54 protein-coding genes, 2 tRNA genes and 1 pseudogene (2 of these 57 running past the window's edge) are annotated in these 55390 nt (G+C 63.8%); 27 read left to right on the plus strand and 30 right to left on the minus strand.

Annotated elements, in window-relative coordinates; all coding sequences use genetic code 11:
* Together D0B32_RS10035 and D0B32_RS10040 are read right to left on the minus strand one after the other, a co-directional pair.
* Positions 1-642: the 5' portion of a trimeric intracellular cation channel family protein gene (locus tag D0B32_RS10035; RefSeq protein ID WP_117333800.1), read on the minus strand. The gene continues 6 nt to the left of window position 1, outside the view; only the first 642 of its 648 coding nucleotides appear in the window; its start codon is at positions 640-642; the stop codon falls past the left edge of the window.
* 94 nt (positions 643-736) lie between these two features.
* Positions 737-2275, minus strand: coding sequence for a sulfotransferase (locus D0B32_RS10040; protein WP_117333801.1), 1539 nt, complete (start codon positions 2273-2275; stop codon positions 737-739).
* A 273-nt stretch (positions 2276-2548) separates the two neighbouring features.
* Here D0B32_RS10040 and D0B32_RS10045 point away from each other — a divergent pair, with 273 nt between their 5' ends.
* Both D0B32_RS10045 and D0B32_RS10050 read left to right on the plus strand, forming a co-directional pair.
* A complete protein-coding gene (locus D0B32_RS10045; protein ID WP_117333802.1) occupies positions 2549-2746 on the plus strand; it encodes a hypothetical protein in 198 nt (65 codons plus the stop codon).
* Between the two features lie 14 nt (positions 2747-2760).
* Entirely contained in the window at positions 2761-3006 is a 246-nt protein-coding gene (locus D0B32_RS10050) for a DUF6566 family protein (protein ID WP_117333803.1), read from the plus strand.
* 172 nt (positions 3007-3178) lie between these two features.
* Here D0B32_RS10050 and D0B32_RS10055 read toward each other — a convergent pair whose 3' ends face one another.
* The gene (locus tag D0B32_RS10055; RefSeq protein WP_117333804.1) at positions 3179-3430 is read right to left on the minus strand and encodes a hypothetical protein; all 252 of its coding nucleotides are present in this window, start codon (positions 3428-3430) and stop codon (positions 3179-3181) included.
* A 405-nt stretch (positions 3431-3835) separates the two neighbouring features.
* On the opposite strand from D0B32_RS10055, the gene dusA reads away from it, so the two are divergent.
* Positions 3836-4837, plus strand: a complete 1002-nt coding sequence (dusA, locus tag D0B32_RS10060) for a tRNA dihydrouridine(20/20a) synthase DusA (protein ID WP_117334160.1) — start codon at positions 3836-3838, stop codon at positions 4835-4837.
* 88 nt (positions 4838-4925) lie between these two features.
* Positions 4926-5001: transfer RNA gene (locus D0B32_RS10065), tRNA-His, on the plus strand.
* 75 nt (positions 5002-5076) lie between these two features.
* Here D0B32_RS10065 and D0B32_RS10070 read toward each other — a convergent pair.
* Together D0B32_RS10070 and D0B32_RS10075 are read right to left on the minus strand one after the other, a co-directional pair.
* Positions 5077-5970 carry a hypothetical protein gene (locus tag D0B32_RS10070; RefSeq protein ID WP_117333805.1) on the minus strand — a complete coding sequence of 298 codons (894 nt, stop codon included), beginning with the start codon at positions 5968-5970 and terminating at the stop codon, positions 5077-5079.
* A 699-nt stretch (positions 5971-6669) separates the two neighbouring features.
* A complete protein-coding gene (locus tag D0B32_RS10075) occupies positions 6670-7476 on the minus strand; it encodes an SH3 domain-containing protein (RefSeq protein ID WP_117333806.1) in 807 nt (268 codons plus the stop codon).
* Positions 7477-8008: 532 nt separating this feature from the next.
* Between D0B32_RS10075 and D0B32_RS10080 the strand changes: the two genes are divergently transcribed.
* Both D0B32_RS10080 and D0B32_RS10085 read left to right on the plus strand, forming a co-directional pair.
* Complete coding sequence (locus D0B32_RS10080; RefSeq protein ID WP_117333807.1) at positions 8009-8371, plus strand: hypothetical protein; 363 nt, start codon at positions 8009-8011, stop codon at positions 8369-8371.
* Between the two features lie 157 nt (positions 8372-8528).
* Positions 8529-8792: a hypothetical protein gene (locus D0B32_RS10085; RefSeq protein WP_117333808.1), complete on the plus strand. Its 264-nt coding sequence runs from the start codon at positions 8529-8531 to the stop codon at positions 8790-8792.
* A gap of 79 nt (positions 8793-8871) precedes the next feature.
* On the opposite strand, the gene D0B32_RS10090 is transcribed toward D0B32_RS10085, so the two are convergent.
* The 4 genes from D0B32_RS10090 to ssuD form a co-directional block, all read right to left on the minus strand.
* Complete coding sequence (locus tag D0B32_RS10090) at positions 8872-9087, minus strand: molybdopterin-binding protein (protein WP_117333809.1); 216 nt, start codon at positions 9085-9087, stop codon at positions 8872-8874.
* A 56-nt stretch (positions 9088-9143) separates the two neighbouring features.
* Positions 9144-10145, minus strand: coding sequence for an ATP-binding cassette domain-containing protein (locus D0B32_RS10095; protein ID WP_117333810.1), 1002 nt, complete (start codon positions 10143-10145; stop codon positions 9144-9146).
* Positions 10142-10948, minus strand: a complete 807-nt coding sequence (gene ssuC, locus D0B32_RS10100) for an aliphatic sulfonate ABC transporter permease SsuC (RefSeq protein WP_117333811.1) — start codon at positions 10946-10948, stop codon at positions 10142-10144. Before ssuC ends, D0B32_RS10095 begins: the two co-directional genes overlap by 4 nt.
* Before the next feature lie 106 nt (positions 10949-11054).
* Complete coding sequence (ssuD, locus tag D0B32_RS10105; RefSeq protein WP_117333812.1) at positions 11055-12212, minus strand: FMNH2-dependent alkanesulfonate monooxygenase; 1158 nt, start codon at positions 12210-12212, stop codon at positions 11055-11057.
* A gap of 360 nt (positions 12213-12572) precedes the next feature.
* Between ssuD and D0B32_RS10110 the strand changes: the two genes are divergently transcribed.
* Positions 12573-12998 carry a hypothetical protein gene (locus tag D0B32_RS10110; protein ID WP_117333813.1) on the plus strand — a complete coding sequence of 142 codons (426 nt, stop codon included), beginning with the start codon at positions 12573-12575 and terminating at the stop codon, positions 12996-12998.
* Between the two features lie 170 nt (positions 12999-13168).
* Here D0B32_RS10110 and D0B32_RS10115 read toward each other — a convergent pair whose 3' ends face one another.
* The gene (locus D0B32_RS10115) at positions 13169-14299 is read right to left on the minus strand and encodes an enoyl-CoA hydratase/isomerase family protein (protein ID WP_117333814.1); all 1131 of its coding nucleotides are present in this window, start codon (positions 14297-14299) and stop codon (positions 13169-13171) included.
* A gap of 60 nt (positions 14300-14359) precedes the next feature.
* Positions 14360-15301, minus strand: coding sequence for a TetR/AcrR family transcriptional regulator (locus tag D0B32_RS10120; protein WP_259294948.1), 942 nt, complete (start codon positions 15299-15301; stop codon positions 14360-14362).
* A 129-nt stretch (positions 15302-15430) separates the two neighbouring features.
* Between D0B32_RS10120 and D0B32_RS10125 the strand changes: the two genes are divergently transcribed.
* A complete protein-coding gene (locus D0B32_RS10125; RefSeq protein WP_117333816.1) occupies positions 15431-16459 on the plus strand; it encodes an NAD-dependent epimerase/dehydratase family protein in 1029 nt (342 codons plus the stop codon).
* Positions 16460-16521: 62 nt separating this feature from the next.
* Here the strand turns inward: D0B32_RS10125 and D0B32_RS10130 are convergent, their stop codons facing one another.
* On the minus strand, positions 16522-16806 hold the full coding sequence (locus D0B32_RS10130; protein WP_117334161.1) for a DUF1488 domain-containing protein: 285 nt from the start codon (positions 16804-16806) through the stop codon (positions 16522-16524).
* A 491-nt stretch (positions 16807-17297) separates the two neighbouring features.
* Between D0B32_RS10130 and D0B32_RS10135 the strand changes: the two genes are divergently transcribed.
* Positions 17298-17588 carry a hypothetical protein gene (locus tag D0B32_RS10135; protein WP_259294973.1) on the plus strand — a complete coding sequence of 97 codons (291 nt, stop codon included), beginning with the start codon at positions 17298-17300 and terminating at the stop codon, positions 17586-17588.
* Between the two features lie 7 nt (positions 17589-17595).
* On the opposite strand, the gene D0B32_RS10140 is transcribed toward D0B32_RS10135, so the two are convergent.
* Both D0B32_RS10140 and D0B32_RS10145 read right to left on the minus strand, forming a co-directional pair.
* Complete coding sequence (locus tag D0B32_RS10140; RefSeq protein ID WP_404935545.1) at positions 17596-17928, minus strand: DMT family transporter; 333 nt, start codon at positions 17926-17928, stop codon at positions 17596-17598.
* A gap of 10 nt (positions 17929-17938) precedes the next feature.
* Entirely contained in the window at positions 17939-18436 is a 498-nt protein-coding gene (locus D0B32_RS10145; RefSeq protein WP_117333819.1) for a heme-degrading domain-containing protein, read from the minus strand.
* A 386-nt stretch (positions 18437-18822) separates the two neighbouring features.
* Between D0B32_RS10145 and D0B32_RS10150 the strand changes: the two genes are divergently transcribed.
* A tRNA-Met gene (locus D0B32_RS10150) sits at positions 18823-18899 on the plus strand.
* Positions 18900-19088: 189 nt separating this feature from the next.
* On the opposite strand, the gene D0B32_RS10155 is transcribed toward D0B32_RS10150, so the two are convergent.
* Positions 19089-19457, minus strand: a complete 369-nt coding sequence (locus tag D0B32_RS10155; RefSeq protein ID WP_117333820.1) for a type II toxin-antitoxin system VapC family toxin — start codon at positions 19455-19457, stop codon at positions 19089-19091.
* Between the two features lie 29 nt (positions 19458-19486).
* On the opposite strand from D0B32_RS10155, the gene D0B32_RS32500 reads away from it, so the two are divergent.
* The 7 genes from D0B32_RS32500 to D0B32_RS10190 all read left to right on the plus strand — a co-directional run bounded on the left by D0B32_RS32500 (position 19487) and on the right by D0B32_RS10190 (position 25064).
* Positions 19487-19711 (plus strand): hypothetical protein, encoded by a 225-nt coding sequence (locus tag D0B32_RS32500; protein WP_181969772.1) that lies wholly within the window; start codon positions 19487-19489, stop codon positions 19709-19711.
* A 168-nt stretch (positions 19712-19879) separates the two neighbouring features.
* Complete coding sequence (locus D0B32_RS10165; RefSeq protein ID WP_117333821.1) at positions 19880-20425, plus strand: NUDIX hydrolase; 546 nt, start codon at positions 19880-19882, stop codon at positions 20423-20425.
* Positions 20426-20436: 11 nt separating this feature from the next.
* The gene (gene aat, locus D0B32_RS10170) at positions 20437-21174 is read left to right on the plus strand and encodes a leucyl/phenylalanyl-tRNA--protein transferase (RefSeq protein WP_117333822.1); all 738 of its coding nucleotides are present in this window, start codon (positions 20437-20439) and stop codon (positions 21172-21174) included.
* 72 nt (positions 21175-21246) lie between these two features.
* Positions 21247-22071, plus strand: a complete 825-nt coding sequence (locus tag D0B32_RS10175; protein ID WP_117334162.1) for an arginyltransferase — start codon at positions 21247-21249, stop codon at positions 22069-22071.
* A 134-nt stretch (positions 22072-22205) separates the two neighbouring features.
* On the plus strand, positions 22206-23243 hold the full coding sequence (locus tag D0B32_RS10180; protein WP_117333823.1) for a quinone-dependent dihydroorotate dehydrogenase: 1038 nt from the start codon (positions 22206-22208) through the stop codon (positions 23241-23243).
* Between the two features lie 161 nt (positions 23244-23404).
* Positions 23405-24202 carry a cystine ABC transporter substrate-binding protein gene (locus D0B32_RS10185; RefSeq protein WP_117333824.1) on the plus strand — a complete coding sequence of 266 codons (798 nt, stop codon included), beginning with the start codon at positions 23405-23407 and terminating at the stop codon, positions 24200-24202.
* A 202-nt stretch (positions 24203-24404) separates the two neighbouring features.
* Complete coding sequence (locus tag D0B32_RS10190) at positions 24405-25064, plus strand: amino acid ABC transporter permease (RefSeq protein ID WP_117333825.1); 660 nt, start codon at positions 24405-24407, stop codon at positions 25062-25064.
* A 43-nt stretch (positions 25065-25107) separates the two neighbouring features.
* On the opposite strand, the gene lepB is transcribed toward D0B32_RS10190, so the two are convergent.
* The 8 genes from lepB to D0B32_RS10230 form a co-directional block, all read right to left on the minus strand.
* Complete coding sequence (gene lepB / locus D0B32_RS10195) at positions 25108-25800, minus strand: signal peptidase I (RefSeq protein WP_117333826.1); 693 nt, start codon at positions 25798-25800, stop codon at positions 25108-25110.
* Between the two features lie 113 nt (positions 25801-25913).
* The gene (locus tag D0B32_RS10200) at positions 25914-26891 is read right to left on the minus strand and encodes a Gfo/Idh/MocA family protein (protein WP_117333827.1); all 978 of its coding nucleotides are present in this window, start codon (positions 26889-26891) and stop codon (positions 25914-25916) included.
* Positions 26892-27044: 153 nt separating this feature from the next.
* Positions 27045-28208 carry an acyltransferase gene (locus D0B32_RS10205; RefSeq protein WP_117333828.1) on the minus strand — a complete coding sequence of 388 codons (1164 nt, stop codon included), beginning with the start codon at positions 28206-28208 and terminating at the stop codon, positions 27045-27047.
* Between the two features lie 93 nt (positions 28209-28301).
* The gene (locus D0B32_RS10210) at positions 28302-29021 is read right to left on the minus strand and encodes a FadR/GntR family transcriptional regulator (protein ID WP_117333829.1); all 720 of its coding nucleotides are present in this window, start codon (positions 29019-29021) and stop codon (positions 28302-28304) included.
* Between the two features lie 373 nt (positions 29022-29394).
* Positions 29395-29946 carry a flavin reductase family protein gene (locus D0B32_RS10215; protein WP_117333830.1) on the minus strand — a complete coding sequence of 184 codons (552 nt, stop codon included), beginning with the start codon at positions 29944-29946 and terminating at the stop codon, positions 29395-29397.
* Complete coding sequence (locus D0B32_RS10220; RefSeq protein ID WP_117333831.1) at positions 29918-31492, minus strand: mannose-1-phosphate guanylyltransferase/mannose-6-phosphate isomerase; 1575 nt, start codon at positions 31490-31492, stop codon at positions 29918-29920. Before D0B32_RS10220 ends, D0B32_RS10215 begins: the two co-directional genes overlap by 29 nt.
* Positions 31493-31576: 84 nt before the next feature.
* On the minus strand, positions 31577-32512 hold the full coding sequence (locus D0B32_RS10225) for a class I SAM-dependent methyltransferase (RefSeq protein WP_310591187.1): 936 nt from the start codon (positions 32510-32512) through the stop codon (positions 31577-31579).
* A gap of 72 nt (positions 32513-32584) precedes the next feature.
* Positions 32585-34669, minus strand: coding sequence for a serine aminopeptidase domain-containing protein (locus tag D0B32_RS10230; RefSeq protein WP_181969773.1), 2085 nt, complete (start codon positions 34667-34669; stop codon positions 32585-32587).
* 463 nt (positions 34670-35132) lie between these two features.
* Between D0B32_RS10230 and D0B32_RS10235 the strand changes: the two genes are divergently transcribed.
* The 3 genes from D0B32_RS10235 (at position 35133) to D0B32_RS10245 (ending at position 39100) form a co-directional block, all read left to right on the plus strand.
* Positions 35133-36308: a glycosyltransferase family 9 protein gene (locus tag D0B32_RS10235; protein ID WP_117333834.1), complete on the plus strand. Its 1176-nt coding sequence runs from the start codon at positions 35133-35135 to the stop codon at positions 36306-36308.
* Between the two features lie 183 nt (positions 36309-36491).
* Complete coding sequence (locus D0B32_RS10240) at positions 36492-37964, plus strand: flippase (RefSeq protein ID WP_181969774.1); 1473 nt, start codon at positions 36492-36494, stop codon at positions 37962-37964.
* 53 nt (positions 37965-38017) lie between these two features.
* The gene (locus tag D0B32_RS10245) at positions 38018-39100 is read left to right on the plus strand and encodes a glycosyltransferase (protein WP_117333836.1); all 1083 of its coding nucleotides are present in this window, start codon (positions 38018-38020) and stop codon (positions 39098-39100) included.
* Positions 39101-39349: 249 nt separating this feature from the next.
* Here the strand turns inward: D0B32_RS10245 and D0B32_RS10250 are convergent, their stop codons facing one another.
* The 6 genes from D0B32_RS10250 to D0B32_RS10275 all read right to left on the minus strand — a co-directional run bounded on the left by D0B32_RS10250 (position 39350) and on the right by D0B32_RS10275 (position 47512).
* Positions 39350-40471: a glycosyltransferase family 4 protein gene (locus tag D0B32_RS10250; protein ID WP_117333837.1), complete on the minus strand. Its 1122-nt coding sequence runs from the start codon at positions 40469-40471 to the stop codon at positions 39350-39352.
* Positions 40472-40487: 16 nt separating this feature from the next.
* Positions 40488-42929 (minus strand): hypothetical protein, encoded by a 2442-nt coding sequence (locus D0B32_RS10255; RefSeq protein ID WP_117333838.1) that lies wholly within the window; start codon positions 42927-42929, stop codon positions 40488-40490.
* Between the two features lie 15 nt (positions 42930-42944).
* A complete protein-coding gene (locus tag D0B32_RS10260; protein ID WP_117333839.1) occupies positions 42945-44099 on the minus strand; it encodes a glycosyltransferase family 4 protein in 1155 nt (384 codons plus the stop codon).
* Positions 44096-45274 carry a glycosyltransferase family 4 protein gene (locus tag D0B32_RS10265; protein WP_117333840.1) on the minus strand — a complete coding sequence of 393 codons (1179 nt, stop codon included), beginning with the start codon at positions 45272-45274 and terminating at the stop codon, positions 44096-44098. Before D0B32_RS10265 ends, D0B32_RS10260 begins: the two co-directional genes overlap by 4 nt.
* An 11-nt stretch (positions 45275-45285) precedes the next feature.
* On the minus strand, positions 45286-46842 hold the full coding sequence (locus tag D0B32_RS10270) for a hypothetical protein (RefSeq protein ID WP_147329513.1): 1557 nt from the start codon (positions 46840-46842) through the stop codon (positions 45286-45288).
* A 136-nt stretch (positions 46843-46978) separates the two neighbouring features.
* Entirely contained in the window at positions 46979-47512 is a 534-nt protein-coding gene (locus D0B32_RS10275) for a GNAT family N-acetyltransferase (RefSeq protein WP_117334163.1), read from the minus strand.
* A 306-nt stretch (positions 47513-47818) separates the two neighbouring features.
* Here D0B32_RS10275 and D0B32_RS10280 point away from each other — a divergent pair, with 306 nt between their 5' ends.
* The 5 genes and pseudogenes from D0B32_RS10280 to D0B32_RS33185 all read left to right on the plus strand — a co-directional run.
* Positions 47819-48070, plus strand: a complete 252-nt coding sequence (locus tag D0B32_RS10280; RefSeq protein WP_117333842.1) for an acyl carrier protein — start codon at positions 47819-47821, stop codon at positions 48068-48070.
* Positions 48067-49356 (plus strand): acyl-CoA dehydrogenase family protein, encoded by a 1290-nt coding sequence (locus tag D0B32_RS10285; RefSeq protein WP_117333843.1) that lies wholly within the window; start codon positions 48067-48069, stop codon positions 49354-49356. The genes D0B32_RS10280 and D0B32_RS10285 overlap by 4 nt, the downstream gene beginning before the upstream one ends.
* 1 nt (position 49357) lies before the next feature.
* Entirely contained in the window at positions 49358-50410 is a 1053-nt protein-coding gene (locus D0B32_RS10290; RefSeq protein ID WP_117333844.1) for an amino acid--[acyl-carrier-protein] ligase, read from the plus strand.
* Positions 50407-51435, plus strand: coding sequence for a DUF1839 family protein (locus D0B32_RS10295; protein ID WP_117333845.1), 1029 nt, complete (start codon positions 50407-50409; stop codon positions 51433-51435). Before D0B32_RS10290 ends, D0B32_RS10295 begins: the two co-directional genes overlap by 4 nt.
* Before the next feature lie 210 nt (positions 51436-51645).
* Positions 51646-51996, plus strand: a pseudogene (locus D0B32_RS33185) (glycosyl hydrolase 2 galactose-binding domain-containing protein); the annotation flags it as partial.
* A gap of 1245 nt (positions 51997-53241) precedes the next feature.
* Here D0B32_RS33185 and D0B32_RS33190 read toward each other — a convergent pair.
* Positions 53242-53643: a sugar dehydrogenase complex small subunit gene (locus D0B32_RS33190; protein ID WP_117334164.1), complete on the minus strand. Its 402-nt coding sequence runs from the start codon at positions 53641-53643 to the stop codon at positions 53242-53244.
* Positions 53644-53700: 57 nt separating this feature from the next.
* On the opposite strand from D0B32_RS33190, the gene D0B32_RS33195 reads away from it, so the two are divergent.
* Complete coding sequence (locus tag D0B32_RS33195; protein ID WP_404935546.1) at positions 53701-54045, plus strand: glycoside hydrolase family 2 protein; 345 nt, start codon at positions 53701-53703, stop codon at positions 54043-54045.
* Positions 54046-54670: 625 nt separating this feature from the next.
* Positions 54671-55390, plus strand: partial view of a Crp/Fnr family transcriptional regulator gene (locus D0B32_RS10305; RefSeq protein ID WP_117334165.1) — the 5' portion only. The gene runs 15 nt beyond the window's last position; the window shows 720 of its 735 coding nt (coding positions 1-720); its start codon is at positions 54671-54673; the stop codon falls past the right edge of the window.

Below are 55390 nucleotides of genomic sequence, written 5' to 3' on the forward strand. Positions count from 1 at the left end.
CACCGCCTTCGGCAACTGCCAGCCGCGTGTCACCGCGACCATGCGCAGCACGAAACACGCGAGTCCTCCGAGCATTGCGGCCCAGCCCGGCGGCACACCCGCACGGCGCGCCACGACCACCACCAACGCGCCGACGAAGGCCGCGCTCGCGTAGACGTCGGCGCGCAAAACCAGCGGCACGCGTGTCAGCAGGATGTCACGGATCACACCCCCACCCACACCGGTGATGGTGCCCATCAGCATCGCCACGAACGGCCGGATCTTGTAGAGCAGCGCCTTCTCGACACCGGCGACCGCAAACAGCGCGAGTCCTGCGGCATCGAGTACGGTCATCAGTCCGGGCGGAAACGACTGCACGAGCGCATGACACAGGAAGGCGAACAGGCCGGCCGCGAAGGTCAGCGCGGGATAGCGCCAGTCGCTGATCGCGCTGGGCGGCGTGGCGCCGATCAGCAGATCGCGGATCACGCCGCCGCCAAGCGCCGCCACGAACGCCACGACCATCACGCCCAACAGATCGAGGCCGCCGCGCATGGCGGTCACCGCGCCTTCGACCGCGAACACGAAGGTGCCGGCCAGATCGGCGACCCAGATCAGCGTTTCGATGCCCACCCGGGTTTTGCTGGTCGATAAGGTCTGCATCGCGCCGTTGCCCTTCCTTCAGTTGAGTGGTGGAAAAGGTATCGTGCGAACGGCCCGACGGGGAAATTTTTTACGCGCTCCTCAGGCGAAATCCTTAGGCGCGCTCGTTGGCCAGCTCCGGTCCCAGCGCATCGTAAAGCGGTTGCAGCAGCGGCGCCGCGGGACGCCAGCGCGCCAGCGAAGTGCGATAGATAGGTTGACGTACCTGCGAGGCACTCGCGGTGTTGACCTGCCGTTGGGTCTGATGAAACGCCAGACAGCGTGCGTCCCAGTCGAGCCCGCAATGGGCCAGCATGCGCCGCGCCGTGCCTTCGAGATCGTCGACCAGTTCCTCGTACTGCACTTCGAGCATCACGCCCGGCGGCAACGCCTGCCGCCAGTGCGCCATCAACGCATCGTAGGCGCGGTAATAGCGGCCGAGTTCAGCGAGATCGTAGCTGAACGGCACGTCGTGAAAGATGCGCGAGAAAATCGACAGACAGGTTTCCACCGCGCCGCGGCGGCTGTGGATGATGCGCGCGTTCGGCAACGCCAGATGGATCAGCCCAACGTTGATGAAGTTGAAGGGGTACTTGTCCGTAATGCGCTTGAAGGGGTCGTCCTCGCCTGCGTCGCGCAACGCGCGCAACTCAGGCAGTTCGTCGCGGATCCGGCGTTGATAATCGGCGCCGAGCGCCGTGAGTTGCGCCGCTGACGCTTGGCGAATCGCGTCCAGATGAAGCTTGTCGTCCTCGTCCGGTTTGCGCGCAAGCGCGCTGACCAGCGCCTTGCCGAAATCGGGACGCTCGCCCGCGCCATAAACCGCGGGATGGCTCGCGAGAATCTGCTCGATCAGCGTGGACCCGGAACGCGGCATGCCGACGATGAACACCGGCGCCTCGGATGGGTCGCCCAAACCGCCCTTCGCCCGCAGAACATCGGCGCTCAGCAACTGCGGCAACTGGCTGAAGAGACCGAGCGTCAACGCCTCGTTGTAGTCGACGTTACCGCGATACATCGCGTTCGCCTTCAGCAGATGATCGAACGACGCATCGTTCTGTTTCATCTCGCCCAATGCGTGGCCGAGCGCGAAATGCAATTGCGCGCGATTGTCCGGCGTGAGCGAATCGCCGCGCTGCAGGAGCGCCTGCATGGCGATGAAATACGGATCGTCGGGCGTCATGCGCTTCGACTGCACGTAGTTGCGGTAGTAGAGCCCGCTTTGCGGCGCGATGTCGATGGCGCGCCGATACGCTTCATGCGCCTCGTCGAAGCGCCCGAGCGCCTGCAGACAGTTCGCGAGATTGTTGTACGAACCGTCGATCAGCGTGCCGGTTTGCGCCGCCATCCGGTAGCTCTTCACGGCTTCCTCCAGACGATGCATCTGCTCGTACACCCAGCCCAGATTGTGATGGATGTCCGTGGTGCCCGGATCCAGCGCCAACGCATCCAGGTAGCGCTGCAGCGCTTCCGGATAACGCTCCAGTGCTACGTAAATGGAGCCGAGATTGTTGTGCACCGACGCATCGTTGGGTTGCCGCAAACGCGCCATTTCGAGCGCGTCGAGCGCACCCGGTAGATCGCCGCGCTGCATGCAGGCGTTGCCGCGGGCGATCAGATCGTCCGCGCTTTCCTGCTGTGTAGGGTGCGTCATGAGTAGTCGGGAATCGTGCCGAACTGCTGTGGGGAAAAGCGTGCGCCGCGCTTGCCGGATGGATCGAGTGCGAGCTTAGCAAAACTGCGACGAAACGGAATTTCCAAATTTCACCGAGTATTACCGGGGGATTACGCTTTGTAAGAGCCGGTGCGAAACGCTTGCGGCGAGCGAGTCTGGACGGCTGCACGTGCACCGCTGCGCGACGCGAAGTGGTCGAAACTGGCGGGGAGAAAGTGCTACGATAAATCGCGCATGACGACGGAGGCGGCCATGTCGAAGTCATTGAGTCCGGAAGCCATTGAGGCGCTGCGGCGCCTGAACGAGGTGGGCATCGGGCAAGTCACGCCCGCGCTTGCGCCGGGCGTGGCCGGCGAGTTGCTCGGCATGGGACTGGTCGTCGAAAGCGCCGGTGGCGAGGTGGAGATCACCTGCGCGGGTCGCCAATACCTGTCCGGCGATTGCGACTGACGCGGGAGACGCAGATGGAGCCTAAAGGCATCGACATGGGCGACTATCAGGAGCCCTACGGCGACTATGAGATCGAGGTCGCGGTCGAGCAGGTGCTCACCGGCGTCAAGGCGCATTTCCGGATCTTGCGCGCTGGCGCAGTGGTCGCCGACTGGCATCTGGTGCACATCACCCGGCTCTGGCCCACCGAGCACGCGGCGGCCGAGGCAGGCTTTCAGGCGGCACGCGAGATGATCGACAGCGGCAATTTCCGCAGTTAGGTACGCTCGCACTCCGCGTGTCTCGTGTCCAATTTACGCGGACGAACGCCGAATCTGCGCAAGATGGGCGCGCCAAATACAAACGCCGGATGATCCGGGCATTAGCCCACATCATCCGGCGTGTCAGGATGCCGCCCGGGCGTTCGTCATGAACGCCCGGCGCTACCCGGTATTACTGGTACTGGTTGTTCGTTTGCTGACGAGCGCCCGACTGGGTCGACGCAGCCTTCACACCGCCGTAGGCGTTGTTGTCGGCGTTAGCGCGTTCAGCGGCAACGGTTTGCTCGCTTTGGCCTTGTTGCGAAGCCGGAGCGCCAACCGACGGACGGTAGAACGGTGCCGGGCCGTAGCCGCTAGCAAAAGCGGGAGCGGCGAGCGTAGCGGAAGCAGCAACCAGAACGGCGGCGATGAGCTTGGTCTTCATGAGATGACTCCAATAATGTTTCGGATTTCGGTTCAGGAAGGCGTCGCGACAGGGGCCAAGTGGTTGCCTGCAACACCGATGGAATAAGTGTATTCCCTTACTATCAAATATTTGTACCGATAATCCGAAATTACTATTCTTGAGACTGAAATAATCCCGCTAGCCCTTTTCTGGCATGCCAAACAATGGGGTCGGAAGGTCTCGTCGCCGGACCCGTCTTATCTTCCTTCTGGCCCTTCATATCTTGTTAATGTTGGCTGAGCGAGCGGCTCGCCACACGCCGTGCTTCGCGCCGGCACCACTCCACGCGTGAACCGATAGCTGGACTTCGCGCGTGACGCTCCCAAGGTGGAGGCGCGCGCTTGCTGTAAAATCGCGGTTTGATTCATGTTGCCGGCCGTCGCCATGTCCCTCGCTCTTCCTGCTAACCCCCGCCGCATTTCGGTCGCTCCGATGATGGACTGGACCGATCGCCACTGCCGCTCGCTGCATCGCATGCTGTCGCGCCATACGTGGCTCTACACCGAGATGGTGACGACGGGCGCGCTGCTGCATGGCGACGTTGCGCGTCATCTTGCCTTCACGCCCAGCGAAGCGCCCGTCGCGCTGCAACTCGGCGGCAGCGAGCCCGACGACCTCGCCCGCTCGGCAAAGCTCGGCGAGCAATGGGGTTATGACGAGATCAATCTGAATTGCGGCTGCCCGTCCGAGCGCGTGCAACGCGGTGCCTTCGGCGCCTGTCTGATGAACGAGCCGCAACTCGTCGCGGACGGCGTGAAGGCCATGCGTGACGCGGTTTCGATACCCGTGACGGTGAAGCACCGCATTGGTGTCGATGCGGTGGAGGAATACAGCTACGTGCGCGATTTCGTCGGCACGATCGCGGAGGCGGGTTGCGAAGTGTTCATCGTGCACGCGCGCAATGCGATTCTGAAAGGCCTCAGCCCGAAGGAAAACCGCGAGATTCCGCCGCTCAAATACGACTACGCCTATCAGTTGAAGCGGGATTTTCCGCAGCTGGAAATCATCATCAACGGTGGCATCAAGACGCTCGACGAAGTGGAACTGCATCTGCAGCACGTGGACGGTGTGATGCTGGGGCGTGAGGCGTATCACAACCCGTTCGTGCTCGCGGAGGTGGACAGCCGTTTCTACGGCGCCACTGCCGCACCGCGCACGCGTGAAGAAGTCGAAGCCGAGCTGATCGAATACTGCGCGAGCGAACTGGCGCGCGGCACCTTTCTGGGTGCGATTACGCGTCACGCGCTGGGACTTTATCGCGGCGTCGCGGGCGCGCGTGGATGGCGACGCGTCCTTTCGGACAACAAGAAACTGGCCGCGCGCGACCTGGCCATTTTCGACGAAGCGAGACAGCATCTGCGTGAGCCCGCCGAAATGTTTGAATAAAGGGCTAGGCAAACGCAGATCGTGTTTGTATAATCTCGCTTCTTGATCGGCAAGCCATTTCTCGGCAAGCCAAACAGATGTCCCAGTGGTGGCTGTAGCTCAGTTGGTAGAGTCCAGGATTGTGATTCCTGTCGTCGTGGGTTCGAGTCCCATCAGCCACCCCATCTCCCCTTCAGTCGTTCCGCAGCATCTCCTGTCATATTCTTGTCCACGACAAAATCCCTCGCTTACTCCAGGCCCTACCAGTTCCGTCCACGAATAAACTGCGCGACGCGTTGTGCCACGATCTTGTAGCCCTCGGCCGTCAGATGCTCTTCGTCGACGCGTAGCGAGGTCGGCACGATGTCAGCGGCGCGGTCCAGTTGATCGGTCGCGGTGTCGTTGGAACGAGTCACGAGTTCGCTCCGCACGTCGATGAAGTTATTCGGAAAGCGGGCCGCGAGCTGACGGTTGAGGCCAATCACCGTGTCGTATTTTTCGGTGCCACTCCCCTCGCCCTCCCCATTCAAAATGGACAGGATGATGAAGCGTCCGTGCGCCACTCGCGCCGCCATTTGCTCGATGTTGCTGACGGTCGCACTGGTCTCGCCACTCTCCACATCCTTGCGCCCCGCCCAGATCACGTTGACGTCTTTGGTGTAGTCGTCAACGAGGAACGGGCTGTCCGGCGGCACATGTGCCGGCGCGCCTTGTGCATCGCGAACGAAGACCTGATGGTAGTCGGGCGTGGACGCGAGCTTGCCGGGCATGCCATCCAGCGTGCCGTGGACACCCGCAATGCCCGCACCTGGAATCGACACACCGTTGGTGATGGTGACCGGGATCGGCCCGGCAGCCGGCACCTGATCGCCGACCACCGACACATGCGCCTGCAGCGCGCCCTGACGCGCCGCAATCGCATCGGAGGTCTGGTCCGCGACGCCGAAATTGCGTACCAGACGTCCATCGAGCAGCACGGACAATTGATACGGCCAGCTGCCGTGTGCGCCGCCACTGTCGGCCGTGCCGTAGGTGAGGGAGTCGCCCCAGGCGTCGATGGGAAGATTGGCCGCGGCGTTTTGCGCGAGTGCATTCGAAACGGGCACCAGCATGGCGAGCGTCAGGACGAGACAGCACGTGCGTCTTGCGCTCATTGCGCTACCTCGACCCATTGATGCCGCGTGTCGCTGCAACCTCGACGTTTGTGCCGCTCGACGCGTTGCGGGCGAGCGATCCACCGCAACGCATGCTGGTTCACACAGCAAGGGTGTAGTCCACATAGATCGAGGCGGTGACCAACACGATTGAAATAATCAGGAATGCAACGTAATGAAACTTCGCGCCGCTGTGAATGGCGTCGGCCTGTGCGTGCCGCTCGTAAGCACATTCGCCGCGAAGTGTCGGCACGAGGATGGAACGAAGCTACGGCATCTTCTGGAGGTGTCATAGGCCGACGGCCATCGCGCTATCCATGCGGATGACTCGCGCCATTCGGACCTGCCGGCACGCGAAGTCGTTGCGCTGCGTCGCCAATGCCGCGCTCGCCCCTGACGCGGCCCGGTCTTCGTCATCACGGCTATCCCGCCTCATCCACCCTCCTGACCATCAGCGAACGCGCGACCAGGCCACGCATTGCAGGCAGAAGAGGATTATTTTCAAATTCCGGCGGCGGCTCTGTGGGCTAACCAACGATGGGCGGCGGTTTGCGCGCCGCTCCTGTCCGTCACGGTGCATGAGAGCGGGGCACGCGGCAGGCCCTATGCGTTGCGAACGCCAAGGGGGAGACGCCATGCTGCGCGATCTCCCCCTTATGCCTATCCAGCGTGTGACATCAAACGGCGACGCTTCCTCGCCTAGTTGTGATGCTCCTCATGACCGCCGCCTCCGCCACCGCCATGCCCACCCTGCGGCGGGCCACCGTGACCACCTTGAGGCGGCCCACCATGACCACCCTGCGGCGGACCACCGTGACCACCTTGTGGCGGACCACCATGACCACCCTGCGGCGGTCCACCATGTCCGGGCGGCGGCCCCCCGTGCTGCGCAGGCGGAGGACCACCATGTCCCGGTGGCGGACCACCGTGCCCCGGCGGCGGACCGCCATGTCCCGGGGGAGGACCGCCATGTCCAGGCGGCGGACCTCCATGTCCAGGCGGCGGACCGCCATGCCCCGGTGGCGGACCTCCATGCCCCGGTGGCGGACCACCATGCCCCGGTGGCGGACCACCATGCCCCGGCGGCGGACCAGGCGGCGGATGGTGCGCCCAATGCGCCTGATTGCCATACCAGGGGCGTCCGCGGTAATAGCTGCCCCAGTACGCGCCAATCGAGAACGTCACGACGGGCAAGCCGATGGCCGTGCCATATGTCAGCAGAGGGACGTTGTTACCCTGATAGGGATAGTTCAGATAGCCGGCATAGACCCAGCCGCGTTGATCCTGCAAAGCCACGTCACACCACGTGTACCCCGCCACGCAGCCAAACACTGCAACCGGCGCGCCGCCTGGCAACTGCGAAACCACCGGGTAATCCTGCGCGGGCCCCGCGTATAGATTCACTGGGCTATTGGTGTACGCCTGGGATTGCGCCGACGCCAGGCCAGGCAGCATCAACAGCCCGACAGCGCCAGCCAGCAATCCGCTGACTACTTTTTTTTGCATTTTTCCTCCAGTGTGGTCGAGCCTTCTTCATGTTCTGTGCTGCACGGGAGTCACTAGTAGCGGCGGACTCCTGCTGACCCTCAGCAAAATATGTTCCTGACGCAGGAAAGCACGACAAACGCGCTTTCCCCACAGGGAAAAGGCCAAAACAAGCGCCGGCATTTGATCAGCAATCCTGTGCATTCAGCATGCAGCCCACGGCGTCGATATTTCGTTTGCATCCAGACCACTTCAGCACGCATCAGGAACGACGCACCGGGTTCACGAGGTTAGGCGCAGTAAGGCATGTAAGCGGATTTGAAATCCAATTCGAAGCTCGAACCTCTACACTAGCGACTCCTCTTCCCCTGAGAGGAAAGCGCTAAACACTCGTCGCCCACCTCCCCAGGTGGGCTTTTTTTTGCCGACGCGTCAGCTTCTCCGCGTCCAACCAGCTGATGGTCGCGCAACCAGACAGGAACCCCCTTCCCGCTGGCAAACCGCCGACTGTCCTACAATAGCGGGCTACACGATACGGCAAGAGGAAGCAACAATGCGGTTCCGGATTCAGACCATTGCGCTCGCGCTGAGCGCAGCATGTTTCACGCTGCACGCCAACGCAGAAATGACAGCGGCCCAATACAAGCAATGGGCGCACGTGGACAACAACTCGGTCTATGCGGCCTACATTACCGGCGCGCTCAACGAACTCGGCTGGGCCAACGGTGACCTGATCTCGAAGAAGCGCGCTCCGCTATTCTGCCCGCCCGAACAGTTGCCGATCGGTCCACAAACCGTGTACCCCCTGCTCGACGAGTTTTTCACCAACCACCCGGGTCTGTCGGATGATTTTCCGGTGGGTCTTGCCATCCTGCGTTCGATGCAGGCTGCGTTCCCCTGTCCGAAGTCCAAATAGGCGGCTTTCTTCAGGTGGCAACTTGAGTGGGCCGGCGCCGGCGGTGCAACAGCGGCGCAGACAAATTGCAACGCGCAGCGAATTTCCTGCTTGCGATCGGGTCTACGAGGGAATGAGGCGTGGTCCGGACGGACCCGGTACGGATAGGGAGGCTTGCATGAGACGCATCGAATCCGCAGCGCCGGCAACAGCCTGGGTGCTGGCTGCCGTGATCGCATCAGCCGTGTTCGCCACCGTCGGTGGCACTGCCCACGCGCAGACGCCGCCTGGCGACGCAGGCGCTTCGATGGTGAAGCCGCCCGCGGCCTCCGGCACGGCCAATCCCGCTAATCCGGATCACATGCCGGTCAAGAAGCCGCCCAAGCCGACCAACGACAAGATGACCCACACGCCGCCCGCGAGCGCCGCCAACGCAAAGTAATGCGTGGCGCGCGGGCGGTGGGTCGTGCTTCGGCGTGCTTCGCGGTGGGTGGCGTGTGTTGCGTGTGAGGAAGGCCTCCTCACAGCCGCGCGATGGATACCTCCGTGGACTTCACCAGCGCGACGACTTCCGCGCCGACCTTGAGTTCGAGTTCGTCGACCGAGCGGGTCGTGATGACCGAGGTGACAATGCCGAACGGTGTATCGACATCGACTTCGGAAACGACCGGTCCGCGGATGATTTCCTTGACCTTGCCTTTGAATTGATTACGGACGTTGATTGCGGAAATGCTCATATCGAGTGACTCCAGTGGATCGATAAAGTAATGCTCAAGCAGGAAATGTCATACGGTCATACAGCCCAGCGGACTTCGGTGGGCCGCACGTGGGGCTCATCGTGATAGTGCGCGCCTGGGCGATACGCCAGCGCGTCGTCATTCGGCGCGGTTTTGAGCACGCGTTGCAGCACATGGTCTTCGAGCGCGGCGAATCCCGCTGACGCGCGGGCACGTGGCCGCTCCAGCGCCACCGGCTGGTCCAGCGCGATGCGCCCTTCTTCGATCAGCAGAATGCGGTCACCGAGCGCGACGGCTTCGTGCACGTCGTGCGTCACCAGCAGCGCCGTGAAACGATGCTCACGCCACAGCCGCTCGATCAGCGCATGCATTTCGATGCGGGTGAGCGCATCGAGCGCGCCAAGCGGTTCGTCGAGCAGCAGCAATTGCGGACGATGCACCAGCGCCCGGGCCAGCGCCACCCGTTGCCGCTGACCGCCGGACAATTGCGCCGGCCAGTCGTTGGCCCGTTCGAGCAGCCCCACTTCAGCGAGCACGGCGCGGGCATCCTCGCGCGCGCCGCGTCCGAGGCCGAGCATCACGTTTTGCAGGACACTCTTCCACGGCAGCAGCCGGGCGTCCTGAAACATGATGCGGGTGTCCAGTGCGCGGCCATCCTGCGCACGCTTTTCCAGCACACCGGCCGTGGGTGCTTCCAGTCCCGCCACGAGGCGCAGCAAGGTGGATTTGCCGCAACCGCTGCGTCCGACGATCGCAACGAAACTGCCACGCTCGATGGACAGATCGAAGTCCTTCAGCACCGAACGCTCGCCATACTGCTTGCCCACGCCGCGCAGTTCGACCGCGTGATCGCTGCTACCACTGCGGGCGCTATCCCGGCTGTCGCCGCCAGCGCCGCCGTCACGCGTCACACTGCGCGCCAGTGCTGCGCCATCCAGCGCCTCCGCCTCGGCGGCTGCCACGACTTCGTGATCCGTGGTGCGTGCCTGCGCCAGTTCGGCCTCCAGATCGCCGCCCGCAATACCGCCGAAGCTGCTCGAGAATGCCGTCGCGTTCATGCTTTCGCTCCTCGTTGATAAGCCGGATGCCAGCGCAGCGTCACGCGCTCGAGGCCCTTCGCCAGCATGTCGGCGAGCTTGCCGAGACCTGCGTACAGCAGAATGCCCACCACCACGACATCGGTTTGCAGGAACTCACGCGCGTTCATCGTCATGTAGCCAATGCCCGATTGCGCGGAAATGGTTTCCGCCACGATCAACGTGACCCACATCAGCCCGAACGCGAAGCGCACGCCCACCAGAATGGAGGGCAGCGCGCCCGGCAAAATGACATCCCAGTACAGACGGAAGCCGCGCACGCCGTAACTGCGCGCCATTTCCACGAGATTCGCATCCACGGAACGAATGCCGTGAAAGGTGTTGACGTAGATCGGGAAGAACACGCCGAGCGCGACCAGAAACACCTTCGCTTCTTCCTCGATACCGAACCACAGGATGACGAGCGGGATCATCGCCAGCGCGGGAATGTTGCGGACCATCTGGATGGTCGAGTCGAGCACGACCTCGGCCGGTTTGAAGAGACCCGTGGCGAGACCCAGCGCCAGGCCGATACTGCCGCCCACCGCGAAACCGGAAACCGCGCGCCACGTGCTTACCTTGACGTCGGCCCACATCTCGCCTGACTGGATCAGCGACCACGCCGCCTTCACGACGGCGAGCGGCTCGGGCAAGACGCGCGTCGAGAGGATGCCGCTGCGCGCGGCCACTTCCCACGCGAGCAGAATCACCAGCGGCGCAATCCACGGCGCCAGACGGCTGCTCCAGCGTCGCACTCCATTTGCAGATCCCAATGCTCGGGCCATCTTCGCTTACTCCAGGTAATGCACGTATCGCACGTACGAGCGTAATGCACGTTTTGCGCGCGTTGCCGTTAGCGGCGCCACGCTGACCGCGCGGCGCCCGCTGCCGTCAGCTCTGGCTGACCTTGGGCAAATAGTTGTTGCCGACAATCTCGCCAAACGGTCCCGACAACGGACCGCTTGCGCTCGTGCGCTCGCGGCCGGGCAGCAGCGGGAACACCAGTTCGGCAAAGCGGTACGACTCCTCCAGATGCGGATAGCCGGACAGAATGAACGTGTCGATGCCAAGCTCGCTGTATTCCTTCATGCGCCCGGCCACCTGCTCAGGACTCCCGACCAGTGCCGTGCCCGCCCCGCCGCGTACGAGACCAACCCCGGCCCACACGTTCGGATACACCTCGAGTTGCTCGCGGCTACCACGCTTGCCGCCGTGCAGTGCGGCCATGCGGCGCTGTCCTTCCGAATCCATCTTCGCGAACGAAGCTTGCGCCCGCGAGATCGTGTCGTCGTCGAGCTTGCTGATCAGCTTGTCGGCGGCGGCCCACGCTTCCTCTTCGGTCTCGCGCACGATCACGTGAAAGCGAATGCCGAATTTGATCTTGCGGCCACGCGCCTCGGCGCGCGCGCGAATGTCGGCGATCTTCTGCGCGACTGCGGCAGGCGGCTCGCCCCACGTGAGATAGGTGTCGATGTGCTCGCCGGCCATCTCGTGCGCGGCCGGCGACGAGCCGCCGAACCACAGCGGCGGATGCGGCTTCTGCACCGGCGGATACAGCAGCTTGCCGCCCTTCGACTGCAGATGCTTGCCGTCGAACTCGATCGCTTCGTTGGTATGCGCGGCCGTCAACTGCTGACGCCAGATGTGCAGGAATTCGTCGGTGATTTCGTAGCGCGTATCGTGCGAGACGAATACGCCGTCGCCTTCCAGTTCCGCGGCATCGCCACCCGTCACCACGTTGATCAGCAGACGCCCGCCCGAGAGGCGATCGAAGGTCGACGCCATGCGCGCGGCCAGACCCGGCGAGGTGATGCCCGGGCGGATCGCGACGAGGAATTTCAGCCGGCGCGTAGCCGGGATCAGGCTCGATGCCACCACCCACGCGTCCTCGCATGAGCGGCCGGTCGGCAGCAGTACGCCGTCGTAGCCGAGCGTATCGGCGGCCACGGCGATCTGGCGAAAGTAATCGTAATCGGCTGCGCGTGCGCCTTGGGACGTTCCGAGGTAGCGGCTGTCGCCGTGAGTCGGGATGAACCAGAACACATTCATTTGCTGCTCCTGCTTGATCGAGACGGGATGGGATGGCGCAATGGCGAGACCGGCGCGCGCAGACACGGGCACTGGCCACACAGCACGACGTCCGGCGCAATATCTCGCGCCGCGTTTGGCCAGCCGTGAAAATAGCGACGGCGGCAGCGCCGTCTACATGGAGAAACAGTCTATGGATGGGGCCCAGGCTTTTGAACGATTTTTTTTAGCTTAGGTTTTCCACTTTCGTGATTAGCCCGACGCTTTAGCATACAAGCAGGGGCTGAAATCCCCCGGGCGCTCTATATAATGACGCGACTTTCGATAATCCAGCCCGGATCACGCGCATGGGCGCGACCGGCACCCCTGGCGTCGCATTGCATGCAAAAAATCATTCTGCCGTTCGTGTCGGGTTTTCTGGCTTCGCTGTTTTTTCATGAATCGACGCTCGCGCTGCTTCATGCAGCGGGCGTGATCGATCCGGCGGGTTTCTCCACCGCGCCGTTTTTACCGCTGGGCTTGCCCGAATTCATCGCCAATGCGATCTGGAGCGCGGTCTGGGCGGTATTGATGGCGTGGCTCTTGCGCGTCTCACCCGAGCGGCGCGCGCCCTGGGTGCAGGCTTTCGTGTTCGGCGGGATCGTGCTGACGGCGGCGAGCGTGTTCGTCGTCGATCCGATTCGCGGCATCTGGCCGAGCGGCAACATGCTGCCGCGCCTCGCCATGGGCTTCGCGGCTAACGCCATGTGGGGCTGGGGCGCGCTCGTTTTCATGCGCGCTTTCATGGCGTTCGGGGACGACGAATAGCGAAGGCTTGAGCGTCGGACCGATGGGGCACAGCGCGGGTCACAGCGCTTGCCTCATAGCGCTTGCTTCACAGCGTTTTTCTTCATAGCGCTTTCTTCGCAGACCGTTTTCCGGGGGCGGCATCTCTGCCGCTCCGCCCTCGTTCAGTCAGTCAATCATTCATCAGACGCTTAGCCCTGCAGATCACGCAACGGATGTTCCGCTGCCGACCACGGGCTTTCGAACATCCGCGCCACATCGTCGGCGCGCACGTCTTCGATCTGCGCAAAGCGCCAACGCGGCGCGTTGTCCTTGTCGATGATGCGCGCCCGGATCCCCTCCACCACGTCGCCGTGCGCAAAGCTCGAGCGCGTCAGATCGAGATCGCGGCGCAGACACTCCGCCATCGTGCCCTCGGCACGCGACACGACTTCGAGCGATACGCTCATTGAGAGCGGTGAACGCTCACGCAGCACCCCGATGATCTGTTCGGCCCATTCGGCTGCCTCGCCGCCGCTTTCCGCTTGCAGCGAAGCAAGAATGCGCGCGACGTTCGGCAAGGCGAAATGCCGGTCGATAAACGCGCGCGTGTTCGCCAGCGTCGAAGCATCGGGTGCCGGCGCGACCTTGTACGCGGCGCATTCGCGCTGGATCGCCGCCACCACCTCCGAGCCATGCGCGAAGGTTTCCCGTTGCAGCGTCTCCACCAGTGCGGGCAGCGCCGCCTCGTCGATATAGACATCAGCGAGACCGGCATAGAGCGCATCGGCCGCGCCGATCGTCTCGCCCGTCACGGCCAGAAAGCGGCCGAGCGCCCCCGGCGTGCGCGCGAGGAACCAGCCCGCGCCGACATCGGGAAAGAGACCGATACGTGTCTCGGGCATGGCCATGCGGGTCGACCCGGTCACCACCCGCAAGCCGCCCGTGCGATGCGCGCCTTGCGAGATGCCCATGCCGCCGCCCATCACCACGCCGTTGAGCAGCGCAATGTAGGGCTTCGGATACGTGAAGATGGCGTGATTGAGCTGGTATTCCTCGGTGAAGAAGGTGTCCCGCGCCGCCAGATCGTCGCGCTGAAACGATTCGTAGAGAAAGCGGATATCCCCGCCTGCGCAAAACGCGCGCGGATGGTTGCTGCGCACCACCACCGCCAGCACCTCCGGGTCCTCGCGCCAACGCTCGAGCGCGGCGTGCATGGCGCGGATCATGCCCGTTGACAGGGCATTCAGCGCCTTGGGGCGCTCCAGTTCGATGAAGCCAATCTGATTGACCACATGGGCGACGAGTTCGTCGCAGACAACCGGTGATGCGGGTGTAGACATGGTGGAACGAGTCGTTAGAGAGGATGAATGGGAAGCCGAAACGTGGGAAGCGAAACGTTATCACGCAGCGCCGGATTTCGGTTTGCGGGGCGTGCGCCGCTCGCCCGCCGCCGGAGTGCCGACTGGCGCGGGGTCGATTGACGCCGGCACGGCAGCTCGTGCCGGGGCAGAGTCGCCGAACCATGCGGTCAGCGTGACATCCACCACGGTGTCGAGCGGCGCGCCTGGAAACACCGGGCACGTGAGATGCAGCGCGACGATCCCATGCAGCGACGCCCAGAACGCTTCGGCGAGGACCGCGCCGTCCGCGGATGCCCTCAGGCGGCCGGTTGCTTTCAGCTCGTTGAGGGCGTCCACCATCAGGCGCATCGCGGCGTCACCGGATGCGTGGCCGGCGGCGGGGTTGATCTGCGTGGCGGCGGCACTGGGGGATGCGGCGGCGATGGATTGTTCGCTGGATTGTTCGATGGGGTGTTTATCGACCGCGTCGTCGGGTTGACCACTGTCCTGCTTCGTGATTGCCGAGTGGGATCCGGCTGGCTGGCCTGCATCCGGATTTGCCGTCGCGGCCCCTTCTCCGCTCGCCTTGTCAGCGCCCGGATGCCCCCCGTCTTTGACGGAAGCCGAAGGACCACCCAGCGCCGCGCCGGTATAGCTGGCGTCCTCCATGAAGATCAGCCGATAGGTTTCGGGATGCGTCACACCGAACGCAATGTAAGCGCGTGCCAGCGCACCCAGCCGCTCGGCGGCGTCCGCGATCTGCGCGAGCGGCTCGAAGCTGCTCAGGAGCTGGGCGTATCCCTCGGCACACAGCGCGCGCGCAATCTCATCGCGGCTTTCGAAGTGCAGATACAGGGTGGCGGGCGAATATTCGATGGCGTCCGCAATCTTGCGCATGGAGAGCGCAGCGAACCCCTCGCGCACCACGATGCGCCGTGCGGCATCGAGGATGCGCTCGCGGAGCGCCTGCTTCTGGCGGGTTTTTCGTTCAGTGATTCCCATGACATGCATTCTGTGGTTGACAAACTGAAAAGTCAAATTAAACTGAACACTGTTTACTGAACATCGTTCATAATATTTTCATGCATCAATCGGGGCGCGAACGCGTACCGGTCACTCAAAGGAGTTGTCATGGAAACCAGCGGAAAAACAGGCTTGTTCGGCGCCGCGGGCGCGATCGGTCAAAGCATTGCCAATGCGCTGCGCGCGGCCGGGCGGGACTATCGCGTCATTGGGCGTTCGCGGGCGCCGCTGGAGGCGATGTTCGGCCACGATCCGCACGCTGAAATCGCCGTCTGGAACCCGGACGACCCTGCTTCCATCGCAGCAGCAGCCAGCGGGTTGCAAACGGCGATCTATCTCGTGGGCGTGCCCTACAACCAGTTCGCGTCCCATCCGCCCTTGATGGAGAGAACCCTGGCCGGTTTGCGGGCTGCGGGCGTCGAACGGTTGATCCTGATCGGCACGGTCTATCCGTATGGCCGGGCGCGCCACGATCTGGCCGGCAACGCTGCAGCAGGCGGCGCCGCGCGCAACGGCCAACTGCCGGCCGTTCCTCTGCTGACCGAAGATCACCCGCGCGAGCCGCATACCTTCAAAGGCAAGATGCGGCTTGCCCAGGAAAATCTGGTACTGGATGCCCACGGTCGCAACGGCTTGTCCACGCTGGTGCTACGTTTGCCGGACTTCTATGGTCCGCGCATCGAGCGCAGTCTGATCAACGGCGTGTTCGAAGGCGCGGCGCGCGGCACCCGTGCGCAAATGATCGGGCCGATCGACCTGCCGCATGAATTCGTGTTCGTGCCGGACGTGGGGCCGGTGGTGGAAAAGCTCACGCGCACACCCGAGGCATACGGCCGCTGGCTGCATCTGGCAGGCGTGGGCACCATCACGCAGCGCGAAATAGCGAAACAGGCGTACGCGCTTGCCGGACGCGAGCCGACGCTGATGGTGGCGGGCAAGACGATGCTAAGGATGCTGGGCCTCTTCAACCCGATCATCCGCGAAACGGTGGAGATGAATTACCTGATGACCGAGCCGCTGGTGCTCGACGACAGCGCGCTGCGCGCACTCATCGGTCCGGTTCACAAGACGCCTTACGAAGAAGGCATTCGGCTGTCATTCGAAGCGGCCAAAAACGCTATGAGAGCCGGGGCGTGATGGTTGTTCTTGGTTTGCCTTCGCTCGTTGTCTGTTGAAGCTGTGATCGTTGGTTGACCACCTCAGTTGACAACATTCCCCGGCGGAAAGTGGCCGCTTTTGAGCAGCACGGGTGAGCCGTGGCTGATCTCGAGATGCTCGCGCGCCACCGCTTCGATGCGGCCGCGTCCGGCGTCGAAGGCACGCATCCAGCCTTCGCGATCCGCTGGCGGTGCGCCGAAATGATCTTCGAGCGCTTCGACCGAAATCGCACATGGGACTTGCTGTCCGTCAACCAGCGCCGCGAACACCACCGTCAGGTTAGAACCCCGGTAAGCGGGAGCGTCGGCGGGAAACACGATGTTCATATTGGGATCCTCGAAAATGCGTGCAGGAAACGCCATTCTATCCGCGCCGCCGGCGTCGTCGAATGTGCGCGCGGGCGTGCTGCCGATGCGCGCCGACGTATTGCTGGCCCACACTTATGTTAGCCCGTGGCGTGCTGAAATGCAGCGCGCCTTGCGTGGCGAACACCCGAGGCGAACCAGCGCGCCTGTCGAAGCCTGCCTGTGCCTGTCAGCAAAAAGAAGGCAACACGCAAGCATGTTTTGATGTCGCAGAGCGCGTGCTGGTATGTTTCGCACTTGCGCCCACTTCCGCCCACTTGCGAGCAACCATACGAGCGATACGCTCCAACCTGTAAAATCGGCGTCGGGATGTTCACCCCGAAGGCATCAGGTCTTCAGCACACGGTCGAACCAGCGTCCCGAGCCCCTTCCAACATGAGGAAATCAGCATGAAGTCTTTCGAGCAGCGCGATCTGCCTGCCCTCTTCGGCGCCGTGGCGCGTATTGCCACCATGTCGGCAACTGTGGCGCTCGCTGCATCGCTTGCCGCGTGCGCTTCGTCGAACACAACTTCACTGATTCACCTGCCCAATGGCGAAACCGGCTTTGCCGTGAACTGCAGCGGCGCGGATGCGGGATCGAGCTGGGCATCCTGCTACGTCCAGGCCGGCCAGGCATGCGGCGCAACCGGTTACGACATCGTCTCCAAAGACAACGACGAAGGCGGCGCCACAGGTGGCGGCGTGACCAATGTCGTGTCGGCCAACGTTAAAAACCGCTCGATGATCATCCGTTGCAAATGACGTGACCTCAGTGCGCCTGCATCTTCGAGAACAGATTCAGCACGACGACGCCCGAGACGATCAAGCCGAGTCCCAGGATGGCTGGCAGATCGGGCACTTGCCGGTATAACACGAGCGCAACCATGCTGATCAATACGATGCCGGCGCCCGACCAGATGGCGTACACGATGCCGACCGGAATGCTTTTGAGCGTCAGCGACAGACAATAGAACGCGAGGCCATAGCCCGCCACCACGATCACGCTGGGCACCCAGCGCGAGAATCCCTCCGACGCCCGCAACGCGGACGTCGCGATGACTTCAGCAACGATCGCAATGGCAAGCAGTGCGTAGGGCGGCACACGCATCGCGTCAGACCTTCGCCAGCGCGAGCTGGCCATAGTCATGACCAAGGTGCGCACACAGGGCCTCCACGACGAGTTCGTGATCGGCGCGTTGCGGCAGCCCCGACACCGTCGCAGAACCGATCACCCCCACGCCCGCCACCGTCAGCGGAAACGCGCCACCGTGCGATGCGTAGTCGGCGTGCGGCAACGCATGTTTTTCGGTCAGCGTGCCGCCACCCTGCTGCAGGCGCAGACCGATCGCATACGAACTGCGATGAAAATGTGCCACCGTATTTCCCTTGCGACGCGCCCACTCGACGTTGTCGGGTGTCGCACCGGCAAGTGAACTGAAGAACAGGGGCTGGTTGAAGGTGCGTACGTCGATGGCAAGCGCAAGGCCGCGCGCTTTGGCAAGCTCGTGCAGATACGCACCGAGTTGCCATGCCTCATCGGCATCGAAGCGTGGAAACACGAGGGCGTGCTCCTGAGCGAGAATCTGCTGCTGATCGTGAACGATGTCCATGAGCGAAAGAAACCCAGAGAGAGTGTGTGAGATGACGGCGCCGGAATGCAGCGATGAAACGCAGCCATAAGACATAGCCATAACCCCGGCTATAAGCACGGCGCGGCGATGATGATGCAGCTGGCAACGACAGCGCGAATGGAAACCGGATTCTAGCGCAGCGACCATGACACGCATCGCTGCGTGGACGTAACGCGTGGACGCAAGCACCGCAGCGAGACACGTCGAGCCGATAAGCGCTACAGTGCAAATCTACGAGAAGCGGATGCACAACCACAAGCACACCCGCACGCTTTCTCGCATGTACCCCACGCGCTGTTGAAGCCGATTCTTAAAAAGCTATTGCACGCCGATCCGATCTGTCCTATAATCTTTTCTTCGACGGACGCGGGGTGGAGCAGTCTGGCAGCTCGTCGGGCTCATAACCCGAAGGTCGTAGGTTCAAATCCTACCCCCGCAACCAAGTATCACTTGCATAGCAAGATCAAGCGTCGAAACCAACATCAAAGGCTTGCCACACCGGCAGGCCTTTTTTGTTTTCGACGCGTTGATTTGCTGCATGCGATTTGCGCATGCGTTATGCCCATGCAGCATTCAACGCCTGCAGCGGTTACGTTGCGCCACTCGCATCAGCGCGCAAAGCTCAGCGCGCCTACACCGCAATCACCAGATTGGTGTACTTCGACAGATGCCTGTCCGACGTGACTAACCACAATGGCTCCGCGAGCGCCTGCGCCACCAGCAACCGGTCGAACGGATCGCGGTGAAAGTCGGGCAGATCGCGCACCATCGCAGCGTGCGACGCCCGCACCGGCAATTCGATGAAGCCGCTGCTCTCGATCTCCGACATCAGAAAGTCGACGTGGGCGTCGAGCTTGCCCAGGCCTGCCTTGATGGACGCCTCCCAGATACTTGCGCTACTCGCGAACACATCATCCGCCTCGAGGATGAGTTCGCGAGCTGCCCGCGTGAGCTTGCGGTCGTCCGTCACCGCCCAGATGTAGACGTGCGTGTCGAGCATCGGGCAGTGGCGCGTCGAAGTCGTCGGCCATGCGCACTTTGCCCTTCAACCTGCCGAAGGTGCGCGGCACCTTCGCGCGCTGTGTTGCGGCCAGCAAGACCGCTGGATTGGTGACCGGACCCGTTGCGCCAACACCTGTTTCGAGCAACCGTGAAAGCCGGCTTTTGGCCAGAAAAACTTTTGAGTGGATCTGCATGATGGACTGCTACTCCTTGCTTCAACAACCGGGCATGACGCCCCAAAAAATAGAGTAGTAATCCTAACGCAATTACCCATCCATTGCTAAGCGATTCCGCAAACCTGGCCATCCGGCCGAGGGCGCAACGTCATCCAGCGTGCGCAACCTGTGTCGACTTCACGCACGGCATCTTGAAAAGCTGCCCCGGTGATAAACTGCTATCACCATTCTTCGTCCCCATCCTATGAAATTCTGTTCTGTCTGCGGCCACGAAGTCAGCCTGAGCATTCCGCCGGGCGACAATCGCGAGCGCTTCGTCTGCGCCAGTTGCGGCACCGTGCACTATCAGAATCCGCGCAACGTGGTCGGCACCGTGCCGGTCTGGGATGACAAGGTGCTGCTGTGCCGGCGCGCCATCGAACCGCGCTACGGCTACTGGACGCTGCCGGCAGGTTTCATGGAAATGGGTGAGACCACCTCGGAAGCCGCCTCCCGCGAAACGCTCGAGGAAGCCGGCGCGCGCGTCGAAGTGCAGAGCCTGTTTTCGCTGCTCAACGTGCCGCATGTGCATCAGGTGCATCTGTTTTATCTGGCGCGTCTGCTGGACCTCGACATCGAGGCCGGCGAAGAGAGTCTCGAAGTGAAGCTCTTCGAAGAACATGAGATTCCGTGGGACGACATCGCGTTTCCTACGGTCGGACAGACACTGCGCTTTTTCTTCGCTGACCGTCAGTCCGGCAGCTACGGTTTGCACACCGGCGATATTTTCCGCTCGTTGCGCGAAGGCTGAGCGGCGCACGCATGGTTCCCTGGCTCGGACCCGACGATCCGTTTCCCTCCGTTGAGCGCGCGCTCGGCCCCGCCAGCGGCGCACCGGGCCTGCTCGCGGCGAGCGCCGACCTGTTGCCCGGGCGCCTGATCGACGCGTACCGGCGCGGCATCTTCCCGTGGTATTCCGACGGTCAGCCGGTGCTGTGGTGGAGTCCCGATCCGCGCATGATCCTGCGCCCCGCCGAGTTCAAGCTTTCGCCCTCGTTACGCAAAACGCTCAAACGCGTCCTGCGTGACGACGCATGGGAAATCCGTGTGGATCACGATTTTGCCGGTGTGATGCGCGCCTGCGCGCAGGCACCGCGCCGTGGCCAGCGCGGCACGTGGATCACTGCGGACGTGGTCGAGGCCTACGCGTCGCTGCATCGCGTGGGCGACGCTCACAGCATCGAAACCTGGCATGAAGGCGAACGCGTGGGTGGGCTTTACGGCGTCTCGTTCGGCCACATGTTCTTCGGCGAATCGATGTTCGCCGAGGTGACGGACGCATCGAAAATCGCCCTCTCCGCGCTGATCGCGCACTTGCGACGTCACAAAATAGAAATGATAGACTGCCAGCAGAACACGTCGCATCTGGCGTCGCTGGGCGGTCGCGAGATAGCGCGCAAGGCGTTCATCGCGCATGTCCGCGCGTCTGTCGATGCCGCGCCCATCCCCTGGCGCTTCGACAAGACGGTCCTGCTCGATGTCGTCGCGCCTGCGGCGTAACGGGCAGTTCCGGGCCCGTCGTTTAACGAACCGGGTTTGCCATACCCCGAATACGCTTCGAGAGCTGCCAACGTGACGCACCCCAACGAGTTGCCGCTGTCACCTCTTTCCGCGCTGCAATTCTATGCAACGGCGCCGTATCCCTGCAGTTATCTGGAGGGGCGCGTGGCGCGCTCGCAGGTCGCCACGCCCAGCCATCTGATCAACTCCGACGTCTACACCGATCTCGTCAAGGCGGGCTTCCGGCGCTCGGGCGTGTTCACCTACCGCCCCTATTGCGACGGCTGCCGCGCGTGCGTGCCAGTGCGCGTGCCGGTGGACCGTTTCGAGCCCAACCGCACGCAACGCAAGGTGTGGAAGAAGCACGGCGGTCTCGTCGCCACGGTCGCGCCGCTGCATTACGACGAAGAACACTACGCGCTCTACATGCGCTACCAGTCGGCGCGGCACGCGGGCGGCGGCATGGACCGCGACAGCCGCGACCAGTACGAACAGTTCCTGCTGCAAAGCCGGATCAACTCGCGGCTGGTCGAATTCCGCGAGCCCCTGCCCGGTCATCCGGACGCGCCCGGCATTCTGCGCATGATCAGCATGATCGACATCCTCGGCGACGGGCTCTCGTCGGTCTACACGTTCTTCGAACCGCATCAGCCGCACAGCAGCTTCGGCACCTACAACATCTACTGGCAGATCGAGCAGGCGCGCAGCCTTCGGTTACCTTACGTCTACCTCGGCTACTGGATCCGCGAAAGCCAGAAGATGGCCTACAAGGCGAACTTCCGTCCGCTCGAAGGGCTCGTCGACGGCAACTGGAAAACGCTGGATCCGCACAGCCTCGAACTGCCGCCGGTGGATGCCGCCATCCACGGCCGGCGCGGCGGCGGCCCTTACCGCTGATTCGCGGATCCGCGAGCCGCTGATCCGCAAGCCACGGAGCAGCCGGTAATCTTTGCGCCTCAAGCGCCGCCCTGCCATCTCCTTAAAGCCGCTAAAATAACGGGTTCTCATTTTTAGCCGCCCGGCTCCGCCCCGTGTTCAGTTCACTCTACCCGCTCGTTCGCGCGCAACTCTTTCGCATGGACGCGGAAGACGCTCACCACCTGACCTTGCGCCTGCTCGGCGCGGCGGGCCGTACCGGTCTCGCGGGGGCGCTGGCGCCGCGCGTGCCCGATGCGCCGCGCACCGTGATGGGTCTCACCTTCCGCAATCCGGTCGGCCTCGCGGCGGGGCTGGACAAGGACGGCGCGTGCATCGACGGACTGGCGGCGCTCGGCTTCGGCTTCATCGAAGTGGGCACCGTGACGCCGCGTCCGCAGCCGGGCAATCCGCGCCCGCGCATGTTCCGTCTGCCGCAGGCGAACGCCGTCATCAATCGCATGGGTTTTAACAACGCGGGCGTCGACCAGTTCGTCAAGAACGTGCAGGCCGCGCGCTATCGCGGCACGTTGGGCCTGAACATCGGCAAGAACGCCGATACGCCGATCGAACGCGCGGCCGAAGACTACCTGTACTGTCTCGAACGCGTGTATCCGTTCGCGAGCTACGTGACGGTCAACATCTCCTCGCCCAACACCAAAAACCTGCGCCAGTTGCAAGGTGCCGACGCACTCGACGCCCTGCTCGCCGCGCTCAAGGACAAGCAGCAGCGCCTCGCGGACCTGCACGGCAAACTGGTGCCGCTCGCCTTGAAGATCGCGCCGGACCTCGACGACGAGCAGATCAAGTCGATCGCGGACACCCTGCTGCGGCACGGTTTCGAAGGCGTGATCGCCACTAACACGACGCTCGCACGCAGCGCTGTCAGCGGAATGCCGCATGCGGAAGAAGCCGGCGGCCTGTCGGGCAAGCCGGTGTTCGACGCGTCCAATGAGGTCATCCGCAAACTGCGCGCGGAAGTGGGCGACACGGTGCCGATTATCGGCGTGGGCGGCATTTTCTCCGGCGAGGACGCGCGCGCGAAGCTCGCGGCGGGCGCCGCGCTGGTGCAGTTGTACACTGGCTTCATTTATCGCGGACCGGCGCTGGTCGGCGAATGCGTGCAGGCGCTGGCCGGAGGCCGCGCGGTCTGAGCGCACGGCAGGCGGCAGCCAGTCACCGCTACCGTCGCGGCGGGCGGCCGAGTATATAGATATAAACAAACAGTAGTTCAGTCTCAATAGTCTGGTTTGCTATGCTTGCCGCCAGTTCAAAACCGCCCGTCATGGGCATCAAAGCACGAAGAAGGCAAACGATGAAATTTGGCTCGCTGAAAACCCTCCTCGTCGCCGGTCTGATCGGCGCCTCGTTCACCGCGCTCACCGCCCACGCGGACGACCTGCTCGATCAGGTCAAGCAACGCGGCACGCTGCGCGTCGGGCTGGAAGGCACGTTCCCCCCGTTCGACTCCAAGGCGCCCAACGGTGAACTGGTCGGCTTCGACGTGGACATCGCCAAAGCCGTAGCCGCGAAGCTCGGCGTGAAGCCGGAGTTCGTCACCACGGAATGGAGCGGCATCATCGCCGGTCTGCAGGCCGGCAAGTTCGACGTGATCGTCAACCAGGTCGGCATTACCGATGCGCGCAAGCAGACGCTCGATTTTTCGCCTGGCTACACGTTCTCGGCCGCCCAACTGATCCAGCGTAAGGACGACTCGCGCCAGTTCAAGTCGCTCGACGACCTGAAGGGCAAGAAGCTGGGTGTCGGCCTCGGCACGAACTACATGGACATGGCCAAGTCGGTGCCGGGCATCGACGTCAAGACCTATCCGGGTGCGCCTGAATACCTGGCCGACCTGGCCGCCGGCCGTCTGGACGCCGCGCTCAACGACCGTCTGATGCTTGCCTATCTGCTGAAGACCTCGCCGCTGCCGCTGCGCACGGGCGCGTTGGTGGGCTCGGCGAGCCCCTCGGGCATTCCGTTCCGCAAGGGTAATCCGAAGTTCGCCAAGGCGATCGACGACGCGATGACCCAGCTCGAAGCCGACGGCACCTTCGCGAAGATTTCGGACAAATGGTTCGGCATCGACGTGACCAAGCCGATCTCCAACTGATCTAAGCGGCGGCGTAACGCGGCCGGCGGCCGTTCAACGCCGCCGCGATAAACGCCATTGCCAAAGCCAGGGCGGCATCTCGACGATGCCGCCTTTTTCTTTGCCGGCACCGAACGCAGCATGCGTGCCCTCACGCTGTTACGATCACGCTTCCGGACCTCTTTATGATGTGCGCCCGCCTCGCGCACGATACTCACCGCCCATGTCCACCACCACCCTGCTCGTCCAATCGCTCCCGGTCCTCGCACAAGGCGCCCTGCTGACGATCAAGTTTGCGGTTCTGTCGATGGTCTTCGGCCTGCTTGCCGCCAGCTTGCTGGCCATCATGGGGATCAGTCACAACCAGGCGCTGAACTGGATTGCTCGCGTCTACGTGAGCCTGATGCGCGGCACGCCGCTGCTGGTCCAGATCTTCGTGATCTATTACGGCTTGCCGAGCATCGGCATCTCGCTCGATCCAACACCTGCCGGTGTGATCGCGCTATCCGCGAACGTCGCGGCGTATTTGTCGGAGAGCATGCGCGGCGCGATTCTCGGCATTCATCGCGGCCAATGGCTGGCTGCCTACAGCCTCGGACTGTCGCGGCGTCAGACGCTGCGCTACGTGATCGCGCCGCAGGCATTGCGCATCGCCGTGCCGAGTCTGTCGAACAGTCTGATCAGCCTGATCAAGGACACCTCGCTGGTCTCGGTGATTACGGTGACGGAACTGCTGCGCAGTGCGCAGGAAGTGATCGCGGCCACTTTCCAGCCGCTGCCGCTCTATCTCGCGGCGGCTGCGGTCTACTGGGTGCTGTGTCAGGTGCTCGAATGGCTGCAGCACTGGTACGAGCGACGGCTCGCGCTGCCCACGCGGAATTGAGAAAAAGCCGCAGGGCGACCCGCGCCCGAAGCACCCCATACGCCTAGCGCACCGCCAGCGGTATATCGAGCTTCGCGCCGAAGCGATTGAAGCGCGGTTCGTAGAAGTGGTCGGGGTCGAGCGAGAACGCCACGCGGCGCGTGCGCCCCATCAGCTCTTTACGCGGGAAGAAGCCGAAGTAGCGCGAGTCGGCGCTGTCGTCGCGATTGTCACCCAGCATCAGATACTCGTCCGGCGGCACGATCACCGGCCCAAAGGAATTGCGCGGGCTCGGCGCCTCGGGCGACAGCCGCACCACATGCACGACCCCGTCGAAACGCTCGGCCAGATAGTCGCCCTTCGAGGCAGCATCGCCCGGCAGCGGCGCCATCTTGAGCGGCTGATAGTCCGCACGCACGCCGTTCACGTACAGCACGTTGTCGCGCATTGCCACGCTGTCGCCCGGCAGGCCGATCAGGCGCTTGACGATCAGCTCATGCGCCGCCGACGAATCAATCGTGACGATGTCACCGCGTTGCGGATCGTGCAGATGCGCAATGGCGATGTGCGTGAGCGGCACGCGCAGATCGTAGGCCATCTTGTCGACCAGAATGCGATCGCCCTCGCGGATGGTGGGCAGCATCGAGCCGCTCGGCACGATATTCCAGTCCGCAATCGCACTGCGGAACAGCACCATCAGGAACAGAAACGCGACGAGGCTTTTGTTGTCGCGCCACAACTTGGCAAGCATGCGCATCGGACACAGCTCCAGCGGAAGGTAATCGAAAGCGAGGGCTCGCCGCCTCGGCGAGCCCGGCCAAATCGTACCACCGTCGGGCAGTCGAGGATTTTGCCGCTGCGCCGCGCGTGCTACTCGCCTGCGAACCGCAAGCCCAACGCAGCCCGCGCCGCGTCCGTCATGGCGATCATCTGCAAGGATTTGGCATGCGGCATCAGCGGACTTTCGAGCTGGCCCGCGCGGATCAGCTCGCAAAAGTGCGCGGTCTCGTAGTTGAGCCCGCCGCCTTCGAAGGGCACGTCGAGTTCGACCACGCGGCCATCCGTGTAGCGAATCGTGGCGCGCACCGGGTTCCACCAGTTTTCGTGGATCGTCACGTGACCGCCCGGCGCGAGCAGCAGCGCGTCACCCTTGCCGTGCAGATCGAGCCCGCAAAACAGTTGCGAGATGCCGCGTTCGTGCTGGCTGTTCAGACTTGCAAAGGTATCGACGCCGGTCGGTCCCAGCCGCCCGAGCGTCTGCACCTCCTGCGGTGCGCCGAGCCAGTCGACCGCGAGAAACATCTCGTAGATGCCGATGTCGAGCAGCGCCCCACCGGCATGCTCGAACGAAAACGACGGATGATCGGGCGGCACGTTCGCCGCCGAACAGCCGGCGCGCACCAGACCCACCTCGCCGATCGGATCGCGCGCCAGGTGTTCGCGCAAGGCACGATAGAGCGGATAAAACGGCGGCTTCATCGCTTCCATGAACAACCGCTGCGCGCCGCGTGCGGCTGCGAGCACGCGTTCGAGTTGCGCGGCATTGATGGTGGCCGGCTTTTCGCACAGCACGTGCAGGCCCGCTTCGAGCGCGGCAATCGCGTAGTCGACGTGACTGTCCTGCAAGGTGGCGATGTAGACCGCGTCTATGTTGCTCGCCAGCAGCGCGTCGAAGCTCGCACACGCCTCGCCGCCGAACTCCGCGGCAAAGGCCGCCACCGGTTCCGCGCGACGCGACCACAGCGCACCCAGTTCGGCAGCCGGCACGTGCGCGAGCCCTTGCGCGAAGCGGCGCGCAATGCGGCCAGTGCCGACGATACCCCAGCGAATCACGCGCTCGTCGTTCATGGTTGCTTCTCTCCAGTCTGTCTCCGCCGCATCGTACGCATCGACGCAAATTCAAAGCGTGATCAACGCGTGATCGACGCGTGATCAACACGCACGGCGGAGCATCAAATCAAAAGAGAAGGACGATATCACGCAGGGCGCGTGATGGGCCGCTCACACGCGCGTGTTTTCCACCGCGCCGAGCGTGCGCCAGCGCCACGATCCGAGTGCGCGCAGCATGGGCCGCTCCACGCGCAGATGAAACACAACGGCGAGCGCCACCGCTGCGACTGTCGCCGTCGCGAGGGCCACGTAGGCACCGCTCGAACCATGCAGACCGACATGCGTCATCACTTTCATCACGAGGCTGACGAGCGGATAGTGCAAAAGATAGAGCACGTAGGATGCACCGCCCAGCAGTTGCCAGTAACGGCCACCGCCGTACACGACACCCCGGTCTTCGGATTTGGCCGCGCCGAAAATCAGCAGCGCGCTGGCGATGCCATAGCAGGCCACGGCAACGGCCTGCTGCGCGCGGCTGAGATCTTCGGAACCAGTGGCCTGCCAGGCGGCTGCGCTCACCAGCAGCAGCAACCCCAGCAGCAACGCGAGCCGCTCGACCCACGGCGCCAGCTTCACAGCGCGTGCTCGCGCCAGTGCAACCGGCGTCGCGACGGCCACCGCGTTAGTCACACCCGAGCCCGTCACACGACACAACCACGCGGTTGCACCGCCGAGCGCGAACAGCAGCACCCGGTCGTCCGCGAGAAAGCTGAGCGGGAAACTGCATCCACCGAGGCACGTCGAGAAGTTCAGGGCCCACAGCCCCGCTACCAGCAACGACGCGAACGGCGCGAGAATCGCCAGCGCCACGAACGCGTAAAACAGGATCTCGTACTGCAGCGACCATGCCACCGTCAGCACGGGCGCGCCGGTGGTCGTCACGCCTGGTGTAGACGGATCCATCGGGATCAACAGCAGTCCCTTGAGGATGGTCCACGGATCGGTCGGCATGCTTTGCCGCAATGCAGGCAGGGCCAGCGACGCGCACAGCACCGCCGCGAAAATGATCCAGTAGGTGGGATAGATGCGGATCGCACGCCTCGCCAGGTAACCGCCGAGACGCTGCGGTTCACCGATATCCTTGCCGTGAATCCAGAAGATGATGAAGCCGCTCAGCACGAAGAAAAAATCGACGCCTGCCGAGCCGCCAAAAATGAAAATCCTGTCGAGCGCGAAGTGGCCGAAGTATTTCGGCTGGATGATCGCGCCGCGCGCGTGATAGAACACCACCAGCAAAGCGGCCAGTCCTCGACAGGCCTGAAGTGATCGGTACATGGCGGACTCCGCGCAAAAGCCTCACGACACTGTGCGTGATGCGTCACGCGGGGTCTGTACGCGGCGCCACACTGACGCTGCGCACCGTCCCGCTCATTCAGGCCGCAAGGTCTCGATCGACAGTGCCTTGCCTATTTCATCGGCGGTGAAATCGATCATCGCCGTCGAGGCGGCTTCGGCCTCTTCAGGATCACGCCGCTCGATCGCTTCGACCACGCGTTTGTGATTCTGGATGACCTCTTCCCAGCCACCCGGACGGTTCGTCACGATCGGATTGATCGCCGTCAGCGCGCCGCGGATGATCGCGACCATCTGCTGGAAGAACTGGTTGCCGCTCGCGAGCACGATGCGCGTATGCAGCAGCTCGTCCGCCGTCTGATAGCCTTCGTCGCCTGGCCGCACCGAGCTGAACAGATCGAAGGCTTCGCGGATGCCGGCAATCTCGGCAGCCGTGCCGCGTACCGCTGCCTGCGCGCAGGCACGCGGCTCGATCAGCGCGCGAAATTCGATGACGTCGCGCAGGAACGTCTGATCCGGCTTCGCACGGAAGCGCCAGCTCACCACGTCCTCGTCGATCATCCGCCAGTTCTGCATGGGCCGGATGCGCGTGCCGATCTTCGGCCGCACGTCCAGCATGTCGCGCGCGAGCAGCATCGAAAGCGCCTCACGCATGACCGTGCGACTCACATCGAACTCTTTGGACAACACATCCTGCGGTGGCAGTACGGCACCATATTTTTCTTCGACGATGCCTTCGACCAGCCCGTCCATGACTTTGCTGACCAGCGAGCGATCTTTATTTCCCTGCTCCATGACACTCTCCCCGATGCGGGTGCTTCCCCGCGTAGCCTGATTACAAGCGGCCCTCTCGTGTGTCTTTTGATATGTTGTAGTTGTGTCAGTCGATACGTTGCTAGGTTAAATACGGATGCGCCAGTCGGGAAACCTCCTGACAGGGTTATCCCTCTGAAGAATTGTTTCGTCCATGTAACGCGCTGGGCAAAACGAGGCTTCAACCTTGCGTGATAAGCGTGCGGGATATGTGAAATTTGCATCGTGCGACGACGCACCAAAACGCATCAATTGGCAAATTCACAACAGTGCGCGCAACAACGGCACTCATGCAGTACGAGCCCGCCAACAGTACGGTGCGCGAATCGCCGCGAGCCATCGAGACGTGCGGTGTTCAACGGCGGCTCGTGTCGACCGAGCCGTACTGGCCGCCAAAAAACACCAGCGGCGCATGCTCGTCGAGCGAGAACACCAGCACCTCGCCAATGAAGAGCGTGTGATCGCCGCAGGGATGACGGTCCACGATACGCGCCGCGAAGCGAGCCAGCGCGTGCTCGAGCAACACCACACCGGGCAGGCCCTCGACCGGCGCGAAACGCGGCGCCAGTGAAGCCTGCTCATCGCCGCCGAAGTGCCGGCTATGCGATTCCTGTTCAGCCGAGAGCACGCTCACGCCAAACAGATGATTGGTCATGAGCCGTTCGTGCATGCGCGCACGGTGCCCCACCGAGACGACGATCAACGGCGGCCGCAGCGATCCCGACATGAACGCGTTGGCGGTCATGGCGTGCATGTGTTCGCCGCAGCCGGTGGAGATCACCACCACGCCGGTGGCGAAGCGCCCCAGGGCACGCCGGAAGCAGCGCTCGTCGAACTCGACGGACGGCGCCGGCGGGCTGGCGAGCGACGCCGCGACGTCATTGACCGGAAATGCCCTGGCGTTCATGGCTGCCCCCTTCGCTGCGCCCATATTGATCGTCGAACCGCACGATATCGTCCTCGCCGAGATAGCTGCCGGACTGCACCTCGATCATCTCGAGCGGCGTCTTGCCCGGATTTTCGAGTCGATGCAGCACGCCAAGCGGAATGTAGGTGGATTGATTCTCGGACAGCAGGAACGTCTCTTCGCCACGCGTGACACGCGCCGTGCCGCACACCACGATCCAGTGTTCGGCGCGATGGTGATGCATCTGCAGCGACAGACGGCCGCCCGGCTTCACGACGATGCGCTTCACCTGGAAGCGTTCGCCGCGATCGATCGAATCGTAGAAGCCCCACGGCCGCATGACCTTGCGATGCTCTTCCACTTCCGTGCCGCGCTCGGCCTTCAGACGACCGACGATGGCACGCACGTCCTGCACGCGGTCCTTCGCAGCCACCAGCACGGCGTCGGCCGTTTCGACCACCACCACGCCGGTGAGACCCACGCACGCCACCAGCCGGCCATCGGAATGCGCGAAGCTGTCGGTCGAGCCTTCGAACATCACGCGGCCGCGCGCCACATTGCCGCTCGCGTCCTTGCCGCACACGTCCCACACGGCATCCCACGCGCCGACATCGGACCAGCCGGCCGCTAGCGGCACCACGACACCGGGCACGCGTGCGTCGGCCGCGATGTGCTCCATCACGGCGTAGTCGATCGAGTCAGAAGGGCAAGCGGCAAAGGCCGCGCGGCCGAGATGGAGCGCACCGTCCGCGTTGGTCACGGCTGTGGCGAAGGCGTCCGCGCACGCAGCGGCAATGGCCGGCCGGTAGTGCGCAATGGCCGCGAGCCATACCGAGGCGCGCACCACGAACATGCCGCTGTTCCACCAGTACTCGCCGGATGCGACATAGTGCTGGGCGAGTTCCTGATCCGGCTTTTCGACAAAACCGGCAATCTCACGTGCGCCCTGCTCGTCGCGTGCCGCGCCGGTGCGGATATAACCGTAGCCGGTTTCGGCATGCAGCGGCGGCACACCCAGGGTGACGATCGCCCCTTGCGCCGCGTGCGCCACGGCACGTTCCAGCGCCGTCGCGAAAGCCGCACTGTCTTCGATCAGATGGTCGGCCGGCAACACCACCAGCACCGGGTCGTCCGCATCGCTCGCTGCCGACTCCGCCACCAGCGCCGCCACCGTCAGCGCCGGCGCAGTGTTGCGCGGCACCGGTTCGAGCAGCATGCGCACGCTTCCGCCTGCGCGCGTGAGTTGCTCGGCGGTCTGCAAACGCAGTTCCTCGCAGCACACCACCAGTGCGGGCTTCTGCAACAGGGCCACACCACCCTCAGCGCGCGCTGCCGTCGTGAACACACCGTCGAGCCGGTGCAGCGTGGCGGCGAGCAACGACTCGTCGCCGACCAGGTCGATCAACTGCTTCGGATAGCGCTCGCGCGAGAGCGGCCACAGACGCGTGCCCGAGCCCCCCGCAAGAACGACCGGTTGTACGGTGACGGAGCTGCTGCGCACGACACCCTGCGCTGCGCTCACAGCCTGGACTTCTGCATCGTTCATATTTTGTTGTTCTCCGGATTTTTTAATAACGTCGAGGCATGAAACCAGCGCTGAAGTGGACGTGAGCCGCATTCAGCGCAGGCTTCAGGCCTGATCCCCGCGTAAAGGCTTGCGTGCGACAAAGTGAAACCACCACGTGTCGCTCGTGTCTTCGGTTTCGGTGATACGCCGGCCATCGAGGCTGCCGAACACCGCTTCCATGTCGAAACCAATTTCAGCTAACTGGCGTTTCTGCTCGGCGATGGTGGTGTAGATGATCACGATCGCAAAGTAATGCGCGGCCGCGTTCATCACCGAATAGCCTTCGAAACGCTGGTTGAAGCGCGAGTTGCGCACGTAGTTGTAGCTGGCGAGCGGCAGCACGCGCAGCGTGCGCAAGGTGCGCCATGCCATCTTGATGGGGTTCAGCGAAAGGCGCGGCATCAGGCGCCAGATCGTCTCGCCGCATCCCGGGCCGTCCTGGTTGTGCGAAGAGAACACGATGAACCCGCCGGGCTTCAACACACGGTACATCTCACGCAGAATCTTCACGCGGTCCACGTAGTTCACGCAGTCGATACCATTGAAACTGAAGGTGACGAGGTTGAACGATTCGTCCGCGAACTCATGCATGTCGCGTGCATCCATCCAGCGCAGATCGTCATTCGGATATTTGCTTTTGGCGATGTTGAGCAGCTTCTCGGTGTAGTCCACGCCAATGTAGCGATTGCTGACTTGCTTCAGCAACGGCACGGTTCTGCCCGCACCAATACCGATGTCGAGAATCGGTTCACCCACCACACGAGGACGCACCCATTCGATGGCAGCGCGTTCTCCGGCGTCGGTCCAGTCATCGAGTTTTCCCAGGCTGCTGGTGGCATCCGCCGAATTCCAGGCTGCCCGGTTAATACGATCAAAATCCTGACGTACGTCCATAGCATTCCCCAAAAAGAAGAAAGACATGCTTGAGGGGTAGCCGCGACAACGTCGAGATGAAAAGCCGATGCCGCCAGCCCTCACTCGAACTGCCTTGCCACCCATGGGTGTAGCGTATGGCTCTGCTTCGTATAGTTAAGGGCAGCTAAGTTCCAAACAGGACGGCGTCAACCTTCCTTATGTTGGACTGCGCACACCGGGGACATTGAACGCCTCTCCGGGCGTCCGTTCTGTTCGCGCGCACACAGTGTTGGGCGTGTAAGCGCCTGCCGCAGAATCAGCGGCGAAATCAGTGTCACGCAGCAGTTCGCTGCGCAATTCAGTTTGCAACACAGGTGTCACGATAGCCGGCACTGGCACGCTCGCTGCAACGGAATACGTGCCGGAAACAACCGCGCCAGGCAACACTTCGACGGCTTGTGACACAGGCGTGGCAACTGTCCTCGTTATTTCGCCGAAACGCGTGTCTGTCCCCACGAAATGCTCGAAGAACCAGCGCTGTGCATCGGCCATCGACACCTCGCGTGACGCGCAGGTGAACAACGCGTGATCGAGTTTCGGCAAGGTCCCCGCATGCACGCGCGCAAAACGGCGCAGTCCGTTCAGACGCGAACCGAACTGGATTTTCAGCTCTTCGAGACCAAGGTCGTATTCGCCATACACGAGCCGCAGATGTACGCCTTTTGCGTCGATCCGCTGCAACAGTTGCCGCGCTTCGTTGGGCACGAGCGAGATGCCGGTCAAGCGGTCGATCAGTTCCACCGAGCGCATCGCGAGCTTCTGCCCCACGCGGCGCGACAGTCCACGCAACGTGTACACGAGCGACGACTCGCCGCGCAGCACGCGCCGCCACTTCTCGAGACTCACAACCGATTTGCGCAGGACGCGGGTCGAGGCGAGTCCATCCGTGCCGGGCGTGCGCTCCGCGCCATCCCAGATGAATTTCTGCAGATTCACCGCGAAGCAGCCGACAATGGCCGGATGCACCGCGCACGCATGCAGGCCGACGAAGGCCCCGCCGCACACGCCAAACACGACCACGCGCTGATGGCCGCGCGCGACCAGCAGATCCGCTCCGGCGCGTGCATCGGCGCCGGCCTGGTCGGCGTAGATGGTGTCCAGCGTGATGGCCGCGTTGGTCGGCACGCTGTCGCCGACACCGCCCACGTCCATTCGTAACGAAGCAATGCCCTGCGCCGCGAGCGCCCGCGCGAACAGCACGAAAATGCGGCCGTCGCCGATATGGTGGCTCGCGCCCGTGTTGACGAACAGCACGGCGGGCGCATCGGCGCGCAACGAGGCCGGCTCGCAGTACATGCCGAAATACGCGCCGAACAGCAACGGACGCTCGACACCACTGCCATTTGCAAGTGGCAACGTTAGTGAATCGAGTGGATCATTCCCAACCGGCTTCGCGGTTGAGGCGATTCCGTCATCCGCGAAACGCGCATACGTTTGCCCGTTTTGCTGAATAACACGCGTCCGCTCGACACCCGCCGAGCCCACGAGCCATTGCACGACGCGCGAAAACGCTTCCACCGGCTCTTCGCTAAAGAGTGCTTCGAGCATGAAGCGGTCGGCTTCGTCGAACGAGTGGCGCTCCACTTGCGCCCCATTGGCGCGATATCGTTCGAGCAGGGCCGTGCCTCGCGTACGGTCGTTCGCGTCGAGCAGCAGCACCCTTTTCGCGGGCGCGTGAGTATCGTTCTGCAGATTGACCGCGCCGAGCGTGGTGATGTCATCGCCATGCAGGCCAAAGCCGAACGCTTCGACGTACGCGGCGGTATCGGGAATCGGATCGGCGTTCATGCCGGCGGTCGTGCTCAACCAGCTTTGCCGATGCGCCCGCAATTCGCGCAGATAATTGCGCCCCGACAGCACAGGCGAGAGCAGCACGAGGCCGTCCACGTCGCCGAGGCGCTCGGCCGCGAGTGCGGCAAGCGTGGCGCCGAGCCGCAAGCCACATAAGGTGATCGTGGTGACCCCCGTCTCGTGACGGAGATGATTGACAGCGGCAACGATGCTGCCGATCCAGCGCTCCACGCAGCCGGGATCCTCTTCATTGCCGAGCGAATCGCCGGCGCCCGGATAGTCGAAGCGCAACACCGGCAGCCCTGCGGCAGCGATGCGTTCCGCGAGCCGACGCCAGCCGCGATGCGTGCATAGCGCGTCGTATCCGAAGGGGTTGCATAACACCACCCCCTCGCGCCCGGCGGCAGGATGCAGCCAGCCGAAGCATCCCTCGAACACTACAGGTCTCATTTTGACATCCTCATACTGCGGCAAACGGGATGCGTTATACGGTCTATCTGCGTCTGCAATGCGAGCCATTTCGGTCTTACCCCGCGGGCGTGCGCCGCTTCGTTATCACGCTCCTTCACGTTCAACAGAACGAAGGAGGTCTGGTATTTGTAAGGATTAGACCATTGGGCGGTCGGCAAATCTGTTAGCTCGCCCACACACCTTCTTGCTGCAAAGCGGTAAAGTCGCCTCAACAATCACGCCCTGTCCGGTGGTGATTTCGCGCCATGCCGCGCCATGCGTACGGCACACCGCGAACCTCTGCATTCTGTTAGCACTTCCAACCATTCAGGTGCGGGGCACCGGCTGGAACGAACGGCAGAGTGGACCTCATTGACTTCAATGCGGACATCAATGCGGACACCAATGCGGACAACAACGCGGCACTCCATTGCGGGCGAGCACACCATCGAGGAAACGGGAAATGGGATGGAAGGGATCATTGATAGAGCTGCCCGTGTGGGCAGCCGGCCGCCTCAACCCGGCCCGTGTCGATCCGACCCGCACTGAACCACGCGAGATTCTGGTTCTGCGGCCGAACGATTTCGGTGACCTGCTCACCACCACACCGCTTTTTCAGGCCTTGCGGCTGCGCTTTCCGTCGACCCGTCTGATTGCGGGCGTGGGCCGCTGGGGCCGTCCCGTGCTGGAGAACAATCCGTTCGTCGACGAAGTGGTCGAAATCGACGCGCCCTGGAACAACAAGGTCGTGCGTGATCAGTCGCTCGGCGCCGTGGCCCGCTTTATCTGGAAGTCGGATCAGGTCGCCGCATTGCGTGCGCGTGATGGCTTCGACGTCGGCATCGACGTGCTCGGCAGTCACATTGGCCTCGCGCTGATGTTGCGCGCCGGCGTGCGCTACCGGGTCGGCGTGCGCGGCTACCGCGGCGGCTGGAGCGGTTGCCAGTCGTACATCAACTTCGCCACCGACGTGCACGTCTCGCGCGCGGCGCTCGCCCAGGCTGAACTGCTCGGCGCGACCGTGCTGCCCGAGCCGCGCCCGCAGCTCTATCTCACCGAGGCCGAACGCAGGCAGGCCGAGCAGCTCTGGCGCAATGGCGCGGCAGCGGAGTCGAAACCGCTGCGTCTGCTGGTTGGCAGCGCCGCCGGCATTCCCGAGAAAAGCTGGTCCGCCCAGGCGCTTGGCGCGGCGCTCCGGCAAATCGCCTTGACCCTCGAACGCGCCGACGAAAAGATCGACATCGTGATCGTCGGCAGTCCGGCGGACGAAGCCAAGGCTGCGCAGATCGTCGCCGCCAGCGGCCTGACAGCGGGCATCCGCTCGCTCGCCGGACAGACATCCCTGCGCATCACCTTTGCGCTCGCCGAAGTGGCCGATATCGTGCTGACCAATCCTTCGATGCTGCTGCACGTGGCGGCGGCGTTCCGCCGTCCCACGGTCGCGGTGCTCGGTGGCACCTTCCCCGATGCGCAGGCGCACGACACCGTGTGGGGCTATCCACCGCCCTACCGCAGCGTTGGCCCGACCACCATCATGCCGGGCGGCCCGGCCGCCAACTGGCCGACCGTCGAGCAGGTGGTGCACGCGGTGCTCCTCACCGCTGGCGAGCGCGTGAAGAGCCGCAGCGCGGTCGGCTAGGCGCCACGCGCCGGTTTCCTCATGTCTTGCGGTGCTGTTGGGGTGGCAGTACCCACGTGCCGCTTACCCAGACATGGCGTCAAGCGTTGCGCTGGATTGTTCGCCTCGCCACAGACGCGCAACGTCGTGCACGCGCACTATGGGCAGGACATTGGCCATCCTGAACAGCTAACCCGGTCCACCATGAATCCCAAGCCCAGCCTCAAGCGCAACGCGATCGCCAATTTCCTGGGGAGCGCGTTGCCCATGCTCGTTTCGCTGGTCACGGTGCCGCTCTATCTTCAGCACATTGGCGCCGCACGCTACGGCATGCTGGCCATCGTGTGGATGTTGCAGGGTTACTTTGGCTACTTCGACCTCGGCCTCTCGGCCGCCACCTCGAACCTGATTGCGCGCCTCTCGGACCGCTCCCCGGCCGAGCGCGAATCGGTGCTGTGGACCGCCCTCGTCCTCAACGCCGGTTTCGGCATACTCGGCGGCCTGATTCTTTTTGCAGTGGGCCGCATCCTGCTGATGCAGTTCCACGTCGCGCCCGAGATCAACGCGGAAGTGCTCGTCGCGCTGCCGTGGATTGCCTGCTCGGTGCCGCTCGCCACCATCTCCGGCGTGTTCGCCGGCGCGCTCACCGGACGCGAACAGTTCGCCTCGCTCAATGCGGTGCAGTTCTTCGGCACGCTGACCTTCCAGGTGGCACCGCTCGCCGCGGCCATCCTGTTGCATCCCACGCTGCAATACGTGATTGCCGCCGCGATTCTCGGCAGCGCCGCGTCGCTGCTGGTCATGATCGTGGTGGTGTTCCGCATGTTCCCGCTGCGCCTCGCCGCCGGTCCGCGCCGCGAATTCGTCAAGCCGCTGTTTTCGTATGGCGCGTGGGTGACGGTCACCAATCTCGCCAGTCCGCTGCTCGAAACCGCGGACCGCCTGTTGATTGGCGGCATGCTCGGCCCGCAGGCCGTGGCCTGGTATCAGGTGCCGTTCAATCTCGCGGTGCGCGTGCGCATCCTGCCGGGCGTGTTGTCGCGCACGCTGTTCCCGCGGCTTTCCGCGCTCGGCACGCAGGACGCCACCGAACTCGCCACGCGTTCCGTGCGCGGACTCGCAGCCGTGATGACGCCGATGATCGTGTTCGGCATCTTCCTGATGCAACCGTTTCTCAACGTCTGGACCGGGCATGCGTTTGCGGCAAATGCGATGTCGGTGGGCGAAGCGATTCTCGCGGGCGTGTGGATCAATTCGCTCGCGGCGATTCCGTACAGCCACCTGCAGGCGATCGGACGTCCGGATCTGGTGGCGCGGTTTCACGCACTCGAGCTGCTGCCGTTCGTCGGCTTGCTGTGGTGGGCGCTGCACAGTTTTGGCTTGATGGGCGCGGCATTGGCGTGGAGCGCGCGCTGCGCCGTCGACGCCCTGCTGCTGTTCTGGGCCGCGCGTTTTGGCCGGCAACTCACGCTCGATCTGCTGGCCCCGGCCGCGCTCGTGCTGGTTGCGTTTGCCGCCACCGCGCTATTTCCGTGGCCGTCCGCCACGGGCATTGCCGCCTGGGTGATCCTGACCGGCGCGTCGCTCATCTGGGCGCTGCGCGCTGAGCCGGAGTGGAGCGCCCGCGCATGGCGCGCGCTTGCTGCCATGCGTGAGCACCGCTGGCGGCGCGCCTGATTCCGCAGTATCTAGCCGAACCGCCGAACCGATCTTTCTCTGGATAGACTGTCATGCGAATCTCCGTTGCAATGGCCACCTACAATGGCGCGCTGTACATCCGGCAGCAACTCGACAGCCTCGCGGATCAGACCGTGTTGCCGCACGAACTCGTGGTGACCGACGACGGCTCGACCGACGATACGCTAGCCGTCGTCGAGGCGTTTGCGAAACACGCACCGTTTCCGGTGCGCATTCATCGCAACCCGGAGCGGCTCAATCACGCGGAGAATTTCCTGCGTGCCGCCTCGCTCTGCCGGGGTGACTGGATTGCGTATTGCGATCAGGACGACGTGTGGCTGAAGCACAAGATCGAAGAGGTCGTGCATCTGGCGAGCCGGCCTGGCGTATCCATGGTCGTGCACGCGTTCCAGACCGTCGATGCGGACCTGCATGCGATTCGCGGTTCCGCCGGACAAAGCCGCGTGAAGCGCGGCTCGGGTCCGAACCGTTTCCCGCCGCTCGGTTATTTTCCGGGCCTGTGCATCACCTTCGATGCCGCGCTGCTGCCGCTGCTGCTCAGCAAGCCGCGTTTTCCCGACGCGCACAATCTGCGCTATCCGGCCGGTCACGACAAGTGGACCTCGTCGGTCGCGGATGCGGTCGGCACGGTGAGATACGCGCGCAAAACGCTCCTGCTGTATCGTCAGCACGGCGCGAATACCTGCGGTGCGTCGGACGACAGCATGGGGCATCAATGGCGGCAATCTTCCGCGACCGGCGCGTCGAGCTACCGGGCGGGCGCTGCACTCGCCGCGCAGTACAGCGAGACCTTCGAGCGCCTCGCCGCTTCAGAGGCCGGGGCACGCTGGCAGGAGCGTCTCTACAAGGCGGCCAACCGCTACCAGCGCACCCGCCGTTATCTGCTGGCACGCGCCGCGCTTTACGAAGCAGGCAATCTGCCGGCACGGCTCGCACTCTTTGCGAAGCTGAGCCTGACGGGCTCGTATCGCTTCAATCCATTGCGGCAACCGCTGCATGCGTTCGCCAAGGATCTTTACTTCGTGGTGTCGCATCCGTTTGGACGCCGAAACGATGATCCGACGGCCGGTTCTTCAATCGACCGCGATACGGCGCCGCTCGAACATAAATCCTGAGATGCATTAGAAGGCTGCGGTGATGGCACGCAGCCTGTAAATTGACTTGCAGAGCTGCGCGCGAACTTGCCGTGCGTCTATGGCGCTGAGCGACTGCCTTGCTGACTGCGCTTTCCAAACCCATCACGCGAATTGACCGTCGGCCTGTTTGCGGCAGACTGGTCGAGCCTGGCGTGGTCGCCGCCCGAATGTAGCCCGAATGCGGCCCGACCCTTATCCGCTAGCCGTTACCGGTTTACGTTCAAACGCTCACGGCGTGGTCGAGTTGTGCACGCCATGCACGGCCTTGCGCGCACCGTGCACGGACTGGCTCTGCTCGATGGTCTGCTCATAGAGCGACAGATACGCATCGCACACATGCTTGACGTGGAACGTTTCGAGTCCGCGGCGCGCCTGCGCTACGAGTTCGGCGCGTGCCGGTGCATCGGTCAGCAGGCGTTCGATCGCCCGCGCCAGTGCATCAGGTGAAGCGGGCGGAACCAGCAATCCCGCGTTGCCGTCGTCGAGCATTTCCGGATTGCCGTCCACGCCGGTGGCCACGATCGCGCAACCTGCTTCGCGCGCTTCGCACAGCACGAGGCCGCCTGGCTCCTTGTGCGAGGCCAGCACGAACACGTCGGCTTCTGCGAGATGCGCACGCGGGTTGGCGACGAAGCCTGTGAAGTGCGTACGTGCGGTGACGCCGAGTTCCTGCGCAAGCGCCTCCATCATCTGGCGATCAGGACCGTCACCCACCAGATACAGCGCGGCAGTCGGGAAGCGCTCATACAGTTGCGCGAAGGCCCGCAGCAGATCCTGAATGCCCTTACGCTCGTACATGCCTGCCACCGTGACGATGGCAGGATGATCCAGTCGTGCGGCAGCAGCAGGCTCGGCCGGCGTGAAGCGCGGCGTACCGATCGTGCCGTTGCGCACCACCGAAAGACGCTCCGCGGGCACACCGCGCGCAGCCATCGACGCCGCCACCGCGCGGCTCACGGCCACCACCCGATCGCCAAAGCGCATCAGCGAAGCGCTCTTCTGGAACTCGTTGTGCACCGTCGTGATCAGCACATAGCGGCGCCGCAACACGCCGAAGCGGGCAATCAGCGCGCCGGTCATCATATGTGCGTGCACGACGTCCGGATCGCATTGCCGCAGCATGCGGTTAAACCCTGCCAGCATGGCCGGCAGACGCCACGGTTCACGCGACTGCGGCAGATGCACATGACGCACGCCATGCCGTTCGAGCAGCGCTTCGAAACCACCACCGGAGGTCGCGACGGTCACCTCGTGGCCCGCGCGCGCCTGCATGCAGGCCAGATCGACCATCATGTTGACGATGCCGTTGCCCACGTTCTGCGCATGGTTCGCGAGATGGACGATTTTCATGGTTGCCTGCGCCAGTTCAATGGATAGAGGAAGATGCCTGCGCCAGCGGACGCGCCGGCGGCATGAAGCGATACATCAACGCCTTGCCGTGCGCGTCTTCTTCGACGAACACGAGGTACTCGCCCGTGGCGAGACGATGCGCGGTGACGGGCATCGACACATCTGCCCAGCCACTCGTCTCGCCCACCTCGGGCCCCGGCTTCAACAGCCCGACTTCGTCGCCGGTGCCGCGATCGAACACGCGCACGAAAGCCGTATGCGTTTCCACCGCGAAAATGTAGTCACCCGCTACCGCAAAACCATTCAACGACGCGGGCGCCGGTGGCGCGCGATCCGGCAAATCTATCTTGTAGCGCAGCTCCGGCTTGCCGCTCGACCAGTGGTCGTAGCGTGCGAGCGTCGAGCCCATGCCGTTCCAGTTGTATCCAACGAACGGCCGTTCATGCGTCGAGCCGGAAATGAACATCGTGTCGCTCGCGGGAAAATAATTCACGCGGGCAATCCGCTCGAAACCTTCCGGCATCGGATAACTGCGCATGCTTGCATGCGTGTACACCGGATTGCCGGTTCGATCGAAGCCTTGCAGCGGAAAGCGCCGGATGCCTTGCTCCTGGCTCGCCCACCACACGTCCCCTTTGCTGTCCACCCAGTAGCCGGACATGGGCGGTGCATCGGCGCCCGTCGCGCTCTGGTCGAAGTCACCCGGTGCAAAGCGGCCGTGACCGGCCGTGTCGCGCCAGATCCACTCGCCATGCGCCGGCTGATTCGGCGGCCACGCGCCGTCCACATGCACCGGCACGATCAGCCCGGACGGAATCGCCGTTTCGCGGTCCGCCGCAAAGCGGTAAATGCGCAGATACATCGACGTCTGATCAATCGTGTACAACAGACGGTGTCCATCCACATCGCGCACGAGCGGCGTGCCGCGCTGCCCCTGCTTCAGGTTGAACAACGGATCGTACGGATAGCGAAAGCGGTCGGCGGTGAAGCCCGCATACGACCACTCCTCGCCCGCTCCGCGCGACAGATCCATCGCGAATCGTTTAGTACCGCTATACACAGAAGGCGGCTCGCCATCGGCGAACTGCGCACCGTCCACGAACAGCAGCGCCTGCAGACTGAAGCGGCGCTGGCCTGCCGGCGTATAGCTCTCGATCAGGGTGCCGTCGCAATTGCACGGACCGCCGTCGAAGCCGCGCGGTCCTGCACCGTTCATCGACACGTACACGTTACCGGCCCGATCGACCCCGACACCCGTGAGCCCGTTGAAGCGCAGCGGACCCACCGCACCCGCCCGGCCGGCGTAAATGCCGCCTGCTTCGCCGAGGGTGCCAGAAAGCTGCATCGAGTTGTCCTTATCGTTTGCAACCTGCGAGGAACTGCCAGGCTGCGCCGATCCGGCCGATCCGGCAAATCCCGCAGCTGGCGCGGAGAAAATCAGGATCTGCTGACGCGCGCTGTTATCCGCGATCAGCAAGCGGCCCTGCGTATCGAGCGTGAGATCGACCGGGATCGTGCCCGGCGGCAACCTCAGGCTGCCGAGCAACGCCCCACTAAGGGCATGATGCGTGACACGCCGCTGACTGTCTGTGCGGCTGCGCTCTATGATCCACAGCGTGCCGTCGGGCGCGACTGCGAGCTTGCCGGGTTCGCGCACGGCAAAGCCGCCCGTGCGCTGCATCGAGCGTGCATCGAAGATGTCGATCCGGTTATCGGCCATGTTGGAGACGAACAGATGCGTCGCGTCCGCAGCGAGGCCGCGTATGGCCAGATCCTGAGACGTCGGGCTCTGCGCGATGCGCAAGAAGGACAGTGGCGTGTTGGGCCAGTCCATCTGCCCATCGAACGGAATGCTCTCGCGAAAGTCGGCCCGGCTGCGGCGCGTCACGCCATACCAGAGCACGCCCTCGGGCGGCATATGCTTGAGCGCCGCAACCTGATTGCCGAGACTTTCCACCGCCTGGGCCACGAACACATAGTCGTTGTTGACCGCGATCGCATCGCCGCCGCCGAGTCCCCAGCCGTGCGAGAGTCCCGCATAGCCGAGCAACTGTCCATCGCGATAGTGGCCGATCTCGCCGCCGCCTTCGTCCCACGGCGCATTGGTGAACACGTCGCCCTCGGGCGTGACGGCCAGCGCCTGCACGTCGATCTGCACCCAGCGTTGCTGGGCGTAGCCCCAGGTGTTGCCCACCCACGAGGTGCGGTACACCAGCGGCGCGTGGTCCGCTGCCGGCGTGCGAACGGGCGTCGGCGCCGTGGCCGTGACACTGCTATCCGGTACCGGCGCGGCGCGTGCTGACGCAACGGGCGCGGCCGTCGCCGCAACGCCTGCAATTCCAGCAATACCCGTCCTCACGCCGTCCGGGTTGCGTGCCGCGAGAAACGCCAGCAGTGGCAATGCCAGCACGCCGACGCATACGAGCCGCTCGAAGATGCGCCGCGAGCCCGAACCCATGACAGCCGCACAGGATCAGAAGGCGTCTATCGCTTCGCGATAGACGTGAGCCACCTGCGCGGCGACGACCGGATTCGCGAAGTGCGTGCGGGCGTACTCGCGGCACGCTGCGGCACCAGGCAGCGCCCGCACGCCGAGCAACGCATCGGCCATGCCGCTGCCGAGCGCGTGAAAGCCCGTTGACGGCAGCACCAGATCCGGGGACAGCGGCGCCACCGCTTCCGGCAAACCGCCGATGGGCGTCACCAGCACCGGCGTGCCCGCCGCGAGCGATTCGATCGTGGTCAGCCCGAACCCTTCGAGGGCCACCGTCGGCACGACGGTGATATCGGCGGCGGTGTACCACAGCGGCAAATCCGCATCCGGGACGAAGCCCGCAAGGCGCACGTGCCGCTCAAGGCCACGCGCAATGATGCGCCCTTGCAGCAGCGGCTCCAGTGGCCCCTTGCCCGCAATCGTCAGCAGAACGTCCGGAACCGACTGCTTGACCACGAACATCGCGTCGATCAGATCTTCGAGACCCATGCGCGAGACCAGCCGCCGCACGCAAAAGATCTGCGGACGATCCTGCGGCAAGTCCAGCCGCTCGCGCGCCTGACGCCGCGTGAGGCCGGTATCGAAGCGTTCGACATCCACGCATCCACGTACCACGCGAATGCGGTCCTCACGCACGCCGTATTCCGTGTGCAGGATGCGGCCAAATGCTTCGGATAACACAATATGGCGTGTGCCGCCCCGATAGACCATACGCTCCAGGGCGTGACGCGCGGCGCGCGACAGCGAGCCCCGCCCTTCCGCGCCGGACTCGGAGGCCCAAGGGCCATGAAAGTGCACGACGCGCGGCACGCCGCGAAACACCCCGACCGTGGGCGCCGTGTACAGCGCGAAGTGCGCCGCGATGACATCGGGCATGCGCGCCCGCTTCAACTGGCTCGAATGCGTACGGGCTCGCCATAGCCGCGAGCCGAGCCCGGCCTGGGCCTGCGCGAAGGGATGCACGAGACCGCCGGACGATTCCAGCACGCCCGGTGTACCCGCCACCAGACCGCGCACGTTGACGCCCTGTTCCGGCAACGACTCGATCAGCGCCTTGAACATGCGGTCGAGGCCACCTGGTCGCTCGGCAAACCAGTGCATGCCGATCTGCAACGAATCTATCGGTGTGCTCATGATTCCACCGAAATCGCCGCGTGCGCGACCGTCGAAGCCGCAGGCGCCCGACGCGCAGCAAGCCGCTCGTACAGCGACAGATAGCGCGCCGCCATTGCCTGCCAGCCAAGCCGCGTGGCCTGCTCGCGCGCGGCCAGTCCCATTTGCCGCGCGTGCTCGCGATCTTCCGCAATGCGCATGATGGCTGCCGCGAGCGCCACTTCGTCCTCGGGATGATCGAGCACGATGCCGCTGTCGGCCGAAATGACTTCCGCGCCGCCCGCCGTGCGCACCGTCACCACCGGCAACGCTGCCGCCAGCGCTTCGAGCAGCACCAGACCCATCGGTTCATAGCGCGACGGAAACACGAACGCATCCACCGAGCGCATCAGCGCCGGCATGTCCTTGACGAGATCGACGAAATGCACGCGCCCGGCGACGCCAAGCGAAGCCGCCAGCGCCGGATACGGGCTGTTGCGCAAAATGCCCGCCACCACCAGATGCACGTGCTCAGGAGTGGCAACCAGCGCGCGCAGCACTGTGTCGAGATTCTTGCGCGACATCCGCAGATCGCCGGCGAACAGCAGCATGAACGGCGCCTGCGGCAAACCGAAGCGCTCGCGCTGCGACTCGCCCGGCGCGAACTCCGTGGTATCGACGCCGTTATGGATCACTTCGAGCCGGCCCGCGTCGATGCCGAGCGCGCGCACTTCGTCGCCCACCTTCTGCGACACCGGCACGATGACCTCGGCATGCCGGAACGCCCACTTCTCGCACCATGCGTTGAGCCGCGTATACAGCACCTGATACGCCTGATACGCGCCGCCGAAAAAGCGAAACGGATAGAAGCCGCAGCGATACCAGCCGTCATGCACGAAGTGCACGGCATTGACGTCGGCCCGTGCCCACGAAATGAAGCCGTTCACATGGACCACGTCGAACTCACGGCGATGCGCGCGAATCCACGCACCGGTACGCCATGCGAAGAGCTGATACTGCAGCAGCCGCGTCGGCAAACGGCTCACGCCGATGGTCACGCTGCGTGCCCGCGGATGATTCGCCAGTTCAGGCGCGATCTGCGAAGCCAGCAATGTGACTTCGTGACCGGCCTCCAGCGCGGCGAGCGCGATCTCGTAGTTGACCCGCCCCTGGCCATCGTTCTTCGTCACCTGGTGCGTGACGAACAGGATCCGCATAGGCTTCGCGCTCATAGCAGCCCCTTTTCGGGCGCGGGCGTCGTATGCCCTTCGCGCGCATAGCGCAGCGCGATCACCGGCAGGATCACGCCCATAAAAAAGAACATGCCGGGAAAGCCCGTCAACGTGTTGACGAAAATCATCATGGCGAACATGCCGAGTGCCACGCCCACACCGCAGATCGCAAAGCGATCCTTGTTGCGCAGACGGCTCGCGCAAAACGCCCGCCAGATCAGCGTCAACACACCGGTCGCATACAGCAGCGTGCCGGGCCAGCCCATCACATACGGCACTTCCATCAGGCCGCTATCGAACACCACGCTCGCCTGGGTCGAATCGTCAGCGGAGAGCTTGGTGCCCTGGCCGGTCGTGCCGAGCCCCTGCCCCGCGATATCCGTCAAGGCCACGGAGAGGAACGTCTTGTAGAACTCCTCGCGCACCTGATAGCTGTTGTCCTGGCTGATGTTGCCGATGGTGCTGAAGCGCGTGGCGATATTGTCGGACACCTGATCGATCATCGCGAGCGGCGCGCACAGCATGGCGAAACCGAGCGCGCCACCGATCAACCGAAACCGGCTGCGGCTGTCGAGCATGGCAAGCGGGTAGATGAGACCGAGGATCAGCCCGCCCCACGCGCTGCGCACCGCCGTGAACAGCAACGCGGCGAAGCCGAAGAAGCCGGTGGCGACCCGCATCTTGCCGCGCGCCGCAAGCGACATCAGCAGCACCGACATGATGGTCACCGCGAACGGGCCCGAGGAATTCATCGTACTGCCAATACGCATGCCGAACGGCACCGGGTGGCCGTCCGTATCCATGTGCGCGGAGATCATCCAGAACACGTCCCACGGCGGCGGCGACACGTATTCGATCACGCCGTAGATACCCATCACAGCACCGCCGTAGACGAAGGTCTTGAGCAGCACGCGATGGTAGACCGGGTACTCCTGCCAGGTCACGACGAGCTGAAACGCAATCAGCACGGGAAACAGCCAGTTGACCAGCGTGTAGACCGCTGCCGCCGGACCGACCTGCGCCATGCCGACGATAAACGAATAGAACAGCGCCAGCACGATCATCACGAGCGGCAACGCGCGGCGCTGGCCGAGCGCCTTGACGTGCTTGATCAGGGTGATTCCCGAGAGCGCGACCGCCAGCATGGGTGCCACCATGATGGGACTTTGCGGATTGAACGTACCGCTAACGAAATCCGCGAGGCGCCGCACTTCCGGCGAGAGGAAGAACAACCAGCAGACGAATCCGAGGTACAGGGCCGGCGAACGGCGGTAGTAGTTCACCGCGATCACGAACGCGGCACCGGGGTAAAACACCTCGACGATGCGCCCTTGATGCAGGACCACTAACAAAAGCGTCACCGCGAACATCGCGAGCGGCGCGAACAGCGGCCGGCGCATCGCGCGCGTTGCACGGGTCGTGGTGGAGACGCGTGGCCGTTCGGCAAACGCGGTCTCGTCTGCCTCACGTGGGTCACGTGGGTCACGCGGCGTGGAGAGTGACGCGGATGGCACGCCGGCCGGCGGCCGGAACGAAGTCGACAGCGCGCTCATGACAGGTGCGCGGACACGTGCGCGCCAAAAGCAAGTGCCGGTGCGGCGCGAGCCGCCGCGGTCCATGCGGTCGCGTTGAATGAAGCAAGCAGGATTGTCACCATCGCCCCCCGGCGTGTGCGCATCGTTGGCGCGATCACAGCAATTCGAATGTATTGACGACGGTGAGCCCTTCGCGTTGCCGGCGCAGACTGCCACTCAACGGTTTGGCGCTGCGCGGCGAACGCGTCAGACCAATGAACGGAACACCATGTTCGAGAAACGGTCCTTCGGTCTTACGAAAGCTGAACTGCTCGTAAAAGCCGCGCAGTCCCACCGGTGCCGCCACGCGAATGGCACGCCCCGGCCAGCGTTCGGCGCTCGCCTGAAGAACCCGCTCGATCAGCAGCTCCGCCGTGCCGTCACCGCGCCGTGCGGGACTCGTCAGCACCTTGTCGATCACCACTTCCGGGTCTTCCGCGTCGCCCGGCTGAACGCGTGCATAGGCGAGGATCGGCATGGGCCGCGACATGTCCTCGGCGGCGAAGATGTGCAGCGCCGTTTCATCGCGCCCATCTGCGTCGAGATAGACGTGCGACTGTTCGACGATAAACACCGCGCTGCGCGCTCGCAGGATCAAATACAACTCGCGCGCAGTGAGTTGCTCGAATTCCAGCGTTTTCCAGTTCATCAAGACTCCCAGCGATTCGTTTTGCACGGCCACAGAGACCCAGCCGGGTGCGTCCCGGCGCCATGACCAAACGTTACGTCCAGGACCCGTTAATTTCCGTGCGGCATCGCACTGACGATAGTGCATTGCAATTCGTTTAATACGAACAAACCGGCGCGGGGGCCGCTCACTGCCAGGCAATGCCTGGCGTGTCCCGCTTCCGGATGTGTCAGCACACGCAGGCGGATTTCCATTCCGCCCGTGCGCCGGCACTAATCGAAGCGGCCACGGGGTTCTCGGGATAATTCACAAGAGGGGCAGTTCTCCATGAAAACAGCACTTAGGCGCATCCTTTCCGAATCAGCCCGTCTCGACGTGCCGCCGGACACGCTCGCAGACGACGCAGACCTGTATGCAGCAGGTCTGTCATCGCTCGCGACCGTGCATCTGATGCTCGCGATCGAAGACGAGTTCGGGATCGAGATTCCGGACCGCATGCTTACGCGCCGGCTCTTCTCGAGCATCGATTCGCTGGCCGCAGCGGTCAACGAATTGCAACAGGCAAAGGCCTCAGCATGAACGCCCCGCTGCTGCATGACGCCGTCGCGCGCGACGGCAGCGTGGCGCCGGCCGCCGACGCATCGGCCGCCCATGCACCCGCCGCGCTCGCCGCGGTCGATCCAGAGCCAGGCTGGCGCGCCGCTGCCCAGCGCGCAGCCGCAATCGCCGCACAATACGCGGATTCGGTGGACCGCGAAGCGCGCTTCCCCACGGAAGCCTTCGACGCCTTGCGCCGGGAACGCCTGCTGTCGGCGCTGGTGCCTGCCGAGTACGGCGGCCCGGGCCTGACGCTGGTCGAAGTCGGCGCGATCTGCGAAACGCTGGCGCAGGCCTGTGCATCGACCGCAATGGTCTACGCCATGCATCAGATCCAGGTGGCCTGCATCGAGAAGCACGGCAACGGCGCCGCGTGGCACCGCGCCCTGCTCGGCCAGCTCGTCGAGCATCAATGGCTGCTGGCTTCCGCTACGTCTGAAGAAAACATTGGCGGCAGCATGCGCACCAGCGCGTGCGCAGTGGAGATCGACGGCGCAGCTTTTCGGATCGAAAAGCTCGCCCCGACGATTTCCTACGGCGCTTACTCCGACGGCATCCTCGTCACGGCGCGCCGCACGGCCGAGTCCACCGCCGCGGACCAGGTGCTGATCGTCGCGCTGAAGGCGGACACGCAGCTCGAAAAGCGCGGCAGCTGGGATTCGATGGGCATGCGCGGCACCTGTAGCGAAGGCTTTCGCCTCGTCGCCACCGGCCTCGCGGAACAGATCCTGCCCACGCCGTTTGCCGAGATCGCCGACCAGACCATGCTGCCGGTCTCGCACACGCTGTGGGCCTCGGTATGGACCGGCATTGCCAGCGACGCGGTGAACCGCGCCAGCAGCTTCTTCCGCGCCCAGGCGCGTTCGAAGCCCGGCACCATGCCGCCGGCCGGACCGCGGCTCGCGCAGGCCGTGGGCATGCTGCACATGATGCAGGCGCGCCTCTCGGTGGGGCTGGAAGCCGCCCAGGTGGCCCAGCAGGCGGTGGACGGAGCCTGCCAGGCCGACACACCGCTGTCGGCCATGCTCGGCTTCGCCTCCGACATGAACACGCTGAAAACCAGCATTTCCACCACGGCGCTGCAGGTCGTGCAGGAAGTGCTGATGGTGGTCGGCATGGCGGGTTACAAGAACGGCACTGAATACAGCGTGGGGCGCCATTTGCGCGACCTTTATTCGGCACCGCTAATGATCAACAACGACCGGATCGCGCAAAACACCGCGAGCCTGCTGCTTGCCCAGCGTCCGGCCGCACCGGGGAGAGCCTGACATGAACACGATTACGGATACCGCCGCCGCTCAGGCCACCGCCACGGCTGCTGCCGCTGCTGCAGCGCCGCGCGGCGCCGAAGCCGCCGGCTTTCGCGACGAACTGCTCGCCGCGGGCATCCTGATCGACACCGGCGAAAACGGCCTGTATGGCCGCAGCCAGGTGTTCGAGGATGTGGTGGAGCGTCTGAACGTGGCCATCACGCATCTCGGCGCGGACCAGCAGCCAGAAGTGCTGCGTTTTCCGCCGGCCATGCGCCGCACCGACTTCGAAGATAGCGAATATCTGAAGAGCTTCCCAGATCTGGCGGGCACCATCCATTCGTTCTGCGGCAATGATTCGGGCCATCAGCGCCTGTTGCGCGCGCTCGATAACGCGATGGCGGAAAGCGACGACGATCGCAGCGAAGAATGGATGTCGCAGCAGAAGCCCACTCGCCTCGTGCTGACGCCGGCGGCCTGCTATCCGATCTATCCGGTGATCGCGCGACGCGGCCCGCTGCCGGCCAACGGCCGCACGGTCGACGTGCTGTCGTACTGCTTCCGCCACGAACCGTCGCTGGATCCGGCGCGCATGCAGATGTTCCGTCAGCGCGAATACGTGCGCCTCGGCAGCCCCGAGCAGGTTATGGCATTCCGTCAGATGTGGATCGAACGCGGCTCGGCGCTCGTGTCCCTGCTCGATCTGCCGGTCGACGTGGACCTCGCCAACGACCCGTTCTTCGGCCGCGGCGGCAAGATCATCGCAGACAGCCAGCGCGCCCAGGCGCTCAAGTTCGAACTGCTGATTCCGGTCGCCAACCCGAACGGCAAGACCGCGTGCCTGTCGTTCAACTATCACATGGAACATTTCGGCGAGATCTGGAAGATCGAGTGCGAAGACGGCTCGGTCGCCCATACGGGTTGCGTGGGCTTCGGCATGGAGCGCATCACGCTCGCCCTGTTCCGTCATCACGGTCTGGATGTCAACCTGTGGCCCGACGAGGTGCGCGCGCTGTTGTGGGGCGACACGCATGCCCGTATCGCGCATGCCCTTGCGGGAGACAGCGCATGACTCCGTTGCCGTCCAGCCTCCTCGCCGGCATGACGAACGCCTTCCCTCCTCCGTCCAGCGGCGCCGCGCCGCTGCGCCAGCACGAGTCGCATGCGCTGCACCAGGGCGAGCGCGTCTGGAAAGAAACCAATTGCTACGTCGATCTGTGGATCGAACTGCTGCATGGTTTCGGGCTGGACCCGCGCGCCGCATTCGGCTTCACGGTGACCCAGGACTTCGAAGGCGATCAGTTCACCTTCTTCAAGTTTCCGCTCGAGGACCTGGAGCGGCTGTACGGCACCCAGGTGCAGGAACTGGCGATCTACGACTCGCTGGAAGACCGCGTGCTCGCGCAGACGCAGCGCGGCCATACGGTGCTGGTCGAGGTGGATGGCTTTTATCTGCCGAATACGCGCGCCACGTCGTATCAGCGCGAGCATCCGAAGACCACCATCGGGGTCGACTTCATCGATCCGGTAGCGCGCCGCCTTGGCTATTTCCACAACACGGGCTATCACCTGCTCGAGGGCGAGGATTACGACGGCGTGTTCCGCAAGCTGCCGCAGTTCTCTCAGCAGCCGGACCTGCTGTTCCCGTATGTGGAGTTCGCCAAACAGGTACGGCCCGCGCTGGAAGGCGTGGCGCTGGCGGAGATGTCCGCTGAACTGCTGTGCGAGCATCTGCGGCGGCGTCCGCTGCATAACCCGATCTCGCAGTGGCGCGTGGCGTTCCCCGAGCATCTGGAGCGGCTGCTCGAACGCGGCGAGGCGTACTTCCACCCGTATTCGTTCAACCTGATGCGGCAACTCGGCGCCAACTTCGAATTCCTCTCCAAGTACCTGCAATGGCTGAAGGTGCAGGGCTTCGAGATGCCGGATTCGATTCCGAACGCGGCCCAGACTATTGCCTCGGAAGCGATGGTGATGCAGTTCCGCCTCGTGCGGGCCATCACCCGCAAGCGCCGCGACCTGTGCGACGACTGCTTCGACGTGCTGGAAAGCGCCTACGAAAAGACCCTGCCGCCGCTCGCCGGGCTTGCGCTGTGACGCGGCCATTGACCCGGAGCCGCCGTGCGCCATCCGTCCGCCGATCTGCTTGAACGCTTGCCGGAACGGGTTGCGCCCGGCGTATCGGAGGAAGGGGGCACGGCCCTGTGGCCAAGCCGCCTCGAACATGGCTGGCAGTGCCTCAGCACGGCCGCAGGGGCTTGCGTATCGCCCGCCAGCTGGCCTGCCGATGGCTGGCTGAGCGCGCAGGTGCCAGGCACCGTCGCAGGGGCGCTACGCGCCGCTGGACGCTTCGACCCGAACCATCCCCCGGCTCTTGCCTTCGACGACCACTGGTATCGCCTCACGCTGACCGGGCACGGTCCGCAGCGACTACGCCTGCATGGCCTCGCCACGCTCGCCGAAGTCTGGCTGGACGGCCACAAACTGCTCGAATCCGATTCGATGTTCGTCGCGCACGATCTGGATCTCGAACTGGCCGGCAGCGCCACGCTCGCGCTGTGCTTCCGTTCGCTCGCGCCGGCGCTGGCCGCGCGCCGCTCGCGGGCGCGCTGGCGGCCGCGCCTCGCCTCGCCGCCCACCCTGCGTAACGTGCGGACCACCCTGCTCGGCCATATGCCGGGCTGGTGTCCGACGGTGCAGGCGGTCGGTCCGTGGCGGCCGGTGGACTTGCTGAGCGACGCGACTGATGCGATCGACACACTCGATCTGCGCACTCACGTCGAGCAGGCCGATGGCGTGGTCTCCTTGACGTTGCGCTTCGTCCATCCTCACGATGACGCGCCGCCCGCCTGGCTGAGCGCGGGTGGCGATGCCAGCGCCGCAAGCGTCAGCGCATCCTTGACGTGGCGCGACGCCTACACCCTCACCGGCACCTTGCGCCTGCCGCAAGCCGAACTCTGGTGGCCGCATACGCATGGCAAGCCTGCCCTGCATGCGCTGTCTTTGCAGATGCACAGCCGCGCCGCAGCGCATCTGCCGCTAGGCAACGTTGGCTTTCGTACCATCAAGGTGGACCACGGCACCGATGGCGCCGGCTTCGCATTACGCGTGAACGGTACGCCGATCTTTTGCCGCGGCGCCTGCTGGACCAGTGCCGATCTCGTGACCCTGACTGGCACGACGCATCAACTGGAACATGCGTTCGGTCTTGCGGTCGCCGCTGGCATGAACATGCTGCGGGTGGGCGGCACGATGGTGTACGAGTCCGATACGTTCTATAAGCTGGCGGATAAACACGGCATTCTCATCTGGCAGGACTTCGCCTTCGCGAACTTCGATTACCCGAACGACGAGGTCTTTCTCACCGCCGCGAAAACGGAAGCCGGCCAGTTTCTCGCGCGCACGCGGCGCCATGCATCGCTCGCGGTGCTGTGCGGCGGCAGCGAGATCGACCAGCAGGCCGCGATGATCGGCTTGCCGCCTTCGATGCGCGCGCAACCGCTTTTCACCGAACATCTGCCGGACATCGTGCAACGCGAACGGCCCGACGTGCCCTATGTGGCGCATTCGCCGACCGGTGGCACCTTGCCGTTTTCGACCCGCACGGGCGTCACCCACTATTACGGCGTCGGCGCCTATCAGCGGCCGCTCGAAGATGTGCGGCGCGCCGGGGTCCGCTTCGCCGCCGAATGTCTCGCCTTCGCCAACGTGCCCGACGACGTCACGCTGCACGACGCGCTCGGTACCATCCACGCACACGATCCGCGCTGGAAAGCCGCGGTGCCGCGCGATCAGGGTTCCGGCTGGGACTTCGACGACGTGCGCGACCATTACCTGCAAAGCCTCTATGGCGTCGAGCCGGGCCGGCTGCGTTACGACGATCCGCAGCGCTACCTGGATCTGTCACGCGCGGTCGTTGCCGAGCTGATGAGCGACGTGTTCGCGGAGTGGCGCCGTCATGGTTCGTCGTGCGCCGGTGCGCTCGTCTGGCAGTTCCAGGACTTGCGGCCAGGCGCGGGCTGGGGTGTCGTCGATGCAACAGGACGGCCCAAGAGCGCCTGGCATGCCCTCGCGCAGACGTTGCAACCGTTGCAACTCGTGATGACCGACGAAGGCCTGAATGGCCTCGACCTTCATCTGATCAATGAGGGCAGCGAACCGCTGCAGTTGCAGCTCGAACTGATGAGCCTGCGTAACGGCGCGGTGAAAGTGGCGAGCGCCCAGCGCCTCGTCGAGCTCGCGCCGCGCAGTACGCAAACCCACAACTCGGCGGACCTGCTCGGCCAGTTCTTCGATTTTACGCATGCCTACCGATTCGGCCCGCGCTCGCACGACGTCACCATCGCAACCCTGCGCGATTCAGTGAGCGGGTTAGTTCGCGCTGAAGCGTTCCACCTGCCGGAGCGCCGTGTACATGAGCGCAACGAACTCGGCTTGAGCATCAAAACTGAACGCACCGACGATGGCTGGCAGCTCGTCATCGAAGCGCAACGCTTTGCACGCTTCGTTCATATCGCGGATTCGAATTACCGCGCTGAACACGACTGGTTTCATCTCGCGCCGAACCGTCCGAAGACCGTGCGCCTGCTGCCAGTCCTGCAACGAAACGCGCATGACGTATGTAACGCTCTCGTGAACGATACACAAGCCGCGCCCAGCGGCGAGGTGCGTGCCATCAACGGCAATGCACCGGTGTTCTATCCATAACCGCCTGGTATCCCGCAAGACGCCCTTCTGCACGGCATGGCAGCGTGCGAAGGGCGTCGCGCGCCGCCAATTGTTATGCATGACGGATTAATTTGGCGACGGTTTCAAGACAATAAAAAGACCGTTGGTGCGTCAGCGAACGCAATTGAAGGAACACATCTGAATCAAATTCGACACATCCGGGGCGGCGGGCTGAAACAGGCTAACCGCAAGTGAAACACGGTTTCAGAGAACTTACAGCGGCGGGGTAAAAATAAGACAATACGGTGCAGGATCAAGCGTTTACACACGCTTTTCTCGGAACCGGATGAGGTTGGGCCCTTCGGCACCCCTTGTACAAAACTGAAACAAATTCTCACATCCGGCTTCACCAGACCCCTCCATGTGTTTCGCTGCGCCGCACCAGTGCTTGCTTTACAGCCACCTGGCACGGTCCTCGCTAAAGGAGAAGCGCAACACAAAGCGCGATCGCAAATAAACCAACAACGTGATCACGCTAAGGCCATTACGGGGCCGGCACTGTTCGTCCATCGTCGCTCGCCAGGCGGCAATTCAATAGTGGATACGGTGTCCGGATCAAAAACAATGAAGTCGCGTAATGCGTGACTTCGCGCGAGGACCGATCATGTTGACCCTTCAATCTGACTTGCATGGAAATCATCTGCTTGGTGCCCTTCCTTCGCATGAATGGCAGGCGCTAGCTCCCCATCTCGAACTGGTTCATTTGCGCAACGAGCAACTGTTGTGCGATTCCGGTCAACGTATCCATCACGTTTATTTCCCCACCACCGCGATCATCTCGATGCTCTCGACGATGGAAGACGGCAGCTCCGTCGAAATCGCCGCAGTGGGCCGCGAAGGCATGACGGGCGTGCCCGTGCTGACGGGCGGCGAAACCATGCCGAACCGGGTGCAGGTGCAATGCGCGGGCTTCGCGTATCGCATGACTTCGCAATGTCTGAAGCAGCAGTTCGCGCGCTCCGATTTTCTGCGCCGCCTGATGATGCTTTACATGCACGCACTGCTCACGCAGGTCGCACAGACCGCTGCCTGCAATCGCCATCACTCGCTCAACAAGCAACTGTGCCGCTGGCTGCTGATCGAAGTGGACCGCGTCGCCTCCAACGAGTTGACGGTGACCCAGCAACTGATCGCAGACATGCTCGGCGTGCGCCGCGAAGGCATCACGGAAGCAGCCGGCAAGCTGCATAACGACGGCCTGATTCATCACAGCCGCGGCCATATCAAGGTGCTCGACCGTACTGCACTGGAAGCACGCGCCTGCGAATGCTATGGCCTCGTGAAGCGCGAGTTCGACCGCTTGCTGCCGCGCTTGCGCCAGGCA

Origin of the sequence: Paraburkholderia sp. DHOC27 (genome assembly GCF_003429005.1) — a bacterium.
In the GTDB taxonomy this organism is placed as follows: Bacteria; Pseudomonadota; Gammaproteobacteria; order Burkholderiales; family Burkholderiaceae; genus Paraburkholderia.

What these genes read in the sequence shown, in the direction of transcription:
- D0B32_RS10225 (WP_310591187.1), bottom strand. Translation starts at nt 32,512, where the DNA reads ATGGGTGGCAAGGCAGTTCGAGTGAGGGCTGGCGGCATCGGCTTTTCA.
- aat (WP_117333822.1), top strand. Translation starts at nt 20,437, where the DNA reads ATGGTTCCCTGGCTCGGACCCGACGATCCGTTTCCCTCCGTTGAGCGC.
- D0B32_RS10110 (WP_117333813.1), top strand. Translation starts at nt 12,573, where the DNA reads ATGCAAAAAATCATTCTGCCGTTCGTGTCGGGTTTTCTGGCTTCGCTG.
- D0B32_RS10070 (WP_117333805.1), bottom strand. Translation starts at nt 5,970, where the DNA reads ATGAGCGCAAGACGCACGTGCTGTCTCGTCCTGACGCTCGCCATGCTG.
- D0B32_RS10155 (WP_117333820.1), bottom strand. Translation starts at nt 19,457, where the DNA reads ATGCTCGACACGCACGTCTACATCTGGGCGGTGACGGACGACCGCAAG.
- D0B32_RS10075 (WP_117333806.1), bottom strand. Translation starts at nt 7,476, where the DNA reads ATGCAAAAAAAAGTAGTCAGCGGATTGCTGGCTGGCGCTGTCGGGCTG.
- D0B32_RS10080 (WP_117333807.1), top strand. Translation starts at nt 8,009, where the DNA reads ATGCGGTTCCGGATTCAGACCATTGCGCTCGCGCTGAGCGCAGCATGT.
- D0B32_RS10085 (WP_117333808.1), top strand. Translation starts at nt 8,529, where the DNA reads ATGAGACGCATCGAATCCGCAGCGCCGGCAACAGCCTGGGTGCTGGCT.
- D0B32_RS10280 (WP_117333842.1), top strand. Translation starts at nt 47,819, where the DNA reads ATGAAAACAGCACTTAGGCGCATCCTTTCCGAATCAGCCCGTCTCGAC.
- D0B32_RS10050 (WP_117333803.1), top strand. Translation starts at nt 2,761, where the DNA reads ATGGAGCCTAAAGGCATCGACATGGGCGACTATCAGGAGCCCTACGGC.
- D0B32_RS10205 (WP_117333828.1), bottom strand. Translation starts at nt 28,208, where the DNA reads ATGTACCGATCACTTCAGGCCTGTCGAGGACTGGCCGCTTTGCTGGTG.
- D0B32_RS10235 (WP_117333834.1), top strand. Translation starts at nt 35,133, where the DNA reads ATGGGATGGAAGGGATCATTGATAGAGCTGCCCGTGTGGGCAGCCGGC.
- D0B32_RS10135 (WP_259294973.1), top strand. Translation starts at nt 17,298, where the DNA reads ATGTCGGCAACTGTGGCGCTCGCTGCATCGCTTGCCGCGTGCGCTTCG.
- D0B32_RS10245 (WP_117333836.1), top strand. Translation starts at nt 38,018, where the DNA reads ATGCGAATCTCCGTTGCAATGGCCACCTACAATGGCGCGCTGTACATC.
- D0B32_RS10250 (WP_117333837.1), bottom strand. Translation starts at nt 40,471, where the DNA reads ATGAAAATCGTCCATCTCGCGAACCATGCGCAGAACGTGGGCAACGGC.
- D0B32_RS10255 (WP_117333838.1), bottom strand. Translation starts at nt 42,929, where the DNA reads ATGGGTTCGGGCTCGCGGCGCATCTTCGAGCGGCTCGTATGCGTCGGC.
- D0B32_RS32500 (WP_181969772.1), top strand. Translation starts at nt 19,487, where the DNA reads ATGCGCACTTTGCCCTTCAACCTGCCGAAGGTGCGCGGCACCTTCGCG.
- D0B32_RS10295 (WP_117333845.1), top strand. Translation starts at nt 50,407, where the DNA reads ATGACTCCGTTGCCGTCCAGCCTCCTCGCCGGCATGACGAACGCCTTC.
- D0B32_RS10125 (WP_117333816.1), top strand. Translation starts at nt 15,431, where the DNA reads ATGGAAACCAGCGGAAAAACAGGCTTGTTCGGCGCCGCGGGCGCGATC.
- D0B32_RS10145 (WP_117333819.1), bottom strand. Translation starts at nt 18,436, where the DNA reads ATGGACATCGTTCACGATCAGCAGCAGATTCTCGCTCAGGAGCACGCC.
- D0B32_RS10130 (WP_117334161.1), bottom strand. Translation starts at nt 16,806, where the DNA reads ATGAACATCGTGTTTCCCGCCGACGCTCCCGCTTACCGGGGTTCTAAC.
- D0B32_RS10185 (WP_117333824.1), top strand. Translation starts at nt 23,405, where the DNA reads ATGAAATTTGGCTCGCTGAAAACCCTCCTCGTCGCCGGTCTGATCGGC.
- D0B32_RS10040 (WP_117333801.1), bottom strand. Translation starts at nt 2,275, where the DNA reads ATGACGCACCCTACACAGCAGGAAAGCGCGGACGATCTGATCGCCCGC.
- D0B32_RS10200 (WP_117333827.1), bottom strand. Translation starts at nt 26,891, where the DNA reads ATGAACGACGAGCGCGTGATTCGCTGGGGTATCGTCGGCACTGGCCGC.
- D0B32_RS10045 (WP_117333802.1), top strand. Translation starts at nt 2,549, where the DNA reads ATGTCGAAGTCATTGAGTCCGGAAGCCATTGAGGCGCTGCGGCGCCTG.
- D0B32_RS10210 (WP_117333829.1), bottom strand. Translation starts at nt 29,021, where the DNA reads ATGGAGCAGGGAAATAAAGATCGCTCGCTGGTCAGCAAAGTCATGGAC.
- D0B32_RS10265 (WP_117333840.1), bottom strand. Translation starts at nt 45,274, where the DNA reads ATGCGGATCCTGTTCGTCACGCACCAGGTGACGAAGAACGATGGCCAG.
- D0B32_RS10240 (WP_181969774.1), top strand. Translation starts at nt 36,492, where the DNA reads ATGAATCCCAAGCCCAGCCTCAAGCGCAACGCGATCGCCAATTTCCTG.
- D0B32_RS10120 (WP_259294948.1), bottom strand. Translation starts at nt 15,301, where the DNA reads ATGGGAATCACTGAACGAAAAACCCGCCAGAAGCAGGCGCTCCGCGAG.
- D0B32_RS10285 (WP_117333843.1), top strand. Translation starts at nt 48,067, where the DNA reads ATGAACGCCCCGCTGCTGCATGACGCCGTCGCGCGCGACGGCAGCGTG.
- D0B32_RS10095 (WP_117333810.1), bottom strand. Translation starts at nt 10,145, where the DNA reads ATGAACGCGACGGCATTCTCGAGCAGCTTCGGCGGTATTGCGGGCGGC.
- ssuC (WP_117333811.1), bottom strand. Translation starts at nt 10,948, where the DNA reads ATGGCCCGAGCATTGGGATCTGCAAATGGAGTGCGACGCTGGAGCAGC.
- D0B32_RS10215 (WP_117333830.1), bottom strand. Translation starts at nt 29,946, where the DNA reads ATGAACGCCAGGGCATTTCCGGTCAATGACGTCGCGGCGTCGCTCGCC.
- D0B32_RS10290 (WP_117333844.1), top strand. Translation starts at nt 49,358, where the DNA reads ATGAACACGATTACGGATACCGCCGCCGCTCAGGCCACCGCCACGGCT.
- D0B32_RS10270 (WP_147329513.1), bottom strand. Translation starts at nt 46,842, where the DNA reads ATGAGCGCGCTGTCGACTTCGTTCCGGCCGCCGGCCGGCGTGCCATCC.
- D0B32_RS33190 (WP_117334164.1), bottom strand. Translation starts at nt 53,643, where the DNA reads ATGCGTAAAATCGAAGAACTGGCCGAGCAGGTCCGCCGAGTTGTGGGT.
- D0B32_RS10055 (WP_117333804.1), bottom strand. Translation starts at nt 3,430, where the DNA reads ATGAAGACCAAGCTCATCGCCGCCGTTCTGGTTGCTGCTTCCGCTACG.
- dusA (WP_117334160.1), top strand. Translation starts at nt 3,836, where the DNA reads ATGTCCCTCGCTCTTCCTGCTAACCCCCGCCGCATTTCGGTCGCTCCG.
- lepB (WP_117333826.1), bottom strand. Translation starts at nt 25,800, where the DNA reads ATGCGCATGCTTGCCAAGTTGTGGCGCGACAACAAAAGCCTCGTCGCG.
- ssuD (WP_117333812.1), bottom strand. Translation starts at nt 12,212, where the DNA reads ATGAATGTGTTCTGGTTCATCCCGACTCACGGCGACAGCCGCTACCTC.
- D0B32_RS10230 (WP_181969773.1), bottom strand. Translation starts at nt 34,669, where the DNA reads ATGAGACCTGTAGTGTTCGAGGGATGCTTCGGCTGGCTGCATCCTGCC.
- D0B32_RS10090 (WP_117333809.1), bottom strand. Translation starts at nt 9,087, where the DNA reads ATGAGCATTTCCGCAATCAACGTCCGTAATCAATTCAAAGGCAAGGTC.
- D0B32_RS10190 (WP_117333825.1), top strand. Translation starts at nt 24,405, where the DNA reads ATGTCCACCACCACCCTGCTCGTCCAATCGCTCCCGGTCCTCGCACAA.
- D0B32_RS10220 (WP_117333831.1), bottom strand. Translation starts at nt 31,492, where the DNA reads ATGAACGATGCAGAAGTCCAGGCTGTGAGCGCAGCGCAGGGTGTCGTG.
- D0B32_RS10260 (WP_117333839.1), bottom strand. Translation starts at nt 44,099, where the DNA reads ATGAGCACACCGATAGATTCGTTGCAGATCGGCATGCACTGGTTTGCC.
- D0B32_RS10275 (WP_117334163.1), bottom strand. Translation starts at nt 47,512, where the DNA reads ATGAACTGGAAAACGCTGGAATTCGAGCAACTCACTGCGCGCGAGTTG.
- D0B32_RS10165 (WP_117333821.1), top strand. Translation starts at nt 19,880, where the DNA reads ATGAAATTCTGTTCTGTCTGCGGCCACGAAGTCAGCCTGAGCATTCCG.
- D0B32_RS10115 (WP_117333814.1), bottom strand. Translation starts at nt 14,299, where the DNA reads ATGTCTACACCCGCATCACCGGTTGTCTGCGACGAACTCGTCGCCCAT.